48 protein-coding genes and 3 tRNA genes (1 of these 51 running past the window's edge) are annotated in these 57,671 nt (G+C 53.0%); 32 read left to right on the forward strand and 19 right to left on the reverse strand.

Annotated elements, in window-relative coordinates:
- Both aas and lplT read left to right on the forward strand, forming a co-directional pair.
- Window positions 1-1,194: the 3' portion of a bifunctional acyl-ACP--phospholipid O-acyltransferase/long-chain-fatty-acid--ACP ligase gene (gene aas / locus GFC06_RS08905; protein ID WP_153690052.1), read on the forward strand. 966 nt of this gene lie to the left of the window's left edge; the window shows 1,194 of its 2,160 coding nt (coding positions 967-2,160); the start codon falls outside the window, past its left edge; the stop codon is at window positions 1,192-1,194.
- Window positions 1,187-2,392: a lysophospholipid transporter LplT gene (lplT, locus tag GFC06_RS08910; RefSeq protein ID WP_016154279.1), complete on the forward strand. Its 1,206-nt coding sequence runs from the start codon at window positions 1,187-1,189 to the stop codon at window positions 2,390-2,392. The genes aas and lplT overlap by 8 nt, the downstream gene beginning before the upstream one ends.
- A gap of 100 nt (window positions 2,393-2,492) precedes the next feature.
- Here lplT and GFC06_RS08915 read toward each other — a convergent pair whose 3' ends face one another.
- The 4 genes from GFC06_RS08915 to mutH form a co-directional block, all read right to left on the reverse strand.
- Window positions 2,493-3,533 (reverse strand): NADP(H)-dependent aldo-keto reductase, encoded by a 1,041-nt coding sequence (locus tag GFC06_RS08915; protein WP_016154278.1) that lies wholly within the window; start codon window positions 3,531-3,533, stop codon window positions 2,493-2,495.
- Between the two features lie 106 nt (window positions 3,534-3,639).
- Entirely contained in the window at window positions 3,640-3,858 is a 219-nt protein-coding gene (gene ygdR / locus GFC06_RS08920) for a lipoprotein YgdR (RefSeq protein WP_000758660.1), read from the reverse strand.
- A 144-nt stretch (window positions 3,859-4,002) separates the two neighbouring features.
- Window positions 4,003-4,716: a TerC family protein gene (locus tag GFC06_RS08925; RefSeq protein WP_016154277.1), complete on the reverse strand. Its 714-nt coding sequence runs from the start codon at window positions 4,714-4,716 to the stop codon at window positions 4,003-4,005.
- A 75-nt stretch (window positions 4,717-4,791) separates the two neighbouring features.
- Entirely contained in the window at window positions 4,792-5,487 is a 696-nt protein-coding gene (gene mutH / locus GFC06_RS08930; protein WP_047499360.1) for a DNA mismatch repair endonuclease MutH, read from the reverse strand.
- 684 nt (window positions 5,488-6,171) lie between these two features.
- Here mutH and rppH point away from each other — a divergent pair.
- The 12 genes from rppH to recD all read left to right on the forward strand — a co-directional run bounded on the left by rppH (window position 6,172) and on the right by recD (window position 24,527).
- Entirely contained in the window at window positions 6,172-6,702 is a 531-nt protein-coding gene (gene rppH / locus GFC06_RS08935) for an RNA pyrophosphohydrolase (protein ID WP_003825602.1), read from the forward strand.
- Window positions 6,703-6,714: 12 nt separating this feature from the next.
- Window positions 6,715-8,961, forward strand: a complete 2,247-nt coding sequence (ptsP, locus tag GFC06_RS08940) for a phosphoenolpyruvate--protein phosphotransferase (protein WP_016154275.1) — start codon at window positions 6,715-6,717, stop codon at window positions 8,959-8,961.
- A 164-nt stretch (window positions 8,962-9,125) separates the two neighbouring features.
- On the forward strand, window positions 9,126-10,001 hold the full coding sequence (gene lgt, locus GFC06_RS08945; RefSeq protein WP_003825606.1) for a prolipoprotein diacylglyceryl transferase: 876 nt from the start codon (window positions 9,126-9,128) through the stop codon (window positions 9,999-10,001).
- 6 nt (window positions 10,002-10,007) lie between these two features.
- Window positions 10,008-10,802, forward strand: a complete 795-nt coding sequence (gene thyA, locus GFC06_RS08950) for a thymidylate synthase (RefSeq protein ID WP_003033990.1) — start codon at window positions 10,008-10,010, stop codon at window positions 10,800-10,802.
- Between the two features lie 184 nt (window positions 10,803-10,986).
- Entirely contained in the window at window positions 10,987-11,457 is a 471-nt protein-coding gene (locus tag GFC06_RS08955) for a prepilin peptidase-dependent protein (protein ID WP_016157377.1), read from the forward strand.
- The gene (locus GFC06_RS08960; RefSeq protein WP_047359084.1) at window positions 11,448-12,011 is read left to right on the forward strand and encodes a prepilin peptidase-dependent protein; all 564 of its coding nucleotides are present in this window, start codon (window positions 11,448-11,450) and stop codon (window positions 12,009-12,011) included. Before GFC06_RS08955 ends, GFC06_RS08960 begins: the two co-directional genes overlap by 10 nt.
- Window positions 12,008-12,415, forward strand: a complete 408-nt coding sequence (locus GFC06_RS08965; RefSeq protein WP_047499364.1) for a DUF2509 family protein — start codon at window positions 12,008-12,010, stop codon at window positions 12,413-12,415. The genes GFC06_RS08960 and GFC06_RS08965 overlap by 4 nt, the downstream gene beginning before the upstream one ends.
- Window positions 12,400-12,723 (forward strand): prepilin-type N-terminal cleavage/methylation domain-containing protein, encoded by a 324-nt coding sequence (locus GFC06_RS08970; RefSeq protein WP_141875602.1) that lies wholly within the window; start codon window positions 12,400-12,402, stop codon window positions 12,721-12,723. The genes GFC06_RS08965 and GFC06_RS08970 overlap by 16 nt, the downstream gene beginning before the upstream one ends.
- 12 nt (window positions 12,724-12,735) lie before the next feature.
- Window positions 12,736-16,104, forward strand: a complete 3,369-nt coding sequence (gene recC, locus GFC06_RS08975) for an exodeoxyribonuclease V subunit gamma (protein WP_141875601.1) — start codon at window positions 12,736-12,738, stop codon at window positions 16,102-16,104.
- Window positions 16,105-16,283: 179 nt separating this feature from the next.
- The gene (gene ptrA / locus GFC06_RS08980) at window positions 16,284-19,172 is read left to right on the forward strand and encodes a pitrilysin (protein WP_016157372.1); all 2,889 of its coding nucleotides are present in this window, start codon (window positions 16,284-16,286) and stop codon (window positions 19,170-19,172) included.
- Window positions 19,165-22,710: an exodeoxyribonuclease V subunit beta gene (recB, locus tag GFC06_RS08985; RefSeq protein ID WP_141875600.1), complete on the forward strand. Its 3,546-nt coding sequence runs from the start codon at window positions 19,165-19,167 to the stop codon at window positions 22,708-22,710. The genes ptrA and recB overlap by 8 nt, the downstream gene beginning before the upstream one ends.
- A complete protein-coding gene (recD, locus tag GFC06_RS08990; RefSeq protein WP_141875599.1) occupies window positions 22,707-24,527 on the forward strand; it encodes an exodeoxyribonuclease V subunit alpha in 1,821 nt (606 codons plus the stop codon). The genes recB and recD overlap by 4 nt, the downstream gene beginning before the upstream one ends.
- 46 nt (window positions 24,528-24,573) lie before the next feature.
- Here the strand turns inward: recD and argA are convergent, their stop codons facing one another.
- Window positions 24,574-25,905 carry an amino-acid N-acetyltransferase gene (argA, locus tag GFC06_RS08995; RefSeq protein ID WP_008785703.1) on the reverse strand — a complete coding sequence of 444 codons (1,332 nt, stop codon included), beginning with the start codon at window positions 25,903-25,905 and terminating at the stop codon, window positions 24,574-24,576.
- A gap of 235 nt (window positions 25,906-26,140) precedes the next feature.
- Between argA and amiC the strand changes: the two genes are divergently transcribed.
- Window positions 26,141-27,394 (forward strand): N-acetylmuramoyl-L-alanine amidase AmiC, encoded by a 1,254-nt coding sequence (gene amiC / locus GFC06_RS09000; RefSeq protein WP_016154266.1) that lies wholly within the window; start codon window positions 26,141-26,143, stop codon window positions 27,392-27,394.
- 74 nt (window positions 27,395-27,468) lie between these two features.
- Here amiC and GFC06_RS09005 read toward each other — a convergent pair.
- From GFC06_RS09005 to GFC06_RS09015, 3 genes are all read right to left on the reverse strand, one after another.
- Window positions 27,469-27,545: transfer RNA gene (locus GFC06_RS09005), tRNA-Met, on the reverse strand.
- Between the two features lie 34 nt (window positions 27,546-27,579).
- Window positions 27,580-27,656 (reverse strand) — tRNA-Met (locus GFC06_RS09010).
- 34 nt (window positions 27,657-27,690) lie between these two features.
- Window positions 27,691-27,767 (reverse strand) — tRNA-Met (locus GFC06_RS09015).
- Between the two features lie 205 nt (window positions 27,768-27,972).
- On the opposite strand from GFC06_RS09015, the gene mltA reads away from it, so the two are divergent.
- Both mltA and tcdA read left to right on the forward strand, forming a co-directional pair.
- Complete coding sequence (mltA, locus tag GFC06_RS09020; protein ID WP_019077597.1) at window positions 27,973-29,070, forward strand: murein transglycosylase A; 1,098 nt, start codon at window positions 27,973-27,975, stop codon at window positions 29,068-29,070.
- A gap of 39 nt (window positions 29,071-29,109) precedes the next feature.
- A complete protein-coding gene (tcdA, locus tag GFC06_RS09025) occupies window positions 29,110-29,916 on the forward strand; it encodes a tRNA cyclic N6-threonylcarbamoyladenosine(37) synthase TcdA (RefSeq protein WP_153690053.1) in 807 nt (268 codons plus the stop codon).
- Between the two features lie 47 nt (window positions 29,917-29,963).
- Here tcdA and csdE read toward each other — a convergent pair whose 3' ends face one another.
- The gene (csdE, locus tag GFC06_RS09030) at window positions 29,964-30,407 is read right to left on the reverse strand and encodes a cysteine desulfurase sulfur acceptor subunit CsdE (RefSeq protein WP_047357912.1); all 444 of its coding nucleotides are present in this window, start codon (window positions 30,405-30,407) and stop codon (window positions 29,964-29,966) included.
- Window positions 30,407-31,612 (reverse strand): cysteine desulfurase CsdA, encoded by a 1,206-nt coding sequence (csdA, locus tag GFC06_RS09035; protein WP_153690054.1) that lies wholly within the window; start codon window positions 31,610-31,612, stop codon window positions 30,407-30,409. Before csdA ends, csdE begins: the two co-directional genes overlap by 1 nt.
- A 192-nt stretch (window positions 31,613-31,804) precedes the next feature.
- On the opposite strand from csdA, the gene GFC06_RS09040 reads away from it, so the two are divergent.
- The 4 genes from GFC06_RS09040 (at window position 31,805) to rlmM (ending at window position 34,820) form a co-directional block, all read left to right on the forward strand.
- Window positions 31,805-32,032 carry a YgdI/YgdR family lipoprotein gene (locus tag GFC06_RS09040; protein ID WP_016154261.1) on the forward strand — a complete coding sequence of 76 codons (228 nt, stop codon included), beginning with the start codon at window positions 31,805-31,807 and terminating at the stop codon, window positions 32,030-32,032.
- A 363-nt stretch (window positions 32,033-32,395) separates the two neighbouring features.
- Window positions 32,396-33,313: a glycine cleavage system transcriptional regulator GcvA gene (gcvA, locus tag GFC06_RS09045; RefSeq protein ID WP_016154260.1), complete on the forward strand. Its 918-nt coding sequence runs from the start codon at window positions 32,396-32,398 to the stop codon at window positions 33,311-33,313.
- Window positions 33,314-33,331: 18 nt separating this feature from the next.
- A complete protein-coding gene (locus tag GFC06_RS09050) occupies window positions 33,332-33,727 on the forward strand; it encodes a DUF423 domain-containing protein (protein ID WP_003034037.1) in 396 nt (131 codons plus the stop codon).
- Window positions 33,720-34,820 carry a 23S rRNA (cytidine(2498)-2'-O)-methyltransferase RlmM gene (gene rlmM / locus GFC06_RS09055; protein WP_003034040.1) on the forward strand — a complete coding sequence of 367 codons (1,101 nt, stop codon included), beginning with the start codon at window positions 33,720-33,722 and terminating at the stop codon, window positions 34,818-34,820. The genes GFC06_RS09050 and rlmM overlap by 8 nt, the downstream gene beginning before the upstream one ends.
- A gap of 35 nt (window positions 34,821-34,855) precedes the next feature.
- Here rlmM and fucR read toward each other — a convergent pair whose 3' ends face one another.
- The 4 genes from fucR to fucI form a co-directional block, all read right to left on the reverse strand.
- On the reverse strand, window positions 34,856-35,584 hold the full coding sequence (fucR, locus tag GFC06_RS09060; protein ID WP_153690055.1) for an L-fucose operon activator: 729 nt from the start codon (window positions 35,582-35,584) through the stop codon (window positions 34,856-34,858).
- A 57-nt stretch (window positions 35,585-35,641) separates the two neighbouring features.
- Window positions 35,642-36,064, reverse strand: a complete 423-nt coding sequence (fucU, locus tag GFC06_RS09065) for an L-fucose mutarotase (protein ID WP_080859165.1) — start codon at window positions 36,062-36,064, stop codon at window positions 35,642-35,644.
- Between the two features lies 1 nt (window position 36,065).
- The gene (fucK, locus tag GFC06_RS09070) at window positions 36,066-37,484 is read right to left on the reverse strand and encodes an L-fuculokinase (protein WP_153690056.1); all 1,419 of its coding nucleotides are present in this window, start codon (window positions 37,482-37,484) and stop codon (window positions 36,066-36,068) included.
- A gap of 99 nt (window positions 37,485-37,583) precedes the next feature.
- Window positions 37,584-39,359 (reverse strand): L-fucose isomerase, encoded by a 1,776-nt coding sequence (gene fucI / locus GFC06_RS09075; RefSeq protein ID WP_047357907.1) that lies wholly within the window; start codon window positions 39,357-39,359, stop codon window positions 37,584-37,586.
- A 463-nt stretch (window positions 39,360-39,822) separates the two neighbouring features.
- On the opposite strand from fucI, the gene GFC06_RS09080 reads away from it, so the two are divergent.
- The 7 genes from GFC06_RS09080 to fucO all read left to right on the forward strand — a co-directional run bounded on the left by GFC06_RS09080 (window position 39,823) and on the right by fucO (window position 47,997).
- Window positions 39,823-41,322 carry a sugar ABC transporter ATP-binding protein gene (locus GFC06_RS09080; protein WP_047499376.1) on the forward strand — a complete coding sequence of 500 codons (1,500 nt, stop codon included), beginning with the start codon at window positions 39,823-39,825 and terminating at the stop codon, window positions 41,320-41,322.
- 3 nt (window positions 41,323-41,325) lie between these two features.
- Window positions 41,326-42,309: an ABC transporter permease gene (locus GFC06_RS09085; protein ID WP_003034055.1), complete on the forward strand. Its 984-nt coding sequence runs from the start codon at window positions 41,326-41,328 to the stop codon at window positions 42,307-42,309.
- A 73-nt stretch (window positions 42,310-42,382) separates the two neighbouring features.
- On the forward strand, window positions 42,383-43,333 hold the full coding sequence (locus tag GFC06_RS09090) for an ABC transporter substrate-binding protein (protein WP_016157361.1): 951 nt from the start codon (window positions 42,383-42,385) through the stop codon (window positions 43,331-43,333).
- 53 nt (window positions 43,334-43,386) lie between these two features.
- On the forward strand, window positions 43,387-44,967 hold the full coding sequence (locus GFC06_RS09095; protein WP_153690057.1) for an FGGY-family carbohydrate kinase: 1,581 nt from the start codon (window positions 43,387-43,389) through the stop codon (window positions 44,965-44,967).
- 66 nt (window positions 44,968-45,033) lie between these two features.
- Entirely contained in the window at window positions 45,034-46,032 is a 999-nt protein-coding gene (locus GFC06_RS09100) for a LacI family DNA-binding transcriptional regulator (RefSeq protein ID WP_016154251.1), read from the forward strand.
- 141 nt (window positions 46,033-46,173) lie between these two features.
- Window positions 46,174-46,821 carry an L-fuculose-phosphate aldolase gene (gene fucA / locus GFC06_RS09105; protein WP_003034062.1) on the forward strand — a complete coding sequence of 216 codons (648 nt, stop codon included), beginning with the start codon at window positions 46,174-46,176 and terminating at the stop codon, window positions 46,819-46,821.
- Between the two features lie 27 nt (window positions 46,822-46,848).
- Window positions 46,849-47,997, forward strand: coding sequence for a lactaldehyde reductase (gene fucO / locus GFC06_RS09110; protein ID WP_047499380.1), 1,149 nt, complete (start codon window positions 46,849-46,851; stop codon window positions 47,995-47,997).
- A 91-nt stretch (window positions 47,998-48,088) separates the two neighbouring features.
- On the opposite strand, the gene xni is transcribed toward fucO, so the two are convergent.
- From xni to queF, 5 genes are all read right to left on the reverse strand, one after another.
- Window positions 48,089-48,844: a flap endonuclease Xni gene (gene xni / locus GFC06_RS09115; protein ID WP_016154249.1), complete on the reverse strand. Its 756-nt coding sequence runs from the start codon at window positions 48,842-48,844 to the stop codon at window positions 48,089-48,091.
- Window positions 48,845-48,981: 137 nt separating this feature from the next.
- Window positions 48,982-50,349: an L-serine ammonia-lyase gene (locus tag GFC06_RS09120; protein ID WP_016154248.1), complete on the reverse strand. Its 1,368-nt coding sequence runs from the start codon at window positions 50,347-50,349 to the stop codon at window positions 48,982-48,984.
- Window positions 50,350-50,402: 53 nt separating this feature from the next.
- On the reverse strand, window positions 50,403-51,692 hold the full coding sequence (locus GFC06_RS09125; RefSeq protein WP_016154247.1) for an HAAAP family serine/threonine permease: 1,290 nt from the start codon (window positions 51,690-51,692) through the stop codon (window positions 50,403-50,405).
- 562 nt (window positions 51,693-52,254) lie between these two features.
- On the reverse strand, window positions 52,255-53,619 hold the full coding sequence (gene ppnN, locus GFC06_RS09130) for a nucleotide 5'-monophosphate nucleosidase PpnN (RefSeq protein WP_003840366.1): 1,365 nt from the start codon (window positions 53,617-53,619) through the stop codon (window positions 52,255-52,257).
- A gap of 113 nt (window positions 53,620-53,732) precedes the next feature.
- On the reverse strand, window positions 53,733-54,581 hold the full coding sequence (gene queF, locus GFC06_RS09135) for an NADPH-dependent 7-cyano-7-deazaguanine reductase QueF (protein WP_153690058.1): 849 nt from the start codon (window positions 54,579-54,581) through the stop codon (window positions 53,733-53,735).
- Between the two features lie 68 nt (window positions 54,582-54,649).
- Between queF and syd the strand changes: the two genes are divergently transcribed.
- The 4 genes from syd to GFC06_RS09155 all read left to right on the forward strand — a co-directional run bounded on the left by syd (window position 54,650) and on the right by GFC06_RS09155 (window position 57,407).
- On the forward strand, window positions 54,650-55,195 hold the full coding sequence (gene syd / locus GFC06_RS09140; protein ID WP_016157357.1) for a SecY-interacting protein: 546 nt from the start codon (window positions 54,650-54,652) through the stop codon (window positions 55,193-55,195).
- A gap of 631 nt (window positions 55,196-55,826) precedes the next feature.
- Complete coding sequence (locus GFC06_RS09145) at window positions 55,827-56,156, forward strand: YqcC family protein (protein ID WP_016154244.1); 330 nt, start codon at window positions 55,827-55,829, stop codon at window positions 56,154-56,156.
- Window positions 56,156-56,938 carry a tRNA pseudouridine(65) synthase TruC gene (gene truC / locus GFC06_RS09150; protein ID WP_047499384.1) on the forward strand — a complete coding sequence of 261 codons (783 nt, stop codon included), beginning with the start codon at window positions 56,156-56,158 and terminating at the stop codon, window positions 56,936-56,938. Before GFC06_RS09145 ends, truC begins: the two co-directional genes overlap by 1 nt.
- 19 nt (window positions 56,939-56,957) lie before the next feature.
- Entirely contained in the window at window positions 56,958-57,407 is a 450-nt protein-coding gene (locus GFC06_RS09155) for a flavodoxin (RefSeq protein WP_047499385.1), read from the forward strand.
- Window positions 57,408-57,671: the final 264 nt, after the last annotated feature.

A 57,671-nucleotide genomic window follows, 5' to 3' on the forward strand; every position in this document is an offset into this window, starting at 1 on the left:
GAACAGCTCACCCAGGTACGCTGGGTTTATCTGGAAGATTTAAAAGCCGATGTGACGTTGAGCGATAAGCTGTGGATTTTCTCACATCTGCTGGCACCGCATCTGGCGCAGGTGAAACAGCAGCCGGAAGAGGCTGCGGTGATCCTCTTTACGTCTGGTTCGGAAGGCCATCCGAAAGGCGTGGTCCACAGCCACAAGAGTATTCTGGCGAACGTTGAGCAGATTAAAACAATTGCCGATTTCACCGCCGATGACCGCTTTATGTCGGCACTGCCGCTGTTCCACTCCTTTGGCCTGACGGTGGGATTATTCACGCCGCTACTGACCGGTGCGGAAGTGTTTCTTTATCCCAGCCCACTTCATTACCGCATTGTGCCGGAGCTGGTATACGACCGGAACTGCACCGTGTTGTTTGGTACTTCAACGTTCCTCGGTAACTATGCGCGTTTCGCGCATCCGTACGATTTCCACCGCCTGCGCTATGTGGTGGCAGGCGCGGAAAAACTGCAAGACAGCACAAAGCAGCTATGGCAGGAGAAATTTGGTCTGCGCGTCCTTGAAGGCTATGGCGTGACGGAATGTGCGCCGGTTGTGTCGATCAATGTACCGATGGCGGCAAAATCAGGAACGGTAGGGCGCATCTTGCCTGGCATGGATGCCCGACTGCTGGCTGTTCCGGGTATTGAGGACGGTGGGCGTTTACAACTGAAAGGCCCGAATATTATGAGCGGCTATTTGCGCGTCGAAAAACCTGGCGTGCTGGAAGTGCCGACGGCAGAAAATGCGCAGGGTGAGATTGAGCGCGGCTGGTATGACACCGGAGACATCGTCCGCTTTGATGAAAACGGCTTTGTACAGATCCAGGGGCGCGCCAAGCGTTTTGCTAAAATTGCCGGAGAGATGGTCTCGCTGGAAATGGTTGAGCAACTGGCATTGGCGGTATCTGCAGACAAAATGCACGCCACGGCTATCAAGAGCGATGCCAGCAAAGGTGAGGCGCTGGTGCTGTTCACTACCGACAGCGAACTCACGCGTGAAAAACTACAGCAGTATGCGCGAGCGCATGGCGTGCCTGAACTTGCCGTACCGCGTGATATTCGCCAGCTGAAGCAACTCCCATTACTCGGCAGCGGTAAGCCGGATTTTGTTACGCTGAAAAGCTGGGTCGATGAGCCGGAAAAACAACATGATTGAGTCAGCGCACACTAACACTTCAATCTGGTCCAAAGGGATGATGTCCGTCATCGCCGCGCAGTTTCTGTCGGCGTTTGGCGATAACGCACTGCTGTTCGCTACGCTGGCGCTGCTGAAGGAACAATTTTATCCGGACTGGAGCCAGCCAATCCTGCAAATGGTGTTTGTGGGCGCTTACATCCTGTTTGCACCATTTGTTGGACAGGTGGCGGATAGCTTTGCCAAAGGCAGAGTGATGATGTTCGCGAACGCCCTGAAACTGCTGGGCGCGGCGAGTATTTGCTTCGGCATTAATCCGTTTCTCGGGTATACGCTGGTGGGGATTGGCGCGGCCGCGTACTCACCGGCCAAGTATGGCATTCTCGGTGAATTGACCACCGGTGACAAACTGGTGAAAGCCAACGGCCTGATGGAAGCCTCCACTATCGCCGCGATTTTGCTCGGTTCTGTCGCCGGCGGCGTTCTGGCCGACTGGCATGTGATTGCCGCGCTTTCTGCCTGTGCGCTGGCCTATGCTGGCGCCGTGGTGGCTAACCTGTACATCCCGAAACTGGCCGCGGCTCGTCCTGGCCAATCCTGGCATCTGGGGAAAATGACGCGCAGTTTCTTCTGCGCCGCTTCTTCGCTGTGGCGCAACGGTGAAACCCGTTTTTCGTTGGTCGGAACCAGCCTTTTTTGGGGCGCGGGCGTCACGCTGCGTTTTCTGCTGGTGCTGTGGGTTCCGGTGGCGCTCGGCATCACCGATAACGCTACGCCGACCTACCTCAATGCCATGGTAGCGATTGGGATTGTCGTAGGCGCGGGGGCGGCAGCGAAGCTGGTGACGCTGGAAACCGTGTCGCGCTGTATGCCTGCGGGGATCCTGATTGGCGTCGTGGTGCTGATTTTCTCACTTCAGCATGCGCTGCTTCCGGCTTACGCGTTGCTGATGCTTATCGGCGTGTCAGGTGGCTTCTTTGTGGTACCGCTGAATGCGTTGCTGCAGGAGCGGGGCAAGAAAAGCGTCGGTGCGGGTAATGCGATCGCGGTGCAAAACCTGGGAGAAAACAGCGCGATGCTGCTGATGCTTGGGATTTACTCACTGGCAGTGCTGGTGGGGATCCCGGCGGTAGCGATTGGTATTGGATTCGGTGCGCTGTTTGCGCTGGCGATTGCGGCGCTGTGGATTTGGCAGCGCCGCCAGCCTGGTACGAGATGAATGAACAATGAATGTGCCGGATGGCAGCGTCGCCTTATCTGGCCTACAGAGAGCAGCAATTTGTAGGTCTGATAAGCGTAGCGCCATCAGGCACTAACCGTCACGGTGCAGGATAGGTATACACCTGATGCACCGCTTCAATCTCTGCCAGTACTTCTTCGCTCAACTCCAGATGCAGGCTTTCAACGTTGGTTTTTAGCTGCTCCATCGTCGTGGCTCCCAGCAGGGTGCTGGCGACAAACGGCTGACGACGCACGAATGCCAGCGCCATTTGCGCAGGATCCAGATTATGGCGTTTCGCGATATCCACATAGGCCGCAACGGCTTTTTGTGTTTGCTCGCCGCTGTAACGCGTGAAACGGCTAAACAGCGTATTGCGTGCACCGGCAGGCTTCGCGCCGTTCAGGTATTTACCGGTTAATGTACCGAAGCCAAGGCAAGAGTAGGCCAGCAGTTCAACGCCTTCATACTGGCTCACTTCCGCCAGTCCAACCTCAAAGCTGCGATTCAGCAGGCTGTAGGGGTTCTGGATGGTGGCGATGCGCGGCAGATCGTGTTTGTCCGCCAGGTGCAGGTAGCGCATCACGCCAAACGCGGTTTCATTGGACACGCCGATGTAGCGAATTTTCCCCGCGCGCTGAAACTCTGCCAGCGCATCCAGCGTATCCAGCAGCGAAACGACCGGCGCAGAGTCCGTCCAGCTGTAGCCTAACTTACCAAAGCAGTTAGTCGGGCGCTGCGGCCAGTGAACCTGATACAGATCCAGGTAATCGGTTTGCAGTCTTTTCAGGCTGTCGTGCAGCGCTTCACGGATATTTTTACGGTCCAGCGCCTGATTCGGTCGAATACCGCTGTCGTTGTTACGTGAAGGCCCACTGACCTTAGAAGCAACGATTAGCTTTTCACGGCTGCCGTGTTTGGCGAGCCAGTTACCTACGTAGGTTTCGGTGAGACCCTGGGTTTCAGGACGCGGCGGTACCGGATACATCTCGGCAACGTCGATCAAATTTATGCCTTGTTCTACGGCATAATCGAGCTGTGCATGTGCGTCGGCTTCGCTGTTTTGTTCACCAAACGTCATTGTGCCCAGCCCCAGTGTACTGACTTCAAGCGAGCTGTGGGGTATACGGTGATATTGCATAGCCGTTTCCTTTTTATAATCACGACATAAGGATTATAAAAATGGCTGAGGGAAGAGAAAAAGGGAAGTAAAATTGTTAAGGCCAGCGCGCTGCTGACCTCAACCATCAGCGTTCAATGATTTGAGACACATCATCGCGATTAATCTGCATCGCATTGCCTTGCTGGTCGTGATAGCTCACCAGACCGGTATCATCGTCAATTTCTGGTTTTCCATCGGTCAGGATCATTCGACCATCTTTTGTCGCCATAACATAATCACTGCTGCATCCGGAAACGGCAAAAGCCAGTCCTACGGCGGAAATCAAAACTGCCCATTTTTTCATCTGCTTATCCTCACATGGCCTGCATCTGACAATAGTTTAGTAATAACGCGAAGTTGTGCATGGCGAAAGCAGTAAAATCTTAAACTGTGAGAAGAGGTAGGTGTGGCGCGCATTCGCTCCCCGTGCGGGGAGCGATGGATTTCATCAGAGCGGATTTTTTTTATTACGCCACAGGTTCAGGGTCTCTACCGCAATAGAGAAGAACATGGCGAAATAGATATATCCTTTCGGAACGTGGACGTCGAAACTTTCCAGAATTAGCGTGAAACCGACCAGAATCAGGAACGAGAGTGCCAGCATTTTTACCGAAGGATGGCGATCGACAAAATCGCCAATCGGGCGTGCAGCAAACATCATCACACCCACGGCAATCACCACTGCAGCCATCATGATAAACAGATGATCGGACAAGCCTACCGCAGTAATCACGGAATCCAGGCTGAAGATAATGTCTAACAACATGATCTGCACAATCGCGCCCAGAAAAGAGGAAACGCGGGTTTTCAGCCCCTCTTCCTCACCTTCAATGGATTCGTGGATCTCCTTACTGGCTTTCCAGATCAGGAACAATCCCCCGAGTAGAAGGATCAGGTCGCGCGCTGATATTGCCTCGCCAAACACTTCGAATAGCGGGTTTGTCAGACGCGTTACCCAGGCGATAGAGGCCAGCAGTGCCAGACGCATGATCATCGCCGCCGCAAGCCCAATACGTCGGGCATGATTGCGTTGCGCTGTCGGGAGTTTGGCTACAACCAGAGAGAGGAAAATAATATTGTCGATCCCAAGAACGATCTCCAGCAGCGTCAGCGTACCGAGCGCAAGCCAGGCGTTAGGATCGGTTATCCATGCAAATAACATCGAACAAAGTCCTGCCAAAAAAAAGAAGCGGTAATTATAGGCCCGTAACGCGGCGGGTGAAAGACCGGACGGTGCCTATTGCGCCTGGAACAAGAAATGTCGCTCAAGCAATGCGCGCGTGAAGTTCTTTTTCAAGTAAAAACCGCGTGGTAGGGTCAGGATGGGTTCGCCATGGGCGCCAATGGCCTCGGTAAGCGCTCGGGCGTTGGCGGCTTTAGGACGCAGCTGTAGCACTTCCCCATGGCGGGCAGTGATGCGTTCGACGTGGCCTAACACTATCATGTCCATCAACTCTTCCCAGTCCAGACGCAATTGCCGGTCTTCTTCTTCATTCGGGCTCCACAGCAGGGGAGAGCCGACGCGGCGCTCTGCCAGCGGGATGCTGCGTTCGCCTTCTACCGGGATCCACAGAACGCGTTTAAGTTTGTGCCGCACATGGCTGGTTTCCCAGGTAACGCCGGTATTGCCGGTTAACGGTGCCACGCACACAAAGGTGGTTTCCAGCGGTCTGCCAAGGCTATCCACTGGGATTGTTTTCAGCTCCACGCCCAGCGCCGCAAAATCCTGCTCCGGTTTGCTGCCCGCACTGGCGCCGAGCCAGATTTCCAGTAGCACGCCAATCCAGCCTTTATCGCGCTTGAGATCCTTGGGGGCGACGAGTCCCGCCATTGCCGCCAACTCTCCTAGCGCGTAGCCCGAAAGCAGCCGTGCCTGACTCAACAACTGGGCTTCAGATTCAGGGGGAGAAAGCAGCGGATGGAGTTCTGACATCGGGTTAACCCTTAGGTGAAAAAATGAGCAAAGATTTTATACCGTGTGGACAGAGTTTATCTTTTTCCACATGCTTTATTCAATTCTATGATTTATATTGGTTTTTAGATTCACATACGCAGAGTTGCGCAACAGCGAAGCGGGTTTTCCAATTCTGGTCACTGACAATGAACAGGATCTTACACCATGTTATCCACAGAAAGATGGGATAACTGTGAAAAACCCCCACTACTGTTTCAATTTACAGCCTTGACGTGCGACGAAAATCGAATTTTCACACAAATTGTGCCTAACTTATTGGCATAATCTGTGGATAAAACCAACGCTGGTCGATCTTTCATCAGCCTGAAGATCGTGTGCGTGATATACGTCACATTTCTATGGGTTTATTTGCGCTGAACGGTTTTAACTTTATGAATATAGAAGACTATTTTTGATATGTGACGAATGTCTTATTCGGACTGTTCTGGGTTTTCCCATAGTAATTCCGTACTTCTTCACAACTATATCCACAGAAAAGGTGAATAAAATCGCCTTGCTTGCCCTTCTTCTGTTTATAACTCCGCCCTTAGCTGTGAGTTATTCAATTGTTATTAGAGTATCGCGCCCTTAACAGAGTGGTTTACCGCCTCTCTGGAGTGTGAAACAATCGTTTGTATATAAGGTTTATATTGAGGTAGTCCGGTGATTGATGACGATGGCTACCGCCCGAATGTAGGGATAGTAATTTGTAACCGCCAGGGGCAGGTCATGTGGGCCCGGCGATTTGGTCAGCACTCCTGGCAATTCCCGCAAGGTGGGATAAATGCAGGAGAGACAGCAGAGCAGGCGATGTACCGGGAACTCTTTGAAGAAGTGGGTCTCAGTCGTAAAGATGTACGGATCCTTGCTTCTACTCGTAACTGGTTGCGTTACAAGTTACCGAAACGTTTGGTGCGTTGGGACACGAAGCCGGTTTGTATCGGCCAGAAACAAAAATGGTTTCTTCTGCAATTGGTCAGCAGCGATGCTGAAATCAATATGCAAACCAGCAGTACACCTGAGTTCGACGGCTGGCGCTGGGTGAGTTACTGGTATCCGGTTCGACAGGTGGTGTCATTTAAACGCGATGTCTATCGCAGGGTGATGAAAGAATTCGCAAGTGTTGTCATGGCGCTTCAGGAGAGCACTCCTAAGCCGCAAAGCGCACCTGCGTACAGACGTAAAAGAGGTTAAGCTACGCAAATTATGCTCACCCGCCTGCGCGAAATAGTCGAAAAGGTGGCCAGTGCTCCGCGTCTGAATGAAGCGCTGAATATTCTGGTTACCGACATCTGTCTTGCGATGGATACAGAGGTCTGTTCGGTTTATTTGGCCGATCACGATCGACGTTGTTATTACCTCATGGCGACCCGGGGACTGAAGAAACCGCGTGGTCGTACTGTCGCACTCGCGTTTGATGAAGGTATCGTTGGCCTGGTTGGCAGGCTGGCGGAACCTATCAACCTCGCCGATGCGCAAAAACATCCCAGCTTTAAATACATCCCTTCGGTAAAAGAAGAGCGCTTTCGTGCGTTCTTAGGCGTACCGATTATTCAGCGCCGTCAGCTGTTAGGTGTGCTGGTGGTCCAGCAGCGCGAATTGCGCCAGTACGATGAAAGTGAAGAGTCTTTCCTCGTCACGCTCGCCACGCAAATGGCGGCTATTCTTTCGCAGTCGCAGCTAAACGCGCTGTTCGGCCAATACCGGCAAACGCGCATCCGCGCATTGCCCGCCGCGCCTGGCGTGGCAATAGCCGAAGGCTGGCAGGATGCGACGCTGCCGCTGATGGAGCAGGTCTATCAGGCTTCAACGTTGGATCCGGCGCTTGAGCGCGAGCGGCTCACCGGTGCGCTGGAAGAGGCGGCGAATGAATTCCGCCGCTACAGCAAACGCTTTACCGCCGGGGCGCAGAAAGAAACGGCGGCGATTTTTGATCTCTATTCACACTTGCTTTCCGATACTCGTCTGCGCCGTGAGCTGTTTGCGGAAGTGGATAACGGTTCGGTGGCCGAGTGGGCCGTTAAAACGATCATTGAAAAGTTTGCCGAACAGTTTGCCGCGCTGAGTGATAACTACCTCAAAGAGCGGGCCGGAGATTTACGCGCGCTGGGCCAGCGTCTGCTGTTCCATCTTGACGACTCGATCCAGGGGCCGAATACCTGGCCGGAACGCTTTGTGCTGGTGGCGGATGAGCTTTCCGCCACCACGCTGGCGGAACTTCCTCAGGACCGCTTAGTCGGTGTGGTTGTCCGGGACGGCGCGGCCAACTCTCATGCGGCTATTATGGTTCGTGCGCTGGGTATCCCTACCGTCATGGGGGCCGATATCCAGCCATCGGTGTTACACCGCCGTACGCTGGTAGTGGACGGTTATCGCGGTGAACTGCTGGTCGATCCAGAACCGGTATTGATCCAGGAATACCAGCGTCTTATCAGTGAAGAAATAGAACTGAGCCGCCTGGCGGAAGATGACGTCAACCAGCCAGCACAGTTGAAAAGCGGCGAGCGCGTGAAGGTGATGCTCAATGCGGGCCTCAGCCCGGAGCATGAAGAGAAGCTGGGGAGCCGGATCGACGGCATTGGCCTGTATCGCACCGAAATCCCGTTCATGCTGCAAAGCGGTTTTCCTTCGGAAGAAGAACAGGTTGCGCAGTATCAGGGCATGCTGCAAATGTTTAACGACAAGCCGGTGACCCTACGTACGCTGGATGTCGGCGCCGATAAACAACTGCCCTACATGCCGATCAGTGAAGAGAACCCGTGCCTTGGCTGGCGTGGCATTCGCATAACGCTCGATCAGCCGGAGATCTTTTTGATCCAGGTTCGGGCCATGCTGCGTGCCAACGCGGCAACCGGCAACCTGAGCATTTTGCTGCCGATGGTCACCAGCATTGATGAAGTGGACGAAGCGCGACGTTTGATTGAACGCGCCGGACGCGAAGTGGAAGAGATGATCGGCTACGCGATCCCAAAACCGCGCATTGGCATCATGCTGGAAGTTCCGTCGATGGTGTTTATGCTGCCGCATCTGATAAACCGGATAGACTTTATCTCGGTCGGAACCAACGATCTCACCCAGTACATTTTGGCTGTCGATCGTAACAATACGCGGGTAGCCAGCATTTATGACAGCCTGCATCCGGGTATGTTACGTGTGCTGGCGATGATTGCGCAGGAAGCCGAAAGAAGCGGTATCGATTTGCGATTGTGCGGTGAAATGGCGGGCGACCCGATGTGCGTGGCCATTCTGATCGGCCTGGGTTTTCGCCATTTGTCGATGAACGGTCGTTCCGTGGCTCGCGTTAAATATCTGCTGCGCCATATCGATTTTGATGAGGCGCAAACGCTGGCGCAACGCAGTCTGGAAGCGCAGATGGCGACAGAAGTACGCCATCAGGTGGCGGCTTTTATGGAACGCCGTGGCATGGGGGGACTGATTCGCGGGGGATTGTGAATCGAGGGCTGGTAACAGTAGGTATACATATCTTTTAACTGTAATCGGCATCCGCTGCGATCCCCATGTGCTATCATTCGCACCTTTGGAGCGCCTGCATTATGCAGGCGCGCTTATCAATTGCTGTCTGACTTCAGCGAAATAACAAGAACTTATGGTGACAGATGACCAGTAGCTATCTGCATTTTCCGGATTTCGATCCGGTCATTTTCTCAATCGGACCCGTCGCGCTTCACTGGTACGGCTTAATGTATTTGGTGGGGTTTATTTTTGCGATGTGGCTGGCGACGCGCCGTGCTAATCGTCCGGGCAGTGGCTGGACCAAAAATGAAGTAGAAAATCTACTGTATGCGGGCTTCCTCGGGGTTTTCCTCGGAGGACGTATTGGTTACGTACTGTTCTATAACTTCCCGTTATTCCTCGATAATCCGCTGTATCTGTTCCGCGTTTGGGACGGCGGGATGTCCTTCCACGGTGGGCTGATTGGTGTGATCCTGGTGATGATTATCTTCGCCAAACGCACCAAGCGTTCGTTCTTCCAGGTTTCTGATTTCATTGCCCCGCTGATTCCGTTTGGTCTGGGCGCAGGGCGTCTGGGCAACTTTATCAACGGTGAGCTGTGGGGACGCGTTGATCCGAACTTCAAGTACGCCATGCTGTTCCCGGGCTCCCGTACCGAAGACATTTTACTGCTGCAAACTAACCCGCAATGGCAGTCTATTTTTGATACCTACGGCTCGCTGCCGCGCCATGCCTCACAGCTTTATGAGATGGCGCTGGAAGGCGTTGTGCTGTTTATCATTCTTAATCTGTACATTCGTAAACCGCGCCCGATGGGCTCGGTATCCGGTCTGTTCCTGATTGGTTATGGCGCGTTTCGTATTATCGTTGAATTCTTCCGCCAGCCGGATGCGCAGTTTACCGGCACCTGGGTACAGTACATCAGCATGGGACAGATCCTCTCAATCCCGATGATTGTCGCAGGCATTATTATGATGGTTTGGGCGTACCGCCGCAGCCCACAGCAACACGTTTCCTGAGGAACCATGAAACAGTATTTAGAACTGATGCAAAAAGTGCTGGATGAAGGCACACAGAAAAACGACCGTACCGGAACCGGAACGCTTTCCATTTTTGGTCATCAGATGCGTTTTAATCTGCAGGAAGGGTTCCCGCTGGTTACGACTAAACGCTGTCATTTACGCTCGATCATTCATGAACTGCTGTGGTTTTTGCAGGGCGACACCAACGTTGCCTACCTGCATGAAAACAACGTCTCAATCTGGGACGAATGGGCGGATGAAAACGGTAATCTGGGCCCGGTTTATGGCAAACAGTGGCGTGCGTGGCCTACGCCAGACGGTCGTCATATTGACCAGATCACCACGGTGTTAAACCAGCTCAAAAATGACCCGGACTCTCGCCGAATTATCGTTTCTGCATGGAACGTCGGTGAGCTGGATAAAATGGCGCTGGCGCCGTGCCACGCGTTCTTCCAGTTTTACGTGGCGGATGGCAAGCTCTCCTGCCAGCTGTATCAGCGTTCGTGCGATGTGTTCCTCGGTTTGCCGTTTAACATTGCCAGCTACGCCTTGCTGGTACACATGATGGCGCAGCAGTGCGATCTGGAAGTGGGTGATTTTGTCTGGACCGGTGGCGACACGCACCTGTACAGCAATCATATGGATCAAACGCATCTGCAGCTTAGCCGCGAACCGCGCGCGCTGCCGAAGCTGGTCATCAAACGTAAGCCTGAATCTATCTTTGACTATCGCTTCGAAGATTTCGAAATTGAAGGCTACGATCCGCATCCTGGTATTAAAGCGCCAGTGGCTATCTAACCGGCTTCATGCTGTCACAACCGACGCCCGTGTGCGTCGGTTTTTTTTTGTCTCAAATCGCGTTCTTCGGCGTGGGTTCCTGAAATATTGCAACGACCTGCAACGCGACAAATATTCCTCGTAGCTCGCCGTAGAAACCGAATTTCCCGCTCGTTATTCATTTTCCTCACGCCATACTGGCGACATGAAAAAACAACACGGCTACACGCTTCTCGAAACCCTGATTGCGATGCTGATCGTCGCGGCGCTTGGCGCCTCGGGGCTGTATGGTTGGCAGCGCTGGCAGCAGCAACAGCGGCTATGGCAAACCGCCATTCAGGTGCGAGATTACCTGCTGCAACTGCGTGAAGATGCTAACTGGCGTAACCGCGATCACGTCATCAGCGTGATTCGGGATGGCACATCCTGGTGTTTTGTCAGCTCTGCTGCTGTGCAAACCACGTGTCTACCCGTTTCGCCCTTGGTTTTTACACCGCCCTGGGACGATGTCGAAATGGCAGAGATAACGCCTTCACTGGCCTTTTTTGGTCTGCGCAATACGGCATGGGCTGGACATATTCGCCTGAAAAATACGACAGGGGAATGGCGCGTGGTGGTGTCTGGCTGGGGGCGAATCAGGCTTTGCGAGAAAGATGAGGCCAGGTTATGTCAGTAAATGAACGGGGCTTTTCACTCCTGGAGGTGCTGATTGCTATGGCGATTAGCAGCGTTTTATTGCTTAGCTCAGCGCGATTTTTACCCGCGCTGCAGCGAGAGATCCTGCGCAACACGCGCCAGTTAGCGCTTGAAGATGAAATATGGCAGCGGGTATACACCGTGGCGAAGCATCTTCAGCGGGCAGGGTATTGCCGCGGAAACTGTGTCGGAGAAGGGCTGGAGATATCGGCTAAGGGCGACTGTGTCATTGCGCGCTGGGATGCCAATAGCAACGGCATTTGGGAGAGCAGTCCCGCGAAAGAGGCCGATACGATTGGATTTCGTTTACAGGACAAGGTACTGGAGACCCTGCGGGGAGTAACGGACTGCAATGGAAAAGGGTGGGAGAAAATGTCCGATCCAGCCACGATACAGATTGAGGCATTTCAGGTTGAACGTCTGAATATCAGCGGATATTCCCCGCTCCTTACGCTGCGTTTGCGCGGAGTGAACAATGTCGAACCACAAAAGGTTATTGAAGCAGTCTACAGCGTGACAGGATTCAACCTGTGAACCGTGAGCGGGGCGTTTCATCTTTAGCGATGGTCCTGTTACTGCTGGTGCTCGGTAGCCTTCTGCTGCAAGGCGTTAGCAGGCAGGAGTCCCGTTTTGCTTCGCGAGTGGTCACGCAAAGTCAGGCTCTGCAGCGCCAGGCGGTGGTGCAATCTGCGATGGAATGGGGGCGTATGCAGCCCTGGCGCTTACAACTCGCCGCACAGTGTCGGCGTTATACCACGCAGGATGCCGCGGTTTGCCTGCGACTGCTTACTAATAATTTCGTGCTGCTTATAGTCCATTATGAAGGGGTATCGTTATGGCGGCAGGGGGCGATTATTGATGACAATATCGAATATTCGGCGCATGGCTGGAGCGATTTTTGTCCGCTAAAGGAGCAGGCACTATGTCAGATCCCCTGAACAGACAGCGTGGCTTTAGCCTGCCGGAAGTGATGCTGGCAATGGTGTTGATGATCATGATTGTGACCGCGCTGTCAGGATACCAGCGGGCGCTGATGAACAGCTTTATCATCAGAAACCAGTATCAGCAACTCTGGCGTCACGCCTGGCAGCAAACCCAGCTGTATCAGTTTTCATCGCCTTTGAACTGGCAGGTTAGCCGAATGCAGACAATGAGCGCGGGATGTGTCAGCATCAACGTTAAAATTTCTTCACCCTTGGGCAGGCAGGGTCAGATGACGCGTCTGCATTGCCCGAATCGTCAGTAGTCAGGAGTCGCTATGTTAAGGGTCTACCACTCCAATCGTCTGGATGTGCTGGAAGCGTTAATGGAATTTATCGTTGAGCGCGAGCGGCTGGACGACCCCTTTGAACCTGAGATGATCCTGGTTCAAAGTACCGGTATGGCGCAGTGGCTACAAATGACCCTTGCACAGAAGTTTAGTATTGCCGCCAACATCGATTTTCCGCTGCCCGCGAGTTTTATCTGGGATATGTTTGTGCGCGTGCTGCCGGATATCCCGAAAGAGAGCGCGTTCAGCAAACAGAGCATGAGCTGGAAGTTGATGACGCTGTTGCCGCAATTGTTGGATGGCGATGACTTCGCATTGCTGCGCCACTATCTGACGGACGACACCGATAAACGTAAGCTGTTTCAGCTTTCCTCGCGCGCGGCTGACCTCTTCGACCAGTATTTAGTCTATCGCCCTGAGTGGTTGACCCAGTGGGAAGCCGGGCGACTGGTTGAGGGACTCGGCGAATCTCAGGCCTGGCAGGCGCCGTTGTGGAAAGCGCTGGTGGAACACACCGAGGAATTGGGCCAGCCGCGCTGGCATCGCGCCAATTTATACCAACGATTTATTCAGACTCTGGAAAGTGCGTCCGAGTGCCCGCAGGGACTGCCTTCTCGCGTCTTTATTTGCGGCATTTCAGCGCTGCCGCCGGTTTATTTGCAGGCATTGCAGGCGCTGGGCAAGCACATTGATATTCATCTGCTGTTTACCAACCCTTGCCGCTACTACTGGGGAGATATAAAAGATCCCGCCTGGCTGGCGAAGCTGATGGCGCGTCAGCGTCGGCACAGCTTTGAAGAACGCCATCTGCCGCTGTTTCGCGATAGTCAGAAAGCCGAAGGATTGTTTAACAGCGATGGTGAACAGGATGTGGGCAACCCGATGCTGGCCTCGTGGGGCAAACTGGGGCGCGATTACATTTATTTGCTTTCAGAACTGGAAAATAGTCAGGAACTGGATGCGTTTGTCGATATTACGCCTGACAATCTTTTGCATAATATTCAATCGGATATTCTGGAACTTGAAAGCCATGCCGTGGCGGGTGTTACGCTGGAAGAGTATTCGCGTAGCGATAATAAACGACGGCTTGAGCTGAACGACACCAGCGTGACTTTCCATGTTTGTCATAGCCCACAGCGCGAGGTAGAAATTCTTCATGACCGCCTGCTGGCAATGCTGGAAGCGGATCCCACGCTGACGCCGCGCGATATTATTGTGATGGTGGCGGATATCGACAGCTACAGCCCATTTATTCAGTCGGTCTTTGGCAGCGCACCAACTGAGCGTTACTTACCTTATGCGATTTCCGACCGTCGGGCGCGCCAGTCTCATCCCGTCTTACAGGCCTTTATTAGCCTGCTGTCGCTGCCGGATAGCCGTTTTGTCTCAGAGGATGTGCTGGCATTACTGGATGTGCCCGTGCTGGCGGCGCGTTTCAATATCGATGAAGAAGGGCTGCGCTATCTTCGGTTATGGGTCAATGAATCCGGGATTCGCTGGGGAATTGACGACGATAACGTGCGTGAACTGGAACTTCCGCCTACAGGTCAGCATACCTGGCAATTTGGTTTAACGCGCATGCTGCTCGGCTACGCGATGGAAAGCGCGCAGGGCGAGTGGCAATCGGTATTGCCATACGATGAGTCCAACGGTTTGATTGCCGAGTTGGTAGGGCATCTGGCCTCGTTGCTGATGCAGCTCAATCTCTGGCGTAGAGGGTTAGCGCAGGAGCGCCCGCTGGAAGAGTGGCTGCCCGTTTGTCGGGACATGCTTAATGATTTCTTCCTGCCGGATGCAGATACCGAAGCGGCGATGACGCTGATTGAACAGCAGTGGCAGGCCATTATCACTGAAGGTCTGGGGGCTGAGTATGGCGATGCCATACCGCTTTCTCTATTGCGTGATGAGCTGGCCCAGCGTCTTGACCAGGAGCGCATTAGCCAGCGCTTCCTGGCGGGGCCAGTTAACATTTGTACGCTGATGCCGATGCGCTCTATTCCTTTCAAGGTGGTGTGCCTGCTGGGTATGAACGATGGCGTTTATCCGCGTCAGCTTGCGCCGTTGGGCTTTGATTTGATGAGTCAAAAACCGATGAGGGGCGATCGCAGCCGTCGCGATGATGACCGCTACCTGTTTCTTGAAGCATTGATTTCAGCACAGCAAACGCTCTACATCAGCTACATTGGCCGCTCCATTCAGGACAACAGCGAGCGCTTCCCGTCGGTACTGGTGCAGGAACTGATGGACTACATCGGGCAAAGCCACTATCTGCCGGGCGATGAATCGTTGACCTGCGATCAAAGCGAGGCCCGGGTAAAAGCACACATTACTCGTTTGCATACCCGTATGCCCTTTGATGCACAAAACTATCTGCCGGGCGAACAGCAAAGCTATGCCCGGGAATGGCTGCCTGCGGCGAGCCTGTCAGGAAAAGCGCACACGGATTTTGTCCAGACGCTTCCCTTTGAGATGCCTGAAACGCTGACGCTGGAAACGCTGCAGCGATTTTGGGCTCATCCGGTAAGGGCTTTTTTCCAGATGCGGCTGAGGGTCAACTTCCGCTCTGAAGAAAGTGAGATCCCGGAAACGGAACCGTTCACTCTTGAAGGATTAACCCGCTATCAGCTTAATCAGCAATTGCTTAACACGCTGGTTGAAGAGAAGGATGCTGAACAACTGTTTCGCCGTTTTCGTGCGGCGGGCACGCTTCCCTATGGGCCATTTGGCGAAATTCTGTGGGATACGCAGCGTCAGGAAATGCAGTCGCTGGCTGAACGCATTATCGCCTGTCGTCAGCCCTGTCAGAGTATGGAAATCGATCTTAACTGTAACGGCATGCAAATCACCGGTTGGCTGCCACAGGTGCAAGAGGACGGTTTGTTGCGCTGGCGCCCATCTTTAATAAGCATTGCGCAGGGGGTGCAACTTTGGCTGGAACATCTTGTCTATTGTGCCAGTGGCGGTACGGGAGAGAGCCGGTTGTTCCTGCGTAAAGACGGGGAATGGCGTTTTCCGCCACTGGATGCAGAGCAGGCGCTGCTGTACCTGTCGCAGCTCATTGACGGTTATCGGGAAGGCATGTCGTCACCATTACTGGTATTGCCCGAAAGCGGCGGTGCCTGGATAAAAACCTGTTATGACGCCGCAAATGATGCCATGTTAGATGACGATGCAACGTTACAAAAAGCGCGCAGTAAGTTTCTGCAGGCCTATGAAGGCAACATGATGGTACGGGGTGAAGGTGATGATATCTGGTATCAGCGTCTTTGGCGTCAACTGGATGCGGCTACGCTGGAGACCATTGTTTTACAGTCTCAGCGTTACCTGTTACCGATTTTTCGCTTTAATCAGTCATGATGATTGTATAAAAATTGCGCAGTTCGATGGCTTCCACTATGATGCGCATTCTGTCACGGACTGATTCTTACAAAGAGAGGATGCTGGCTCGTTCAGCACATAGTCTTGCCCTGTTCAGACCACGTATTTATGCGTGCTTTGCTGTGAACAGGTGAATACGTTAATGATGAGGTTTGTGAATGCCCCGCAGCACCTGGTTCAGCGCATTACTGTTGTTCGTCGCCCTTTGGGTTCCCGTAAGTCAGGCAGATACCGGTTGGCAGCCTTTAGCTGAAACCATCCGTAAAAGCGATAAAGACACCCGCCAGTATCAGGCCGTGCGCCTTGATAACGGCATGGTCGTGTTGCTGGTATCCGATCCTCAGGCCGTGAAATCCCTTTCTGCACTGGTGGTTCCCGTGGGCTCGCTGGAAGATCCGGACGAGCATCAGGGGCTGGCGCATTATCTCGAACACATGTGTCTGATGGGCTCGAAAAAATACCCACAGCCGGACAGTCTGGCTGAATTCCTGAAAATGCACGGCGGCAGCCACAATGCCAGCACCGCGCCTTACCGTACGGCCTTCTATCTTGAAGTCGAAAACGACGCGTTGGTGGGGGCGGTGGATCGCCTGGCGGACGCTATTGCCGATCCGTTGCTGGATAAAAAATATGCCGATCGTGAGCGTAACGCGGTTAACTCCGAGCTGACGCTGGCGCGTACCCGAGACGGGATGCGTATGGCGCAGGTGAGTGCTGAGACCATCAACCCGGCGCACCCTGGCTCGCGTTTCTCCGGCGGAAATCTCGAGACATTAAGCGATAAACCGGGAAACCCGGTGGTGCAGGCATTACAAAAATTTCATGAAAAGTACTACTCCGCGAACCTGATGAAGGCGGTGATTTATAGCAATAAACCGCTGCCAGAGCTGGCGCGGATAGCTGCTGACACCTTTGGACGCGTACCGAACAGAAATATCGCAAAGCCTGAAATTACCGTACCGGTAGTCACCGACGCGCAAAAGGGCGTCATCATCCACTATGTTCCGGCAATGCCGCGTAAAGTACTGCGCGTCGAGTTTCGTATCGATAACAACAGCGCGCAGTTCCGCAGTAAAACCGATGAGCTGGTGACCTATCTGATTGGTAATCGTAGCCCTGGAACGTTGTCTGACTGGCTGCAAAAGCAGGGACTGGTTGAAGGTATTCGTGCGGATTCCGATCCGGTGGTCAATGGGAACAGCGGCGTGTTAGCCATTTCCGCGACGTTAACCGACAAAGGGCTGGCGAACCGCGATGAAGTTGTTGCGGCAATTTTCAGTTATCTCAATCTGTTACGCGATAAAGGCGTCGATAAACGCTATTTTGACGAACTGGCGCACGTACTGGATCTCGATTTCCGTTATCCCTCCATCACCCGTGATATGGACTACGTGGAATGGCTGGCTGATACCATGATCCGCGTTCCTGTCGAACATACGCTGGATGCGGTGAATATTGCCGACCAGTACGATGTGAAAGCCGTTGAGCAACGCCTGGCAATGATGACGCCACAGAATGCGCGTATCTGGTATATCAGTGCGAAAGAACCGCATAATAAAACCGCTTATTTTGTCGATGCGCCTTACCAGGTGGATAAAATCAGCGACAAAACCTTTGCCGACTGGCAGCAAAAAGCGCAGGGCATTGCGCTGTCGTTACCGGAGTTGAACCCCTACATTCCGGATGATTTCACGCTGATTAAAACGGATAAAAAATACGCGCACCCGGAACTGATCGTTGATGAGCCGGATCTACGCGTGGTGTATGCGCCGAGCCAGTATTTTGCCAGTGAGCCGAAGGCTGACGTCAGCGTGATCCTGCGTAACCCGAAGGCCATGGACAGCGCTCGCAACCAGGTATTATTCGCACTTAACGATTACCTGGCGGGGATTGCGCTCGATCAGTTAAGCAACCAGGCGTCGGTAGGTGGAATTGGTTTCTCTACCAACGCTAACAATGGGTTGATGCTTAACGCCAACGGCTATACCCAACGTCTGCCGCAGCTTTTTCAGGCGCTGCTGAGCGGCTATTTCAGCTACACCTCAACGGATGAACAGCTGGAACAGGCGAAATCCTGGTATGCCCAGATGATGGATTCTGCAGAGAAGGGTAAAGCCTACGATCAGGCAATTATGCCAGTGCAAATGCTTTCTCAGGTGCCGTACTTCTCACGCGATGAGCGCCGTAAGCTACTGCCTTCCATCACCCTGAAAGAGGTGATGGCGTACCGCGACGCCTTAAAAACCGGTGCGCGGCCTGAATTCCTGGTAATTGGTAATATGAGCGCCGCTCAGGCGACGACCATGGCGCGGGATATCCAACAACAGCTTGGCGCTAACGGGTCACAGTGGTGTCGCAATAAAGATGTGGTTGTGGACAAGAAGCAGTCCGTCATCTTTGAAAAAGCAGGCAGTAGCACGGACTCCGCGCTGGCGGCGGTATTTGTGCCAACAGGATACGATGAATACGCTAGTTCAGCCTACAGCGCCATGTTAGGGCAGATTGTTCAGCCGTGGTTCTACAATCAACTGCGTACTGAAGAGCAGTTAGGCTACGCTGTATTTGCTTTCCCAATGAGTATTGGCCGTCAGTGGGGAATGGGGTTCCTGCTGCAAAGCAATGATAAGCAGCCGTCTTACCTTTGGGAGCGTTATAAAGCGTTCTTCCCGACGGCGGAAGCGAAGCTGCGGGCGATGAAACCTGAAGAGTTTGCGCAAATTCAGCAGGCGATTATTGCGCAAATGCTGCAGGCGCCGCAAACGCTGGGGGAAGAAGCCTCACAGTTAAGCAAAGATTTTGATCGCGGCAATATGCGCTTCGATTCACGTGATAAAATAGTGGCTCAGATTAAACTGCTGACGCCGCAAAAACTTGCCGACTTCTTCCATCAGGCGGTGGTTGAGCCGCAAGGCATGGCGATACTGTCACAGGTTTCCGGCAGTCAGAACGGGAAAGCAGAATATGTGCACCCGGAAGGCTGGAAAGTGTGGCAGACCGTCAGCGCGTTGCAGCAAACCTTACCCCTGATGAGTGATAAGAATGAATGATGCCGCTGAGTCCCTTGATCCACTGCGCTTGCCCCTGACGGGCGAGCGCCTGATTGAAGCCTCTGCGGGCACCGGTAAAACCTTTACCATCGCCGCCCTGTATTTACGTTTACTGCTTGGACTGGGCGGCTCTGCCGCCTTTCCTCGTCCTCTGACCGTTGAAGAACTGCTCGTGGTCACCTTCACCGAGGCAGCCACCGAAGAGTTGCGCGGTCGAATTCGTAGCAACATTCATGAACTGCGAATTGCCTGCCTGCGTGAAAAGACCGACAACCCGCTAAATGCCCGTTTGTTAGATGAAATCGCCGATAAAAAACAGGCCGCTCACTGGCTGCTATTGGCTGAAAGACAGATGGATGAAGCGGCGGTGTTTACCATCCACGGCTTTTGTCAGCGTATGCTCAGTCTCAACGCCTTTGAATCAGGCATGCTGTTCGAACAGCAACTGATAGAAGATGAATCGCTGCTGCGCTATCAGGCCTGTGCGGACTTCTGGCGTCGGCACTGCTATCCGCTACCCCGCGACATTGCGCAGGTGATTTTTGAAACGTGGAAAGGACCGCAGGCTCTGCTGAGAGACATCGATCGCTATCTGCAGGGGGAAGCGCCGGTCATCAAGGCTCCGCCGTCTGATGACGAAACGCTGGCTTCCCGGCACGAACAAATTCTCACGCGCATTAACCAGATCAAGCAGCAATGGCGTGATTCCGTTGATGAGCTGGATGGCCTGCTGGAAGCCTCCGGGATCGACCGGCGTAAATTTAACCGTGGTAACCAGGGTAAGTGGATCGAAAAGATCAGCGCATGGGCGCAAGAACAAACCCAAAGTTATCAGCTTCCTGACGCGCTGGAGAAATTCTCACAGCGTTTTCTGGAAGAGCGCACTAAAGCGGGCGGAATAACCCCTCAGCACCCGCTGTTTGTCGCTATTGATGAATTGCTTAGCGAACCGTTAACTCTCCGCGATCTGGTGATCACCCGGGCGCTGGCGGAGATCCGTTCGGCGGTTGCCGAGGAGAAACGACGCCGCGGTGAGCTAGGCTTTGACGATATGCTCAGCCGTCTGGATGCGGCGTTGCGCAGTGAAAGCGGCGATGCCCTGGCGACGGCTATCCGTACCCGTTTTCCGGTCGCGATGATCGATGAATTTCAGGATACCGATCCGCAGCAGTACCGTATTTTTCGCCGGATCTGGCAGCATCAGCCGGATACCGCACTGCTGCTGATTGGCGACCCAAAACAGGCGATTTACGCGTTCCGCGGCGCGGATATCTTCACCTATATGAAGGCGCGCAGCGAGGTCAGCGCACACTATACGCTCGATACCAACTGGCGTTCGGCCCCCGGCATGGTCAATAGCGTAAATACGCTTTTCAGCCAGATGGATGACGCATTTATGTTCCGCGAAATCCCCTTTAGCCCGGTAAAATTTGCAGAAAAAAACCAGTCGTTTCGGTTTGTTTTACATGGTGAGACACAGCCAGCCATGAGCATGTGGCTGATGGAAGGGGAAAGCTGCGGCGTAGGCGATTATCAGAACTACATGGCCCAGGTGTGCGCCACGCAAATTCGCGACTGGCTTAAGGCCGGGCAGTCTGGCGCTGCGCAACTGGTCAGTGGTAAAACATCCAGTCCGGTACGCGCGTCGGATATCAGCGTACTGGTTCGTAGCCGCCAGGAGGCGGCACTGGTCCGTGATGCGCTGACGCAGCTGGCAATTCCCTCCGTCTACCTTTCCAACCGTGACAGCGTATTTGAAACGCTGGAAGCGCGGGAGTTGCTGTGGGTGCTGCAGGCGGTGATGACGCCGGAACGTGAGAACACGCTGCGTAGCGCGCTGGCGACCTCAATGATGGGGCTGAATGCGCAGGATCTTGAAGCCTTAAATAACGACGAAAATGCCTGGGATGCGGTGGTCGAAGAGTTTGATGGCTATCGTCAGATCTGGCATAAACGCGGCGTGATGCCGATGCTGCGCGCGCTGATGACAACCCGCCAGATTGCGGAAAACCTGCTGGCGACGGCGGGGGGCGAACGCCGCCTGACCGATATTTTACATATCAGCGAACTGTTGCAGGAAGCGGGCTCGCAGCTGGAAAGCGAGCATGCGCTGGTGCGCTGGCTGTCCCAGCATATTCTTGAACCCGACAGCAACGCGTCCAGCCAGCAGCTCAGGCTGGAAAGCGACAAGCATCTGGTCAAAATCGTCACTATCCATAAATCTAAAGGGCTGGAGTATCCGCTGGTCTGGTTGCCGTTTATCACGAATTTCCGCGTCGAGGATCAGGCTTTCTACCACGATCGCAGCTCTTTTGAAGCCGTGCTGGATCTCAGCGATGCCGAGGAGAGCGTTGAGCTGGCTGAAGCGGAGCGTCTGGCGGAAGACCTGCGTTTGCTCTATGTCGCGCTAACCCGTTCGGTATGGCACTGCAGCCTTGGCGTGGCGCCGTTGGTGCGACGTCGGGGCGATAAAAAAGGGGATACCGATGTGCATCACAGCGCCCTTGGTCGCCTGTTGCAAAAAGGTGAGCTGATGGATGCCGCGGGTCTGCGTAGTGCGATTGAAGCACTGTGTAGCGACGATATTGCCTGCCAGACGCCTGCGCAGCCTGACGGTGAACCCTGGCAGGTTGCACAGACTGTTAGCTGCGAACTGAGTGCGAAAATACTGCAGCGTACGCCCGGCGATAGCTGGCGCGTGACCAGTTATTCCGGTCTGCAGCAGCGTGGGCATGGAATCGCGCAGGATCTGATCCCGCGACTGGATATTGATGCCGCAGGCGTTGGTGAGGTTATTGAAGAGTCAGGGCTTACTCCGCATCAGTTCCCGCGCGGCGCTTCGCCAGGTACATTCTTGCATAGCCTGTTTGAAGATCTCGACTTTACTCAACCGGTAGATCCGAGTTGGGTCGAGGAAAAACTGGCGTTGGGCGGTTATGACGCGCACTGGACGCCGGTTTTGACCGAATGGCTGGATGCCATTTTGCAGGCGCCTCTCAACGAGACGGGCGTGAGTTTGAGCCATCTTTCCGCGGGTGAAAAACAGGTGGAGATGGAGTTTTACCTGCCGATTTCGCAGCCGCTGATGGCCAGCCAACTTGATGCGTTAATTCGCCAATACGATCCTCTCTCAGCGGGGTGCCCTGCGTTGGAATTTATGCAGGTACGCGGCATGCTGAAAGGATTTATTGACCTGGTTTTCCGCCACCAGGGGCGTTATTACCTTCTCGATTACAAATCGAACTGGCTTGGGGAAGACAGCTCAGCGTATACGCAGCAGGCGATGGCCTCTGCCATGCAGGCGCATCGCTACGACCTGCAGTATCAACTTTATAGCCTGGCGCTGCATCGCTACTTGCGCCATCGCATTGCTGATTATGATTATGAACGCCATTTTGGCGGCGTTATTTATCTCTTCTTGCGTGGCATTGACAGTGAAAATCCGCAACAGGGAATTTACGCGACCCGACCTGACGGGGAGTTAATCGCCTTGATGGACGAGATGTTTGTCGGTGCGCCACTGGAGGAGATGTCATGATAATCCAGAAACGATTACTGGAAGCTGTGGAGCAAAAACAGCTCCGGCCTCTGGATGCCCAGTTTGCGCTGGCGGTTGCCGGAAATGACAACCCTGCCGTTGCGCTGGCGGCGGCGTTGCTTAGTCGTGAAGCAGGAGAAGGGCACGTCTGCTTACCACTTTCACGGTTATCCCTGAGCGAGGATGCCCATCCCCTTTTAAGCGCCTGGCTCGCTGAAGTGGGAGAGCCAGAAGACTGGACGGAATGTCTGCTGGCCTCCGGGGCGGTAAGCCGTGGTGAGCAACCCACGCCGCTGGTGCTGCACGGCGATCGCTTGTATCTGAACCGGATGTGGCATAACGAACGGGCGGTGGCTCGCTTTTTCAGTGAAGTTAACCACGCCATTGAGGTGGATGAACAACGGCTGACCCACACGCTGGCGGCGTTGTTTCCACCAGCGGAAGGTGTTAACTGGCAAAAAGTGGCCGCTGCGGTGGCGTTGACCCGTCGTATATCGGTGATCTCCGGCGGGCCGGGGACCGGAAAAACGACAACAGTTGCGAGGCTTTTGGCGGCGTTGATTCAGATGGCGGAGGGAGAACGCTGCCGTATTCGCCTGGCGGCTCCTACTGGAAAGGCGGCAGCGCGCCTGACTGCCTCGCTGGGCGCAGCGCTACGAGAACTTCCGTTAACCGAAGAGCAAAAGAAACGCATTCCCGATGACGCCAGTACGTTGCATCGATTATTAGGCGCTCAGCCAGGCAGTCAGCGCCTGCGCCATCATGCGGGAAACCCGCTGCATCTGGATGTGCTGGTGGTGGATGAAGCCTCGATGATTGATTTGCCGATGATGTCGCGCCTTATCGATGCGCTGCCGCCGCACGGGCGGGTGATTTTTCTTGGCGATCGTGACCAGCTCGCTTCCGTCGAAGCGGGGGCGGTGCTGGGGGATATCTGTGCTTTCGTCGGTGACGGGTTTACCCCGGAACGCGCCCGCCAGCTCAGTCGTCTGACCGGAAGCGCTATTCCGGCAGGTCCGGGAACTCAGGCCGCCGCTTTGCGCGACAGTTTGTGTCTGCTGCAAAAGAGTTACCGTTTCGGTAGCGATTCCGGAATCGGTCAGTTGGCTGCTGCGATTAATCGTGGTGACAAAGCCGCGCTCAAAACGGTCTTCCAGCAGGGGTTTAGCGACATTGAAAAACGCACGCTACATAGCAGCGAAGATTACGCCGCGATGTTGGATGAGGCGCTGGCGGGTTATGGGCACTATCTGGATTTACTGCGAGAGGGCGCTGAGCCGGATGCCGTCATTCAGGCCTTCAATGAGTATCAGTTGTTGTGTGCCCTGCGTGAAGGTCCGTTTGGCGTGGGTGGTTTGAATGAACGCCTTGAGCAGGTGATGGCGCAAAAACGTAAAATTCATCGTTCAACGCATAGCCGCTGGTATGAGGGAAGACCGGTGATGATCGCGCGCAATGACAGTTCGCTGGGATTATTTAACGGTGATATCGGCATTGCCCTCGATCGTGGACAGGGCCTGAGGGTGTGGTTTGCGCTGCCGGACGGTTCTATCAAATCAGTCCAGCCCAGTCGCTTACCTGAACATGAAACCACCTGGGCGATGACCGTGCACAAATCGCAGGGATCTGAGTTTGACCATGCGGCGTTGATTTTACCCAGCCAGCATTCACCCGTGGTTACCCGCGAGCTGGTCTATACCGCCGTCACCCGCGCGCGCCGGCGTCTGTCACTGTATGCCGATGAGCGGATATTAAGTAACGCCATTGCCACCCGCACCGAACGTCGCAGCGGATTGTCGGCGTTGTTTAATCAATAAAATTCGTTGCCGGATAAGGCATTTATACCGCATCCGGCAACGACCACTACCCCAAATCCGCCATCAGCACCTTTGACCGCCGCTGATAGTTGTACATCTCTTTCTTGCTTTCCGGCAGCAGGTCGATATCCACTGGCGTGAAACCACGTTCCTGGAACCAGTGAATGCTGCGCGTGGTCAGCACGAACAGTTTGCTCAGTCCCATTTGCCGGGCCTGCGCGGCGATCCGCTCCAGCAATACTTCCCCGCGCGATGAGCTACGGTAGTCCGGATGCACCGCCACGCACGCCATTTCGCCAATTCTCTCCTCCGGGAAAGGGTACAGAGCGGCGCAGGCGATGGTCAGGTTATCGCGCTGAATAATCGTGAATTTGTCGATCTCCATTTCCAGTTGTTCGCGGGAGCGACGTACCAGAATGCCTTGTTGCTCCAGCGGACGGATCAGCTCCAGAATCCCGCCGATATCGTTAATGGTAGCGCGGCGGATCTGCTCGGCGCTTTCCATTACGATCTGCGTACCGATCCCGTCACGGGAGAACAGTTCCTGCAGCAATGCGCCATCTTCCTGATAGCTGATCAGATGGCAGCGCCGTACCCCACTGCGACAGGCTTTCACTGCCCCACGCAGGAAGCGCACTGTGCCGGAGCTGTAATCGCCTTTCTCTTCCTGCAACTCAACGCGCGCCTGGGCTTCGTTAGGAAACAGCTCGGAAATAATATCGCCATCATCGTTGGTGACGCCCTGAGAGGAGCAAAAGCCGATCATTTTCTCTGCCTTCAGTTTGATAGCCAACTGTGTGGCGACCTCTTCTGAAGTCAGGTTAAAGCTCTCACCGGTGACGGAAACGGCGACCGGACCCATCAGCACAATCGCGCCACTGTCTAACTGACGGTGAATGGCATCTTCATCAATACGACGAATACGTCCGCTATGGCAGTAATCCACGCCGTCATCAACGCCCAGCGGCTGGGAGATAATAAAATTACCGCTGACCACATTGATGTGCGCCCCCTGCAATGGCGTATTATTCAGGCTCATTGACAGGCGGGCGGTAATATCAAGCTGAAGTAACCCCGCCGCCTGCTTGACCAGCTCCAGGGTTTTAGCGTCGGTAACGCGCGTATTCTTGTGGTACACCGGTTCATGATGATGCGCCGCAAGATTGGCATCAATCTGCGGCCGTGCGCCATAGACCACGACAAGGCGGATGCCGAGACTATGAAGAAGGCCAATGTCATTGACGATACTGGAAAAGTTTTCATGCTCGATGGCTTCGCCGCCCAGCATAATGACAAACGTCTTTCCCCGATGGGTATTGATATAGGGAACAGAATGGCGGAATCCCTGTACCAGTTCGGTTCTACGCTCCTTCACCACGGCACACCCTCATTGCATGATTATTCGTAATTTGTGTATTTTTATTCTGTTTTGGCGCTGTGCGCAAGCGTAATTTTTACCCATGCCGAAGATTTTTCTCAGTAATGCCGTGAATATAAAAAGAATGTTTACCCTTTTATAGATGACAGATTATGCGTCATTCGCTAAAGTTTCCGGTCAATTCAGACGTTTTACGTATTACCTCAATAAAGATTTCTTTTTGCTCGGGAGAAGCATGTCGGGATCCAATTCAGCAATCAGTCGCCGCCGTTTACTGAAAGGTGCGGGTGCTATGTGGCTTTTGAGCGTCAGCCAGGTTGGTCTGGCTGCCATGAGTCAGGTCGTTGCCGTACGTGTCTGGCCAGCGTCCAGCTACACCCGCGTCACGGTAGAATCAAACCGTCTGCTGAAATACAAACAGTTTGCCCTGAGTAATCCTGAGCGTGTGGTTGTGGATATTGAAGGCGTTAATTTGAACTCGGTGCTCAAGGGCATGGGTGCGCAGATCCGTCCTGACGATCCGTATATTAAATCGGCGCGCGTCGGGCAGTTTGACCCACAGACCGTGCGGATGGTGTTCGAGCTGAAACAGAATGTGAAGCCGCAACTTTTTGCGCTGGCTCCGGTGGCGGGCTTTAAAGAACGTCTGGTGATGGATCTCTATCCTGCGAATGCCCAGGATGTTCAGGATCCGCTGCTGGCGTTGCTGGAAGAATACAACAAGGGCGATCTGGACAAACAGGTGCCGCCTGCGCAAAGTGGCCCGCAGCCGGGTAAAGCGGGGCGCGATCGTCCCATTGTCATTATGCTCGACCCAGGGCATGGCGGAGAGGACTCCGGTGCGGTGGGGAAATACAAGACGCGTGAAAAAGATGTGGTGCTGCAGATTGCCCGACGTCTGCGAGCCCTCATAGAGAAAGAGGGCAACATGAAGGTCTTTATGACGCGAAATGAAGATATCTTCATTCCGCTTAAAGTCCGCGTGGCGAAAGCGCAGAAGCAGCGTGCAGACCTGTTTGTCTCTATTCACGCCGATGCATTTACCAGTCGACAGCCCAGAGGTTCGTCGGTATTTGCGCTCTCGACTAAAGGGGCGACCAGCACCGCCGCGAAATATCTGGCGCAAACTCAGAACGCCTCGGATTTGATTGGCGGCGTCAGCAAGAGCGGCGATCGCTACGTCGACCATACCATGTTCGACATGGTGCAATCGCTGACCATCGCCGACAGCCTGAAGTTTGGTAAAGCGGTATTGAATAAGCTCGGTAAAGTTAACAATCTGCATAAGAACCAGGTTGAACAAGCCGGGTTTGCGGTACTTAAAGCGCCGGATATTCCGTCTATTCTGGTGGAAACCGCATTTATCAGTAACGTTGAGGAAGAGCGCAAGCTCAAAACTGCGACCTTCCAGCAGGAAGTTGCCGAGTCGATTCTGGCGGGGATCAAAGCCTACTTTGCCGATGGTGCGACGCTGGCGAGAAGGGGATAACAAAAAAGCGCTGAAAAGCGCTTTTTTTATGGACCGCAGATACAAAAAAACACCCTTTAGGGTGTTTATAATGTTGGTTGCGGGGGCCGGATTTGAACCGACGACCTTCGGGTTATGAGCCCGACGAGCTACCAGGCTGCTCCACCCCGCGTCACCGTACTGCTTTATATTTTATCAAATTTGATTGGTTGCGGGGGCCGGATTTGAACCGACGACCTTCGGGTTATGAGCCCGACGAGCTACCAGGCTGCTCCACCCCGCGTCACCGTACTGCTTTTATTTCATCAAATTTTAATTGGTTGCGGGGGCCAGATTTGAACTGACGACCTTCGGGTTATGAGCCCGACGAGCTACCAAGCTGCTCCACCCCGCGTCCGTGGATGCGCACTATACTCTGCTCGCATTTTCATGCAACCCTTTTTTCACCTTGATCACGTTTTTAAGGTGAAAATGAACAAAAACAACGCATTCTGGATTGTTTTTTGCTCAAAATTTGCGTTCGGGTATGTATACGCATTTCATTAGGTTCGGGGGTTTGTTATCTTCGTCTCGCATTCAGGCAACATAAGACGAGAACAATGAAAGGACGTTGGGCAAAATATCTTCTTGCGGGAGCAGTCGTCGCGATGCTCGCCGCGTGTTCCTCAAAACCCACCGATCGTGGGCAGCAGTATAAAGACGGGAAATTTACCCAGCCTTTCTCACTGGTGAACCAGCCTGATGCGGTTGGCGCACCAATCAATGCCGGTGATTTCGCCGAGCAGGTTAATCAAATTCGCAGCGCTTCGCCACGTTTGTACGGCAACCAGAGCAACGTTTACAACGCTATCCAGCAGTGGTTACGTGCGGGCGGTGATACGCGCAGTATGCGCCAGTTTGGTATTGATGCCTGGCAAATGGAAGGGGCGGACAACTACGGTAACGTCCAGTTTACCGGTTACTACACGCCGGTTATTCAGGCGCGCCATACGCGCCAGGGCGAGTTTCAGTATCCTATCTATCGCATGCCGCCAAAACGTGGGCGCTTACCAAGCCGTGCCGAGATTTACGCGGGCGCGCTGAGCGACAACTACATTCTGGCGTACAGCAACTCCCTGATGGATAACTTCATTATGGATGTGCAGGGCAGTGGTTACATCGATTTTGGCGATGGCAGTCCGCTTAACTTCTTTAGCTATTCCGGGAAAAACGGCCACGCCTATCGCAGCATCGGTAAGGTGCTTATCGACCGTGGCGAAGTGAAAAAAGAAGATATGTCGATGCAGGCTATTCGCCATTGGGGTGAAACGCACAGCGAAGCCGAAGTGCGTGAGCTGTTGGAGCAGAACCCATCGTTTGTCTTCTTTAAACCGCAATCTTTTGCACCGGTCAAAGGGGCCAGCGCGGTACCGTTGATTGGCCGCGCATCTGTGGCTTCTGACCGCAGTATCATTCCGGCGGGCACAACATTGCTGGCGGAAGTCCCGTTACTGGACAATAACGGCAAGTTTACCGGCCAGTACGAACTGCGCCTGATGGTGGCGTTAGATGTGGGTGGCGCTATTAAAGGGCAACACTTCGATATCTATCAGGGCATTGGTGCTGACGCCGGACACCGTGCGGGGTGGTATAATCACTACGGTCGCGTCTGGGTACTGAAAACAGCGCCGGGTACGGGTAACGTGTTCAGCGGTTAATAGCCGGATGGCGCTCGATATTAATGAATTTGAGGTGTTATGTCTGTGGTTATCAGTGATGCCTGGCGCCAGCGTTTTGGCGGTACGGCGCGTCTGTATGGCGAAAATGCGCTGCAGTTGTTTGCCCAATCGCACGTTTGTGTGGTCGGGATTGGCGGGGTAGGGTCGTGGGCGGCGGAAGCGCTGGCGCGTACCGGTATTGGTGCCATCACGCTCATCGATATGGATGATGTGTGCGTCACCAATACTAACCGCCAGATCCATGCTCTGCGCGATAACGTCGGCCAGGCAAAAGCTGAAGTGATGGCTGAACGTATCCGTCAGATTAACTCGGAGTGCCGGGTGAACGTGGTCGATGATTTTGTCACGCCGGATAATGTTGCTGAGTATATGAGTGCGGGTTATTCGTATGTCATTGATGCGATTGACAGCGTGCGCCCAAAAGCGGCACTGATCGCCTGGTGTCGGCGTAACAAAATTCCGCTGGTGACCACCGGTGGTGCGGGAGGGCAGATCGACCCGACGCAGATACAGGTCGTTGATTTGGCAAAAACTATCCAGGATCCGCTGGCAGCCAAGCTACGCGAGCGACTGAAAAGCGATTTTGGCGTGGTGAAAAACAGCAAAGGCAAGTTGGGCGTGGACTGTGTGTTCTCGACCGAAGCGCTGGTTTACCCGCAGGCAGATGGCTCGGTATGTGCGATGAAAGCGACGGCGGAAGGGCCGAAGCGAATGGATTGCGCATCCGGTTTTGGCGCGGCCACTATGGTGACCGCCACCTTTGGCTTTGTTGCCGTCTCACACGCGCTGAAGAAGATGATGGCGAAAGCGGCGCGCCAGAGTTGAGTGTGATGTGCCGGATAAGACGCGTTCGCGTCGCCATCCGGCAACCATCAAACCTGTCGGGCAGCCTCAAGAATCGCCTCGTTCAGAGCATGCAGCCCCTGGGTACGCGAGGCGCTGAGCTGCGCGCGTAAACCTAGCTCGTCAAATAATGCCATAGGCGAATGCGCCAGTAACTCGGCTGCAGTTTTACCTTCGACCGCCGTGAGTAATACCGCCAGCAGCCCGCGAACAATGCGACCTTCGCTGTCGCCGAAGAAATGCAAAGTACCATTCTCATGAAGGGTATGCCCCAGCCAAACGCGGTTTTCGCAGCCCGCGATCTCTTTGGCCTGCGCCTTTAGCGAATCCGGAAGCGCTGGCAACTGCTTACCCAGCAGAATCAGCTGGCGATATTTATCTTCCCACTGGGTGAGCGAGGTAAAGGTATTGCGTAACGTCTCTTCCGTTACGGTTGTGCCAAACGGGTGTCCGGCGAACAGAGGGCTTGTCATTAATCCACCAATATTTCCAGCGCGCGGTCAACGGCTGCGACCAACGCATCTACATCACTTTGCGTATTATAAGGTGCAAATGAGGCGCGTAGCGTCCCGGATACGCCCAGTTCTGCCAGCAGCGGTTGCGCACAGTGTTGTCCTGCACGCAGTGCAATGCCATATTCGGCCAGCAACGTCACCATGTCGCTGTGATGAACACCTGCGAAATCAAAGGCTAACAGACTGGAGTCCTGGCAGCGGAAGGAGCGAAAGCCGGGGCGTTTCGCCAGTGCATCTTCTGCCAGCGTCGCCAGACCCCGGCTCCAGTTTTCGGCCTGCACCACGTCAACGTCCGCCAGCCATTCGAGCGCCGCGCTTAGCCCGATAACGCCAGCAACGTTAGGCGTACCGGCCTCCAGCTTCCATGGAGCAGCCTGGGTGGTGAAACCGTCAAAACTGACTTCGCTAATCATTTTACCCCCACCGAGCCAGGGAGACATGGCATCCAGCAGTTCCGGTTTACCGTACAGCACGCCAATGCCGGTGGGGCCATACAGCTTGTGGCCCGAGAACGCATAGAAATCAATGTCTAATTGCTGTACGTCGGCGGGGAAATGGACAATCCCCTGGGCACCATCCACCATCACCACCATTCCAGCCGCATGGGCGAGCGTAATGGCGCGGGCCAGATCCGGGCAACCGCCGGTAACGTTCGACATCTGCCCAAGCGCCAGAATGCGGCTGCGTGGAGTGATGAGTTGCGTGAGGCATTCAACGTCTGGCAATAAATGGGCGTTAAGCGGCAGCCTGACGACCTTCGCCCCCGTTTGCTCCGCCACCATCAGCCAGGGCACGAGGTTGGCATGATGCTCTGCTGCGCTAACGATAATCTCATCACCCGGTTGTAAGCGCGGTCGCGCATAGCTTTGGGCAACCATGTTGATCGCTTCCGTCGTACCGCGGGTCCAGACGATTGTTTTGTCATCCGGCGCATTAATCAGGCTTGCGACTTTTTCCCGCGCGGCTTCATAGCGTGCGGTCAGGCGCTGTGCTTCGGCAAACTGGCTGCGATGGACGTTCCCGGCGCTCAGGCTATAAAACTGATGGGTGGCCTCAATCACTGCCTGCGGCTTCAGTGCGGTAGCAGCGCTGTCGAGATAGACGCCAGCATCGTTGAGTGCGGGAAATTGCGCGCGAAACTGCGCGGGGTTAAAAGCGTTCATGGTATTCCTCAGTTCAGTAAACCGATCGTGGCGCAAAAAGGGCGCTGATACAAGGGGGGGGCTAACCATCGGAATACTCTGGATATCCTGGCAAAGTCCACGCAGTGTCTTATGCTATATACCGTTAGGCGAGCAATTTAGCCTGTTACGGAGTGTGTTTTTAATAGCATAAATCGCTTTAAGGAGAAAAAGATGAAAAAGACTGCCGCAATTATCTCTGCTTGTATGCTGACTTTTGCCCTGAGCGCCTGTTCTGGTTCGAATTACGTGATGCACACCAATGATGGTCGATCAATCGTATCTGATGGTAAGCCACAGACCGACAATGAAACGGGGATGATTTCGTATAAAGACGCTAACGGCAACAAACAGCAGATTAACCGTACCGATGTGAAAGAGATGGTAGAACTGGATAACTAACCGGTCGTCCATCGACAAAGAGTCGGACAAAAAAAAGCACCGCAATTTGGCGGTGCTACATTAATCACTATGGACAGACAGGGTAAATGTACAGGAAGTGAAAAAGGGTAGCTTTGCTACCATGGTCTGAATCGCAGACCAATTGCAAACACAACAACACAACATCACAACCGTAAGCCAAAAGCCCACCAGAACACGCATTCCGATAAAACTTTTCGTTCCGGCTTCAGGAAGTGCCGCCACTATAGGTATTTGCTGGTAGAACCTCAACGGACAATTTATAATGGCTCAGATAAAAAAAACTAATAGGTTACAACCTGTTGGTTAATTGTTAAATTCATTTAACATCAAAGCCTAAAAGTCATGTCAAAACGATTACCACCCCTAAATGCGTTGCGTGTTTTTGATGCTGCAGCGCGTCATTTGAGCTTTACTCGCGCAGCAGAAGAGCTTTTTGTGACGCAGGCCGCAGTAAGTCATCAAATCAAGTCACTTGAGGATTTCCTGGGGCTGAAGCTGTTTCGTCGACGCAATCGATCTTTGCTGTTAACGGAAGAAGGCCAAAGCTACTTTCTCGACATCAAAGAGATTTTTTCGCAATTAACCGACGCGACGCGTAAACTTCAGGCACGCAGTGCAAAAGGTGCGCTCACCGTGAGTTTATTGCCCAGTTTTGCAATCCAATGGATGGTTCCCAGACTCTCTAGCTTTAACTCAGCTTATCCGGGAATCGATGTCAGGATCCAGGCGGTGGACCGTCAGGAAGACAAACTGGCTGACGACGTTGATGTGGCGATTTTCTACGGACGTGGCAACTGGCCGGGTCTGCGTGTTGAAAAATTGTACGCAGAATATCTATTGCCGGTCTGCTCGCCGCTATTACTCACCGGTGATAAACCGCTAAAGACGCCCGAAGATCTGGCGAAACACACATTATTGCACGATGCGTCGCGCCGTGACTGGCAAGCCTATACGCGCCAGCTTGGCCTGAATCATATCAACGTACAGCAGGGACCCATCTTCAGCCATAGCGCCATGGTGCTCCAGGCTGCTATCCATGGACAGGGAATTGCGTTGGCTAATAACGTCATGGCGCAATCCGAAATAGAAGCCGGACGTCTGGTCTGTCCGTTTAATGATGTTCTGGTCAGCAAAAACGCATTTTATCTGGTTTGTCATGACAGTCAGGCAGAACTGGGTAAAATAGCCGCCTTCCGTCAGTGGATTCTGGCGAAAGCGGCCACGGAACAAGAAAAATTCCGCTTTCGTTATGAACAATAATTTACGTAGGGTATTCACATGACCAGCCGTTTTATGCTGATTTTTGCCGCCGTAAGTGGCTTTATCTTTGTGGCGTTGGGCGCCTTTGGGGCACATGTTCTGAGTAAAACCCTCGGTGTCGTTGAGATGGGGTGGATCCAGACTGGCCTCGAGTATCAGGCGTTCCATACGCTGGCTATATTTGGCCTGGCCGTCGCCATGCAGCGGCGTATTAGCATTTGGTTTTACTGGAGTAGCGTGTTTTTGGCATTAGGAACGGTGCTGTTTAGCGGCAGCCTGTATTGCCTCGCGCTCTCGCATTTACGCCTGTGGGCGTTTGTTACCCCTGTCGGCGGTTTCAGCTTCCTTGTGGGCTGGGCGCTGATGTTAGTGGGCGCTATTCGATTGAAACGTAAGGGCGTTAGTCATGAATAAGGTTGTATTGTTGTGTCGCCCAGGTTTTGAAAAAGAGTGCGCCGCAGAAATTACGGATAAAGCAGGACGCCGGGAAATCTTCGGTTTTGCCCGCGTGAAAGACAATGCGGGTTACGTCATCTTCGAATGCTATCAGCAGGACGATGCCGAAAAGTTAGTGAAAGAGTTGCCGTTTAGCTCGCTGATTTTTGCCCGTCAAATGTTTGTGGTGGGCGAACTGCTGCAATATTTACCGCCGGAAGACCGCATTACGCCGATTGTCGGCATGTTGCAGGGCGTGGTAGAGAAAGGCGGCGATCTGCGCGTTGAAGTTGCTGATACCAATGAAAGCAAAGAGTTGGTTAAATTTTGCCGTAAATTTACCGTACCACTGCGCGCGGCGCTGCGGGAAGCGGGCGTGCTGGCAAAATATGAAACGCCAAAACGTCCGGTGGTTCATGTGTTCTTTATCGCACCTGGCTGCTGCTATACCGGCTATTCCTGGCCTGACAATAACTCCCCGTTCTACATGGGCATTCCGCGTCTGAAGTTCCCGGCCGATGCGCCGAGCCGTTCAACACTGAAGCTGGAAGAAGCGCTGCACGTGTTTATTCCTGCCGATGAGTGGGATGAACGTCTGGCTAACGGAATGTATGCGGTGGATTTAGGGGCATGCCCGGGCGGTTGGACCTATCAACTGGTTAAACGCAACATGTGGGTTTACTCCGTGGATAATGGTCCGATGGCGCAAAGTCTGATGGATACCGGACAAGTTACCTGGCTGCGCGAAGACGGATTTAAGTACCGGCCAAATCGCAATAACATTTCGTGGATGGTTTGCGACATGGTGGAAAAGCCCGCGAAGGTTGCCGCCCTGATGGCGCAGTGGCTGGTCAACGGCTGGTGTCGTGAGACTATTTTCAACCTCAAGCTGCCGATGAAAAAACGCTACGAAGAGGTGTCGCAAAACCTGGCTTATATTCAGGCACAGCTTGACGAGCATGGCGTAAATGCCCAGATTCAGGCGCGTCAGCTGTATCATGACCGTGAAGAAGTCACCGTGCACGTCCGTCGCCTGTGGGCTGCTGTTGGTGGTCGTCGCGACGAGCGATAAGGTAAAATTGCAGGCCGGATGAAGGCGTAAATGCCTCATCCGGCCTGTATTGTTTCAATTAGCGGCGTATCTGAAATAATATGCGTCACATCATCCAGATGCCCAATCCGGGCCTCCCCCGAACGATTAAATTTACTTTTATCGATCAGCAATAATGACTGCGCTGCGCGCTTAAGCAGAATGGACTTGAAGTCGGCATTGGTCGCGTTAGAGTCCCAGAGTGCGCCGTCGCTGTCGATCCCTACGCAGGAAAAAATAAACAGATCGATCTCGAGTGGTTTGAGCTGCGAGATGAGCGAGGGGTTAACATAGCAACCGTATTTACGCTCAAGGCGACCGCCGGAGCTGATGAGCTGAAGGTGTTCGCGTTTAGCCAATTCCTGGCAAATGGGCTGGCTGTTGGTAAAGACGTGAATGTTGATGTCCGGTAACTGTCGCGCCAGGTACCAGCACGTTGAGCTGGCGTCCAGGGCTATCACCATACCTTCTTCGATCCATGCCAGCGCTTCGCGGGCAATATTCGCTTTGTGGGCATAGTGGCTTTTGAGTCGCATATGAAACGGGTCGCCGCTGTCCTGATTTTCCCGATGAATCACTTTGGCCCGCCCGTGATTGCGCAGCACTTTTCCCTGGGCTTGTAGCTCGCTGAGATCGCGGCGGATGGTCTCTTTGCTGACCTTAAGTTGCAAAGCAAGGGTTTCGGTTGTCAGATTTTTGTGGTTGGTAAGCAGATCTACGATCGCCTGCTGGCGCGTCGCTTTCATGTTCTGATCCTCATCTTATGATGAATGCCCGTAGCTGACGGGCATTCAGACCAGAGATTACGGGGTTACTCCTTTTTTTAATAGAATATTCCCGTACTTTGCCCGCTCTCCAGTGATAACGATCGCAAACGCCTGTTGCGCGCGTTCATAGAAGGCATAGCGGTCAATACGCGTGATGTCCGGGCAGGGGGTTTGCAGTGAAAGCGCCTGACGATAGCGGGCCTCGACGTCAGGATCGAGGGCATCGCCTTCAACAGCCGCCATCATCACCAGCGGTGGGGCATAGCTGTCCAGTTCAAAGAGCGGAATAATCGCCTGTAGCAGGTCGCTGACCAGCAGACCGTCGGTGCGGATAACCTGCGGTCCCATGCTGTGGGCCGGGAAGTGGGCATCGGAAAATATAATCTCATCGCCGTGCCCCATTTCAGCCAGTACCTTCAGCAGGTCGGGCGAAATTAAGGGAGATATTGTTTTGAGCATATTACTCAACTCCTGTTAGTTCGGATTCGGTTTGCGGATAAAAGTAACGGTACTGGTAGCGTACCTGCCCGCGTGCCTGTTCCGGTGAGGCAAATTCCCCAATGCCCGACCACGCAAACATTGCGGCACCTGCCACGGTGGTTTCGGCGTCATCCAGCACTTTGACAGGTATCCCGAGAACATTCGCTTTGATCTGATTCCACAACGCGTTACGGCTTCCCCCACCAACCAATAGCAGTTCTGTGGCCTGGAAATGACCGATTTTTTCCAGCGTATGGAGGTTTCGCTGCAGCTGTTCTGTCAGTCCTTCCAGCGCGGCGCGATAAAAGTGCCCACGGGTGGTATTGAGCGTAACCCCTTGCCAGCCCGCATTCTGACAGGCCAGCAGGTCGCAGTGCATCTTCACTCCTTCGGCGCCTGCCGGGATGGCCCTGGCTTCGTCAATCAACGTCTGCCAGGGGGTGTCGGCAGTCCACAACAGCTTACGCACCCACTCAAGTACACCGGAAGCCAGCCACTGCATGCCGGGGTTATTCAGTCCAGCCTGGCTATCCAGCTCACAAGTGGAACCCGCATATTGGCTGAGCTGGGAGGTATCCACCTGCGCACTGCGCACCATCAGAATTTCCCATGTGCCGGAAGAGAGCACCGGTTCATCTGGCTGGGCTCCAGCGCCAAATAGCGCAAACTGCGTGTCGTGTCCGGCAGAGATGACCGGAATTCCCGCCGTAAGCCCGAGCAGGCTGGCAGCCTCTGGTTGCAAAGCCCCAATCTGTTCGCCTGCTTCAACCAGGCGCGGGAACAGACGGCGCGGTATGCCCGTAGCCTGCAAAATGTCATGACTAAAATCGCGCTGCCGGATGTCCAGCAGCTGACTGGTGCCCGCCATGGTGATATCTGTAGTGAACTCGCCGGTTAAACGGTGGTTGATAAGCGACGAGATAAACAACCAGGCGTGCGCCTGCTCCAGAAATTGCGGATGGTTTTCTTTCAGCCACACCAGTTTATACAGCGTGTTGAAGCTAAATGCGCCGACGCCGGAAATTTCCTGCAATTGCTGCGGTGATATGTAGCGGTGAATATTCTCCATCACCGCTGCGGTGCGTGGGCATTTCCAGCTAATCACCGGATACAGCTGCTTGCCGTTCTTATCAACCAGCGCGCCGTCTACGCCAAAAGTGGTGACGGCGATCCCGCGGACATGGCAGGCGGCTAGTTGCGTGCAGAGGCGCTGACAGCAATCGGCGAAGCGTTGCAGAATGGACTCCAGCGACCATTGATGCCAGGTACTGTTTTCTGTTGCGATGTCACTGGCGTTCGGGGTTGCTGCGCGGGCGACAATCTTTCCCTGTCGGTCAACGGCGATAGCCCGCACGTTGGTCGCGCCACAGTCGAGAACCAGGATAACGTCTTGTTTCATAATCGCTCCCCAAACGTAGCCGGATGGCGCAGCGCTTACCCGGCCTACAAAATTCACCGCGCAGGCCCGGTAAGCTTGCGCCACCGGGCCAGAGTCGCATTAACGCTTATACAGCGGGCCGTAGTTCTGGCAGGCGCGATAATCCTGGCCTTCCATATCCATACCATGGGCTGCCCAGGCTGAAGGGCGGTAAATTTTTTCGTCTTCCACGTTGTGCATACAAACCGGGATACGCAGCATGGCGGCGAGCGTAATAAAGTCCGCGCCCACGTGACCAATCGTCAGTACGCCGTGGTTTGCGCCCCAGTTAGCCATGACGGAATAGACATCGCTGAACGGGCCTTTACCGGTTAAGCGCGGGGCAAACCAGGTGGTTGGCCAGGTGGAGTTGGTGCGCGCATCAAGCTGGTCGTGCATCTCTTTCGGCAATTCCACGCTCCAGCCTTCCGCGATTTGCAGCACCGGGCCCAGGCCTTTGATGATGTTGATGCGGGTCATGGTGAACGGCACGCCGCCCTCGGTCAGGAAGCGAGAAGAATAGCCGCCGCCGCGGAAGTATTCGTGAATAGCCGGACACCATTCGGTAGCCGCCAGGCAATCATCCGCCTCTTTCTGTGAGATTTCCCAGTGCGGCTTCATGGTCGGTTTCCCTTCGCCGTCGCGCTGTTTGCAGGAGCCATCCAGTGCTGCCGAGCCGGAGTTAATCAGGTGAATAATACCGTGCTCAGCAAGGCCGGTTAGCGGTTTACCCGTGACGCGTTCAACCGCCTCTGGCGACCAGTAGGTTCGCACATCGGCAAAGACCTGCGCTGTGCCGGTGAGTTGATGACCAAACAGCATCGCCACGCCGTTCAGGCTGTCGTTTTCGGTGGCGACAACGAACGGTTCGCGAATGCCGTTCCAGTCAAAGGAGCTGTTGAGCAGTGCTTCGGCGGTATCGCCATTCGGGTATTGATCGGTCCAGTGACGCTGGCCCTGGAAGCCTGCGGCAATCGCGTTGTACCCCAGCGACTCTTCAACCCGACCTTTGTCTGCCAGTTTCTGGTTACCCTGCATCATGTCGCGAATGCACATGGCCATCAGCAGGCTCTCTTTCAGCACCGCACGGCTCTGCTCTGCATTACGCTTATATTGCTGTGCGTTCTGATCTTCACCGTAGCGGAAGTTTTTATCCGCCCACGCCAGCGCCATTTCCAGCTCAGCTTCGTCATAGATTTTTTGGTCGATGCGACGACGCAGTTCGGTCATATCAACGGGTTGAACCTTCATTCCCAGCCAGGATTCAAAGAAGTTATGATCGACAATCGAGCCAGCAATGCCCATTGAAACGCCGCCTACGGACAGGTAGCTTTTGCCTTTCATACTGGCAACCGCCAGGCCCGCGCGGGCAAAGCGCAGCAATTTTTCTTCAACATCGGCAGGGATCGTGGTGTCGCCGGCATCCTGTACGTCATGGCCGTAAATAGAGAAGGCGGGAAGTCCTTTTTGATTATGCGCAGCCAATGCTGCGGCCAGATAAACTGCGCCGGGACGTTCTGTTCCGTTAAAGCCCCAGATAGCTTTTGGGCGCATCGGATCCATGTCGATGGTTTCGCTACCGTAGCACCAGCATGGGGTAACAGTAATCGTCACGCCTACGTTCAGGCTGCTGAATTTTTCTTCACAGGCGGCAGATTCAGCCATCCCGGCAATGCAAGTGTCGGCAATCACACATTCAATTTGTGCGCCACAGGCGTGACGAAGTTTCTCTGTGATCAGCGCAGCAGTGGCTTTGGCCATATTCATGGTTTGCTCTTCGAGCGATTCACGAACACCCATACGGCGCCCATCAATCACCGGACGAATTCCAATTTTCGGTAAGCTATTTTTGTTCATTCGAGGTTCCTCATCTCACTTTATGCCGTGCTGCAAAAGCGGATGTTGAACACCACCGTCGCAGTTGGCTGAATAACCCATTTTTGCTAACTCGAGTTAGCTTAGGTATTAGAGAGTTTTTTGCACAACTTTTTTGTTGTGGAACTGTGAGAGGCTTCACGAGAAGTGGTTAAAATTCGATCTGCGTCAAATAAACCAGGACGGGTATTTTCAATAAAACCTTTTTAAATTAATTGGTTGTAATAAATTGTCTGTTCAGCGTCACAGTTTTAAACCAAATGATTTGGCTATTTTGAGTAGCTAAAATAGCTTTAAAAGGCACTTCGCTAACTCGAGTTAGCATAATTGATAAAACGCATATGAACTTATAGGTAGTATTCGCATTAACGGTGACGATGGCTTCCTGGCAACGTTTTGCGCCTGATTCACTGATTGCAGTTTCTGTATATTGAGGAAAGCAGCAATGTCTGAAACATTTTTACAGATGAGTCATATTACGAAACGTTTTCCCGGCGTATTAGCGTTGAGTAATGTGGATTTTGCTTTACGCAAAGGAGAGGTTCATGCGCTGCTGGGTGAGAATGGCGCAGGAAAGTCTACGTTGATGAAGATTTTATCCGGTGTTTATCAGCCTGATGAAGGGGATATTATTTTTGAGGGACAACCTGTTACTTTTGCGAATCCGTTGAGTGCACAAAGCGCAGGTATCACCATCATTCACCAGGAGTTTAACCTTTTCCCTGAACTCACGGTGGAAGAAAATATATTTATTGGCAGGGAGTTTTGCAAAAATAATCGCTGGCGTCTGGATGAAAAACAACAGCGACAGGCAGCTATCGATATTTTGCAAAAATTAAACCTGAATATCTCTCCAGAAACGCTGGTGGCCGATCTGACCGTCGCGCAACAACAAATGGTTGAGATTGCTAAAGCGATATCGGTGAATGCCAAGATTCTTATTATGGATGAACCGACGGCAGCACTGACTGAAACGGAAATTGACAGCTTATTTCAGGTAACTCGTTTGCTGAAAGAACAGGGAACGGGCATTGTTTATATCTCGCACAGGTTAGAGGAACTGGCGCTGATCGCCGATCGCGCGACGGTGATGCGGGATGGTCAGTTTATTGCCACTGTGGATTATGATGCGGTTAAAATTAGCGATCTGATTGCCATGATGGTTGGGCGCGATCTTGGCAATATCTATCCTCGCCGCGAACCTTTGGCTCAACGCAAGCCGGTGTTGGAAGTAAGCGGTCTGACACGCAATGGCGTATTGAACAATATTGATTTCACTCTGTATCAGGGCGAAATTTTGGGCTTCGCCGGTCTGATGGGGGCAGGACGTACTGAGCTGGCGCGGGCGATTTTTGGTGCGGATCCCATTGATGGCGGAACCCTCAAGCTGAACGGTAGCGTGACGGTAATTAAAGATATTCCTGATGCTATCAAACAGGGTATCAGCTATTTAACCGAGGACAGGAAAAAAGAGGGGCTGGCATTAGGACTGTCCGTTGAGCGCAATATTATGTTGGGCAATTATCCTGAGTATTCCGATCGTTATGGCAACGTGGACAGCAAACGTTGTCAGAAAACCAGCGAAGAACAGGTGAAAGCCCTACGCATTAAAACACCACATTTAGAACAGGCTGCTCTGAATTTAAGTGGTGGTAATCAGCAGAAAATTATTATTGCCAGATGGGTGTGTAAAGACACCGATATTCTCATCTTTGATGAACCCACTCGCGGTATTGATGTGGGTGCCAAACTTGAGATTTATGAATTAATGAATCGACTGGTGGCAAAAGGGAAGTCAATTATAATGATCTCCTCTGAATTACCGGAAGTGCTGGGTATGTGCGATCGCATTTTAGTGATGCGTAATGGACGTATTACCGGGGAGTTAGCTTCTGATGACGCCACACAAGAAAAAATCATGCAATATGCGACGTTAGAGGACTAATTTATGACTATCTCTGTAACCTCTTCAGACAGCAATAATAAGAAAATAAAAATTAACAAAGAACTTTTAATGCGCCTTGCGCCGCTTTTGAGTCTGATTATTTTAGTAATATTTTTTAGCTTTGGTTCGCCATTTTTCTTTAACACTGAAAACATCATGACAATCGCTCTGCAAACTTCAGTGATTGGCATTATGGCGATTGGCGTTACCTTCGTCATTATCACGTCAGGAATCGACCTTTCTCTTGGCTCAGTGGTGGCCTTTTCGGGTGTTGCGGTGGGCATCAGCGCCACGCTGGGATTGCCTCTGCCCGTATGTATTCTGGCCGGGGTGCTGGCCGGTGGATTATGCGGCTATATCAATGGTCTGCTGGTCACCAAAATGACTATCCCACCTTTTATCGCCACGCTGGGCCTGATGATGTCCGTCAGAGGCATCAATATGGTGATGACAGATGGTCGTGCGATTTATTTCGCTGATTACCCCACCTTTAAAATGCTGGCCCAGGGACGTTTGTTCGATGTGTTGCCTTATCCCGTTTTTTACCTGGTGGTGGTGGCGCTAATCGCCGCCTACATCCTGAAGAAAACGGTGATTGGTCGCTATGTTTACGCTGTGGGTAGCAATGAGGTGGCCGCACACCTTTCCGGTATTAAAGTTCAACGCGTCAAAATTTTCGTCTACGCCTTTTGCGGTCTGCTGACCGGGATCGCCGGCGTTATTCTGGCCTCACGTCTGAACTCTGGTCAGCCAACGGTTGGCGTGGGTTATGAACTGGAAGCCATCGCGGCGGTTGTTATTGGCGGTACGAGCCTGATGGGAGGAATTGGCACCATCGGCGGGACTATCATCGGCGCATTCATTATGAGCGTGTTGAAAAACGGTCTGAACCTGATGGGGGTTTCCCAGTTCTGGCAAATGGTGGCCATGGGCGTGGTGGTCATTGCTGCGGTTTATCTCGATACATTACGCAAAAAAATTCGTTGATTTACGCTCCCGGAAGTCACGGGGCATCATAACCCTGACGTTTAGGGTGACTCACTCAGAACGGAGTAAAACAATGAGAACCAGGAATTTTGTCTATGCGTTATCCCTGCTGGCCTGTATGACATCCAGCGTATTGGCTAAAGATATGAACCTTCCGGTGGTCAGTAAAGGTTTCCAGCATGAATTCTGGCAAACCGTAAAAATGGGGACGGAAGCGGCAGCAAAAGAGTCGGGTGATAAAACCAGCTATGTTGGCCCGGCGGATGAAACTCAGATTGCCGAGCAGATTCAGCTAGTTGAAAACGCGATGGCGCAAAAACCCAATGGGCTATTGCTGGCAGCGTTAGATGCCAATGCGCTGGCGCCATTAGTTGAGACCGCAAATTCACGCGGCATTAAAGTTGTGACGTTTGACTCCGGCGTGAATTCCGATATTCCAGTGAGCTTTGTCGCCACGAATAACCGTAAAGCCGGTGCTGAAGCGGCGGATGCACTGGCTGCGGAAGTGGGCAGCAAAGGTAAAGTGGGCATTATTGCGCACGTAGCGGGGACCTCCTCAGCGATTGAGCGTTCGGAAGGGTTTATTGCCCGCATGAAGGAGAAATACCCGGAAATCCAGGTGCTACCGGTCCAGTACAGCGATGGCGATCCGCAAAAAGCGATGGATAAAACCATCGATATGATCCAGGCCAACCCTGATATTGCAGGGATTTATGGCACCAATGAAGGCTCAACGCTGGGCGTAGCAAACGCCATTGATAGTCAAAACCTGAAAGGCAAAGTGAAAGTGATTGGTTTTGATAGCACCGAGGCAATCATTGCTTTCCTGAAGTCTGGGGTCATTCAGGGCTTTGTCGTGCAGGACGCTTATCAGATTGGCTACCAGGGTATCAAGACACTAAATGCAGCGGTATCGGGTCAGTCTGTACCGAAAGAAATTGATATTCCGGTTAAATTCGTTAATGCGAAGAACATTGACACCCCGGAAATTGACAAGCTGTTACACCCATTTGGTAAAAAATAACACCGTTGGGGCGAAGTGCTCGCCCCATCATTCGCCAGCGTCAGGGAGTTACTATGGGCAGTGGATATTTCCTCGGTGTGGATGTCGGTTCCGCCAGCGTCAGGGCTGGTGTCTTTGATGCCAGTGGCAAACGGCTGGCTTTTGCGACATATGCCATCTCGCAGTTTCGACCCGGTCCTGAGCGGGTAGAGCAGTCATCTGTAGAAATCTGGCAGCAGGTTTGCCATGCAGTGAAGGAGGCGGTGTCGTCATCCGGGGTTCGCATTGAGGAGATCCGCGCATTGGGATTTGATGCCACCTGTTCATTGGTGGCACTGGATGAACAGGGGCGGGGCCTGGCGGTTTCACCAGGCGAACCATCAGACCATAACATCATCATGTGGATGGATCATCGTGCGGCGCAGGAGACGCAACGTATAAACGCCACGCAGGATCCGGCTCTGCGCTACGTTGGCGGTGAAGTCAGCGTCGAAATGGAGCTTCCTAAAGTACTGTGGCTGAAAAACCATTTTCCAGCCACCTGGCAGAGTGCGTATCGCTTCTACGATCTGGCGGACTTTCTGGTCTCTAAAGCTACCGCCTGTGATGTTGCTGGTCTGTGCACGCTGACGTGTAAATGGAACTATCTGGCACATGAACAACGCTTTAGCCACTCCCTGCTTGACGCTGTTGAGCTAACGGATTTGTTGGGCAAAATCCCGTCGCGGATCCTGCCGCCAGGCGCTGCCGTTGGAACGCTTAGCACCGATGCGGCCCAGGCGCTGGGGCTGACGACTGCAGTGGTCGTCGCCAGCGGAATGATTGATGCCCATGCGGGCGGAGTAGCGCTTGCTGGTGTTGAGCCTGAGGGGACATTGGCGTTGATCAGCGGAACGTCAAATTGCCATATGCTGTGCAGCGAGCAGGAAATTCATACACCTGGTGTATGGGGGCCGTACTGGTCAGCCATGCTGCCAGGCTACTGGCTGACAGAAGGGGGGCAAAGTGCCGCTGGGGCGTTAGTCGACTGGACGCTTCAGGAGTCAGGAGCCAGCGCGGCACTATTTCACAAGGCTGAGGCGCGGGGTTGCCATCCCATCGTTTTAGTTAATGAATGGGTTGCCGCACTTGAGGCGCTGGAGCCAGAGCCTGGTCGTTATTTGCATGTGCTGGCCGATCACCACGGCAATCGTTCACCGCGCGCGCGACCCGATGCCCGGGGGAGTGTTTGCGGTTTGACTCTTGAGCGAGGCGAGATGCAGGTTGCTCGTCTGTACCTGGCGACATTACAGGCGATCGCCTGCGGTACGCGGCATATTATGGAAGTGATGCGCGAAAACGGTCACACCATTTCCCGACTGACGCTGTGCGGCGGCGCAACGCATAATCCACTGTGGTTGCGAGAATATGCCGATGCCACCGGATGCGATATTCATCTGATGCAGGAAGAGGATGCGGTGACGTTAGGTGCAGCCATCACCGGCGCGGTTGCCTGCGGCGCGTGGGAAAATATTCCATCTGCATGCCAGGCGATGGTTCGATCAGGCGAGGTGATTAAGGCTAACCCGGCACGGCGCAACTTCTATGACCGCAAATATCAGGCTTATCTGATGATGTGGGATCAGCAGCAGGCGATTAACCAACTTATGCAGTAAGACAAAAGTTTAAAATACTTTTATGATTGTAGATTGACGTTTTTGGATGTGAACTGGGGCATATAAATGGCTAAAACAGTAGAACAGATAGCCAGCGATCTGAATTTATCGGTTACGACCGTACGACTGGTGCTGAACGGGAAAGCAGAGCAATATCGAATCAGTGTCAAAACCCAAACGCGTATTAATGAATATGTCGAGCGCTATGGTTACGTCATTAACCATTCAGCACGTAGCCTGAAATTGAATAAAACGGATACGTTGGGATTGATTGTGCCCAATATTTCCAACGTGTTTTTTGCCACACTCGCAGAAAAACTTGAGCAACGCTGTCGTCGTTCCGGTTATCAGCTAACGATTAGCTGTACCTATGACGATGTTGATTACGAAAATAAACTGACCAAAGCGTTAATAGCTCGCAATGTCGATGGCCTTTTTATTGTTCCCTCAACATTAGAGAATCAGCAGCACCATTTACGTCAGGTCAGAAAACCGATGGTGTTACTTGACCGTGATTTTAAGTATACCGATAACGCTCTGGTAGAAAGCCATAACATTTTGGGCGGCGAAAAATTGACGCAAAGTTTGTTTGACGCTGGAAAGTCGCCGATCTGGTTTTTGGTGGGAGATACCGGATTACCCAGCATCGGCGACCGTTTACAAGGTTATCTTAATGCATTGAACAATAATGGTATTTTGCATAGCGATTGGGTGCGCGAAGGTCCGGACAACACGCCCGAGGGGGGTTATCGACTGATGGATGAGTTGATCGGCGAACAGGGCTGCCCACAGGCATTTATCGCCTCATCATTACCCGTACTGGAGGGGGCCATTAACGCTATTCGTAATCGTTTTGGCACAATTCCACCTGAAATTAATATTGGGACATTCGATGAACACCCAATGCTGGGATTCCTCGCCAATAATGTCTGGTCAATGCAGCAGGATGAAAATGTTTGGGCGGAAAAAGCGTTCGATATGATGATGAGTGCTATTGATGACCAGCCAATTAAAGAAACTGTAAAAGTTGAGATGAAACTTATTAAGCGCGTAAGACAACCTTAATACGCCGCTATAAATAAATCGGCCTACTGAACCTGAATATATACGTTCAGTGGCTGCCTGTATCTGAAACCTGACCCGTCTTACTCTGCGGCTGCATTTTTCGCAATAAAGACGAGGGGAAACTGTACCCGGAGAATCATTATGGAAAGAATGCGTTTGTCGCGAGAAATCATTGAAACCTGCCTTGAAATGACCAGCCTTGGATTGAATCAGGGGACGGCGGGAAATGTGAGTGCGCGTTATGAAAATGGGATGCTGATCACGCCCAGCGGTATTCCTTACGAAAGACTTACTGAAAATATGATCGTGTATGTAGATAACGACGGGAAATATGATAAAGGACAATTACCCTCCAGTGAATGGCGTTTTCACCTGGCGGCATACCAGACGCGTCCCGATGCCAATGCGGTTGTCCATAACCATGCCGTACATTGCACGGCCGTTTCTATTCTTAATCGCCCTATCCCGGCAATTCACTACATGATTGCGGCGGCAGGGGGGAACTCTATTCCGTGTGCGCCTTATGCGACGTTTGGTACACGAGAGCTGTCAGAGCATGTGAGCGTCGCCCTGAAAAACCGTAAGGCAACGCTTTTACAGCACCATGGGTTGATTGCTTGTGAAGCGAATTTGGAAAAAGCACTGTGGTTGGCGCATGAAGTGGAAGTTCTGGCCCGCCTTTATCTGAGCACGCTGGCGATTGTTGACCCCGTGCCGGTGCTGGATGACGAGGAGATCGCCATTGTGCTGGAGAAATTCAAATCTTACGGATTACGCATTGAAGAGTAATTTCGCATAGCGAAAAGGAGAAATACGATGGCGAACAGAATGATTCTGAACGAAACGGCATGGTTTGGCCGGGGAGCTGTTGGTGCATTAACCGATGAAGTCATCCGTCGTGGTTATCGCAAGGCGTTGATTGTGACTGATAAAAATCTGGTGCAGTGCGGCGTTGTCGATAAGGTGACTTCCCGAATGGATGCTGCTGGTCTGGCATGGGAAATCTATTCAGGCGTTATTCCTAACCCAACCATTGCGGTGGTGCAGGAAGGGTTGGGTGTCTTTAAGCAAAGCGGCGCAGACTATCTGATCGCCATCGGCGGAGGCTCCCCTCAGGATACCTGTAAAGCGATTGGCATTATCAATAATAACCCTGAGTTTGCGGATGTACGCAGCCTTGAAGGGTTATCGCCAACGCGCAGCCCGAGTGTGCCGGTTATGGCTATCCCCACCACCGCGGGAACGGCAGCGGAAGTGACCATTAACTACGTGATCACTGACGAAGAAAATCGGCGTAAGTTTGTTTGTGTCGACCCCCATGACATCCCACAGGTAGCGTTCATTGATGCTGACATGATGGACGGTATGCCAGCGGCGCTAAAAGCCGCCACCGGAGTGGATGCCCTGACCCATGCTATTGAGGGGTACATTACGCGGGCGGCGTGGGCGCTTACCGATGCGCTGCACATTAAAGCTATTGAAATGATAGCCGGGGCATTACGTGGTTCCGTTGCGGGCGATACCCAGGCCGGGGAAGCGATGGCGCTGGGCCAGTACGTGGCCGGGATGGGCTTTTCCAACGTTGGTCTGGGATTAGTGCATGGAATGGCACACCCGTTAGGCGCGTTTTATAACACGCCGCACGGCGTAGCAAATGCCATTTTGCTGCCGCACGTGATGCGCTATAACGCCGAATTCACCGGGGAAAAATTCCGCGATATCGCCCGGGTGATGGGAGTTAAGGTTGAAGGACTGACGCTGGCAGAGGCACGTAAAGCGGCAGTAGATGCCGTCTTCGCCCTTAACCGCGATGTAGGGATCCCGCTGCATTTACGCGATGTTGGCGTACGTAAAGAGGATATTCCTGCGCTGGCGCAGGCGGCATTGGACGATGTTTGTACCGGGGGAAATCCGCGTGAAGCGAACCTTGGAGATATCGTTGAGCTGTACCACACTGCCTGGTAATTTTTCAGCGTGACGGCGTGAAAGCCTTATCCGGCCTACCGGGGTGTTCGACGTGTAGGCCAGATAAGCACAGCGCCATTCGGCAACAGACCTATCGCACCAACCGTAATTGCTGCAGGTTTCCGTCGATATGTAAGTCCGTTTGCAGCCGTGCGATATCGCGACACAGAAACGCCATCTCCTGGTGCATCTCTAGTTTCTTGCGCCACTTGTCCGGTACTTCATCAAGATGCGCGTAAATGCCTTCCAGATGTTGAAACTGTACGAGCAGCTGCGTGGCGCTTTTGGGACCAATACCTGCAACCCCCGGAACTTTCGAACTGCTGATCCCGGCCAGTCCCCAGTAATCAGGCAACTGCTGCGGCAGCACGCCAAACTCTTTCTCAATAAACGGTGCATCCAGCCAGCGCTTCTGGAAGTAGTCACGAATACGCAGCGTCGGGGAGAGCAACTGACAATAGCCTTTATCGGTTGAGACGATGGTAGCCTGATGTCCCGCCTGGCTCACTTTAACCGCCAGGGTTGCGGCTAAATCATCGGCTTCATTCCCGCTGGAGACCCAACAGCAGACGCCGCGCTGTTCAAAAGCGGCGCGTAAGGCGGGCATTTCCTGGTGCAATTCATCAGGCATCGGGGGGCGACCTGCTTTGTAGTCAGGCAACCGTTGGTGACGCCAGCCGCTGTTGCGCGCTTCATCATCGAATACCGCCACGGCGTGCGTAGGCTGACTGTGCACAATCAGCTGATCGAGCGCGTGCTGGCACGTCTCTACGCAGGGTGAGCCCTGTACGGCGTGAATGCGGCGGATAAGGTTCAGTGCATCGACAATGAGCAGGTGGACGGCCACGGTGTTCTCCCTAACAAATAAGTTTGTAGGGTAACATTCACGGCGAGGGGAGGCGAGTGTTGCGAAATAGCGATATCTGTAGACCGGATGGCGGCGAGCGCCTCATCCGGTCTACAGATCCTGAAACGTGGTGGGACTTAATCGCAGGTGACAATCTTCATCGCCAGACCGCCGCGAGATGTTTCACGGTATTTGGCGTTCATGTCTTTACCGGTTTCGTACATGGTCTCGATGACTTTATCAAGGCACACGCGCGGTTCGCTGGTACGGCGCAGCGCCATACGTGCGGCGTTCACTGCTTTAACCGAAGCAATGGCGTTACGCTCAATGCACGGTACCTGCACCTGGCCGGCAACCGGATCGCAGGTCAGACCCAGGTTATGTTCCATACCGATTTCCGCCGCGATGCACACCTGCATTGGGCTACCGCCCAGCAGTTCAGCCAGACCGGCCGCAGCCATGGAGCAGGCAACGCCGACTTCACCCTGACAGCCCACTTCGGCGCCAGAGATAGAGGCGTTCATTTTGTACAGTGAACCAATGGCGCTCGCGACCAGCATGTAGCGTGCCAGCGAGTTAGCGTTCACTTCGCGGATAAACTTGTCGTAGTACGCCAGCACGGCAGGAACAATCCCGCATGCGCCATTAGTTGGCGCCGTAACCACGCGTCCACCGGCAGCGTTTTCTTCGTTCACGGCCAGCGCGAACATGTTGATCCAGTCAACAACCGCCATCGGATCAGTGGTGGTTTTGTCGCTGCTGACCAGCATACGACGCAGCGCCGCCGCGCGACGTGGAACGCGCAGTTTGCCCGGCAATACACCTTCGGTGGTGATGCCGCGCTCAATCCCGCTGCGCATGACGTCCCAGACGTTGGCGAAGTGTTGTTCCAGCTCTTCTTTGCTGTGCAGCGCCAGTTCGTTTTGCATCATCAGACCGGAAAGTGACAGGCCGGTTTCCTGGCAATGACGTTGCAAATCAGCCGCAGATTTATACGGATACGGCACGTTTACCGGAGAGTTGTTCGGTAAACCAAAATGTTCTTCATCAACGATGAATCCACCGCCAATGGAATAGTAAGTCTGGCTGTAAATGGCTTTTTCGCCCGCCAGTGCGGTAATACGCATCCCGTTTTCGTGCAGGGACAGATTGTCCGCATGGAAATTCATGCACTTGTCGACCGGGAACTCGACCTCATGTTGACCGTCCGCCAGCAGCAAACGTCCATGAGTATTCACATCCTGGATAAAGGCCGGGATGGCATCAATGTCTACGGTATCCGGCAGATTACCCGCCAGGCCCATAATAATCGCGATGTCGGTATGGTGACCTTTCCCCGTCAGAGACAAAGAGCCATAGACATCAACCACTACGCGGGTTACGTCAGTGAGAATTCCGCGTGCAATCAGGTCATCCGTGAATTGTTTGCCTGCTTTCATCGGGCCAACAGTGTGGGAGCTGGAAGGGCCAATGCCGATTTTGAAAATATCGAATACGCTAATCATGAGGCGTCCATTGTGTATCGAGGTGCGCCGCCCCGAGGAGCGGCGCAGGGGAATTAACTGAACAGAGAGTAGAAAATAGCGGAGATAGCGATCAGGCCCATAATCACAACGAAGACGTTGCTGATATGGCCGCTGTATTTACGCATTGCCGGTACTTTCTGAATTGCATACATCGGCATCAGGAACAGAATCATCGCGATGATAGGGCCACCCAGGGTTTCAATCATACCGAGGATACTTGGGTTCAGCGTCGCCACAATCCAGGTGGTTACCAGCATGAACAGCGCAGTGATTTTGTTCAGTTTGTTGATTTCGATGGTTTTGCCTTTGCCGCGCAGAGACTTAATCACCATACCGTTGAAACCTTCACGTGCGCCCAGGTAGTGGCCGAGGAAGGATTTGGTGATAGCGATAATCGCGATGATCGGTGCCATCCAGGCAATGATCGGCGCGTTAAAGTGGTTTGCCAGGTAAGACAGGATAGAGATGTTCTGCTCTTTCGCTGCGGCCAGATCCGCTGGGGTCAGGCTAAATACGCAGCTGAAGACGAAGAACATAACGGTCAGCACCATCATGATGTGAGCGAATGCCAGAATCTTAGAGCATTTCTTCTCAGCTTCATCACCGTATTCTTCACGCTTCGCCACGGCGAAGGAGGAGATGATTGGTGAGTGGTTGAAGGAGAACACCATTACCGGAATTGCCAGCCACAGGGTCAACAGCAGTCCGTTGCCGGTGGTTGCTGCAGAGTCAAAGGACAGGGTTTCAAGAACTGCACCGCTCCACTGAGGGATCAGGTACAGCGCCAGCAGCATCAGGGCGGCAACAAACGGGAATACCAGGATGCTCATCGCCTTCACGATCATCTGCTCACCGAAACGCACGATGGTCATCATGCCGACAATCAGGATCAGAGACAGGATTGCGCGCGGCGGCGGCGTAATTGCCAGCTGGTGGGTCAGGAAGCTTTCGACGGTGTTGGTGATTGCTACGCTGTAGACCAACAGAATTGGGTAGATAGCGAAGAAGTAGAGCAGGGTAATCAGTTTTCCTGCGCCTACACCAAAGTGTTCTTCTACAACTTCAGTAATGTCTTCACCCGGATTTTTACCGGACAGCACGAAGCGAGTCAGGCCGCGGTGTGCAAAGAAGGTCATTGGGAAAGCAAGGATCGCCATGATGATCAGCGGAATCATACCGCCTACGCCTGCGTTAATCGGCAGGAACAATACACCCGCGCCAATCGCCGTGCCGTAAAGGCCCAGCATCCACATGGTATCTGTCTTGCGCCATGCGCTGCGGGTCTGGCCCGTAACGATAGTGCTGGTTTGAGTGTTTTCCATCTATTTCTCCTGGAGGAAGCTTAAAAAGTCGGGTTTGGGGTCAATCCAATGAGAAAATACCCGACTGTAAATCGAAATTCGTTGAGCGATTTTTTATATAATTTTTCGCCGTAATAATTTGCGGGCGGAAAGATACATTTTAGTAATGAATGTATCAGTGATCGCGATCCCAAATGCAATAATCCACCTTTTATGTGGATAAATTTGGACCATTAATCTGTTAAAAAATAGTCAAAGCGAATTTACGGGCGCGAAGGCTAACATTAACGACATATATCATGAAAGCGAAGGCGCGAAGATACGAGCGTTACGCTGTAAAAACTGTTGTTTTTAGAGGATTTTGGCGACTAATAATAATTTCCTAAGATAAATCACGGTTGGGTTTTAAAGGTAATCGTTTGCGCAGCGCGTTATTTTTAATGAAACATCATCGGTATTTATATGATCGTCTGAGCTATGTGACTGGTATCACTAAAAAAAGCCGGGAGGCTGATGCGCCAAACCCGGCTTTGATATGGACAAAACTGTCACCGCGATAGCGTCTGCTGGCGGCTGTTGGAGGTTAGGCGCAAATCTCGTAGCAAGGGATATACGCGGAGCCTGGTAACTTCATACGATGCTGTGCAACAAAGCCCTGCAGGAGATCGTCCATGCGGCGCATCATTTCGCGGTCACCGTGGATTTTGTACGGGCCAAACTCTTCAATGGCGCGGATCCCGACTTCCTTCACGTTACCGGCTACAATCCCCGAGAACGCACGGCGCAGGTCTGCCGCCAGTACTTCCACGGGTTGATCCGGGTACAGCTTCAGGTTAGCCATGTTTTCATGGGACGGCTCGAACGGCATCTGCAAATCAGGCGCGATACGAATCGACCAGTTAAAGCTGTAGGCATCACCGGTGTCACGGCGGTTCTCTTTCACCAGCGGCATCGCTTTTTTCATCAGACGAGCCACTTCTGCCGCATCGTCTATGATAATGCGATAGTGGCGACGCGCATCTTCCCCCAGCGTGTGCACGATAAATTCGTCCAGCACGCGGAAGTAATCGGCGCTCTCTTTTGGTCCAGTCAGGATCAGCGGTAAAACCTGATCTTTGTTGGCCGGGTTCATCAGGATCCCCAGCAGATACAGCAGTTCTTCTGCTGTCCCTACGCCGCCTGGGAAGATGATTATACCGTGGGCGATACGCACGAACGCTTCCAGACGTTTTTCAATGTCCGGCATGATGATCAGTTCGTTAACCAGCGGGTTAGGCGGCTCAGCGGCAATGATTGACGGTTCGGTCATACCGATAAAGCGGCTGTCTTTGTATCGTTGCTGGGCGTGACCGACCGCAGCGCCTTTCATTGGCGCTTCCATCGCCCCCGGACCACAGCCGGTACAGATGTTCAGTTCGCGCAGGCCCAACTGGGTACCAACGCGACGGGCGTACAGGTACTCATTTTCGTTGATTGAGTGACCCCCCCAGCAGACGACCATGTTCGGCGCTTCACCCACGTGTAGCGCCCGGGCATTGCGCAGGATCGAGAATACCAGGTTGGTAATATGCACCGAGCTTTCGAGATCCAGATGCTGAAAGCGACCGGCGTTATGGATCTGGCCATTGACGAACAGAATGTCGCGCAGCACAGCAAACAGGTTGGCCTGCAGTGCGCGAATAATGCGTCCATCAACAAACGCATCTTCAGGCGGGTTGATCAGTTCCAGCTTTACGCCCCGTTCGCGGCGCAGCACGTTAATGTCGAAACTTTCAAAGCGTGACAGCAGCTCTTTGCTGTTGTCGGTCAAACTGCCGGAGTTCAGAACGGCAAGCGAACAGTTACGAAACAGTTGATACAGGTCGCTGCTGGCCGTGCGTTTAAGCATATCGACTTCCAGCTGCGACAACATGTCCATTGAGCCAAGCGGGCTAATATGTGTAATCAAGTAAACTCCTTATGGGACGCAACACGTCATTCCCTGTTGATTACAATAGCCCTGGCTTATGACCTTTCACAACCTTGCGCGCGGAATCCGGCACGCAAAATTGAGAAAAAAGATTACTGACGTACCAGACGCCCCGTTGCTGGGGTGAAATCGGTGTTGGTGCGCCATGGGTTAATGTCCAGGCCGCCACGTCGCGTGTAGCGTGCGTAAACGCTCAGTTTCTCCGGCTGGCAGAAGCGCAGAATGTCATTGAAAATGCGCTCCACGCACTGCTCGTGAAACTCATTATGGTGACGGAAGGAGACCAGATAACGCAGCAGCTTCTCGCGATCGATTCTCCGTCCGCGATACTGAATCTGTATGGAGCCCCAGTCCGGCTGGTGGGTGATCAAGCAGTTAGACTTCAGCAGATGGCTGACCAGCGTCTCTTCCACCGCTTTTTCACCGCCAACGGCATTTTCCAGATACTCTGTGCTGAACTGGTAGTTATCGATGACAATATCCTGATTGTCGATACAGGTGCCGTTAAAGTGGGCTATCGGTTGTCCTTCCAGTTCGTCAAGACGGTACAGCGCTACGCTGACATCACCCTGAGCACAAGCGCGCAGATCGTTTTCCAGCGTCTGGCGTACCGCATCCCAGGAATCAAAACGCGTCTGGTTAAAACTGTTCAGGTAAAGCTTAAAGCTTTTCGATTCGATCAGATTTACGCTGGTGTAATCCAGTTCTACATGACCGACCGCTACCTGCGGTAAACCGTTGGCATTCAGCCAAGACAGTTCATATAGCGTCCAGATATCGGCACCGTGAAAAGGCAGATTATCGGCCTGTAAATCCAGCGGGTCGCGGTTCAGGCTGCGTGGAACGCCCTGCAGCAGGCTGGCATCGTAATTGTCACGGTAATCTGTTGATTTACCGAGAGTCAGGCCGTCAAGCGCCTGATGATTTTCATAAGAGGACATGTTTCACCGTCATAAACCAGATACACTATGAGACAAGTGTATCCTGGCTTTTGTGAAGAGAGAAATCAGTGGACGAATTGACAGCGCAGGCGTTGACAGCCTTTACGACACGTTATTGCGACGCATGGTACGAAAAAAACAACAGTTGGCCCCTCAGCGAAGAGCTGTATGGCGTACCTTCTCCGTGCATCATTTCTTCCACAGACGATGCGGTATTCTGGCAACCTCAGCCTTTTGTCGGCGAAAAAAACCTCAATGCGGTTGAACGCGCCTTTGATATCGTGATACAACCAGCCGTTCACGCTTTTTACACCACCCAGTTTGCCGGGGACATGCACGCGCAGTTTGCGGATGAAAAACTAACGCTGCTGCAAACCTGGAGCGAAGACGACTTCAGGCGCGTTCAGGAAAACCTGATTGGTCACCTGGTTACGCAAAAGCGCCTCAAGCTGTCGCCTACGCTTTTTATTGCCACCCAGGACAACGAGCTTGACGTCATTTCGGTGTGCAATCTCTCCGGTGAAGTGTGCAAAGAAACGCTGGGAACCCGTAAACGAACGGTGCTGGCGGACTCACTTGCGGAATTTCTCACTCAGCTTAAGCCAGTTCTGTAATCCAGATTGCCCTGAATCTTGTGAGAGATCTCTTACAAACCCTGTAGGACATTGCCAGGTGATAAGTAAAGACTTAATGAACGGATAAAATAATTATTCCTTATTATTCATGAATTTAATGTTTTATTGTCAACTTTCATACGAAAATAATCTTAAGGGAGTGTCTGTAAGCATCTTGTAAGACAAGGCGAAACAGGCGATTCTATATCTGTCGACAAGGAGTCGCACAACGAAGAGAACATCAGGATGATGGCTCTTCGGCAGGACACACCAGGACGGTGTTACAAGGACAGGCTTCAGGATGAAGCAAAGCGGAAAGCGCTGGATGCGTTAAGGGACACCTCCAGGATGGAGAATGAGAGCCGGTCAGGATGTTCGGCGGGTCAGGATGGCCAGGACACTTCAGGATGAAGTTTTCACATCGGGGTGATGTGAGCAGGATGCACAAGTTCAGGATGAACAAGGTCGCAAGACCACAGGAAAAGTTGTCACGGATGAGCAGGGAGCACTAAAAGTAGCTGGAACGCTGCGAAACGAACCGGGAGCACTGTTTTTACAGTGCTCCCTTTTTTTATTTCCCTTCACTAGTGCTATTCTTCGCGCCAGATTTTTCATCATTGAGGTTAATTTCATGACGACTCATGACCGTGTGCGCCAGCAGTTACACGCGCTTGAAGCGCTACTGCGTGAACATAATCACTGGCGGTTGGATGAGCCTGCAGAGCATCTGTTTACCAGCACGCAGCCTTTTTGTATGGATACCATGGAGCCGGTTGAGTGGCTGCAATGGGTATTGATTCCCCGCATGCATACGCTGATTGATAACGCTCAACCGCTTCCGCAGGCTTTTGCCGTCGCACCGTATTACGAAATGGCGTTGGCAGCCGATCACCCGCAACGCGAAATTCTGCTGACGGCATTGCAGGAGTTGGATGCACTGTTTACAAGTGATAACGCCTGATGCTGGAGATTCTGTATCAGGACGAATGGCTGGTCGCAGTTAACAAACCTTCGGGCTGGTTGGTTCACCGCAGTTGGCTCGACCGGGATGAGAAAGTGGTGGTGATGCAAACGGTACGCGACCAGATTGGCCAGCACGTTTTTACCGCCCACCGACTCGACAGACCGACTTCCGGAGTACTGCTGATGGGGCTGTCCAGCGAAGCCGGGCGGCTGCTGTCCCAGCAATTTGAACATCATCAAATTCAGAAACGCTATCATGCGATTGTGCGTGGCTGGCTGATGGATGATGCCGTGCTGGATTACCCGCTGGTCGAAGAACTGGATAAGATCGCCGATAAATTTGCCCGTGATGATAAAGGCCCGCAGCCTGCCGTCACCCATTATCGCGGTTTGGCGACGGTTGAGATGCCGGTAGCGACCGGGCGTTATCCGACGACCCGTTACGGATTGGTGGAACTGGATCCTAAAACCGGTCGAAAACACCAGCTCAGACGCCATCTGGCGCACTTACGTCATCCAATTATCGGCGACAGTAAGCACGGTGATTTGCGGCAAAACCGCAGCGCCGCTGAGCACTTTGGCTGTCAGCGTTTGATGCTTCATGCCAGCCAGCTTGCGCTGACTCATCCTTTTACCGGCGAACCGCTGGTTATTCGCGCCGGGCTGGATGATGTCTGGATGCAGGCGCTATCACAGTTTGGCTGGCGTGGACTTCTCCCTGAGAATGAAAGGGTTGAGTTCAACGGGCTGTCAGGTCAGGATGAGCAGATAGATTCTTAAGTCCCAGGAGATTACGGTTATGGCGGAAATTGGAATTTTTGTCGGCACGATGTACGGAAACGCGTTGCTGGTTGCCGAAGAGGCCGAAGCTATTTTGACGGCGCAGGGTCATAAAGCCACGGTGTTCGAAGATCCCGAGCTCAGCGACTGGCAGGCATATCAGGAAAAATATGTGCTGGTGGTGACCTCAACGACCGGACAGGGCGATCTGCCGGATAGCATCGTGCCGCTGTTTCAGGGGATCAAAGATAATCTCGGTTTCCAGCCAAATCTGCATTACGGGGTAATTGCGCTGGGTGACAGTAGCTATGTTAATTTCTGCAATGGCGGCAAGCAGTTCGATGCACTGTTGCAGGAACAAAGCGCCCACCGTGTTGGGGAAATGCTGCTGATTGACGCCAGCGAGCATCCTGAACCGGAAAGCGAATCCAATCCGTGGGTAGAAAACTGGGGAACCTTGCTTAAATAACCTTGCGCCCGGCAGCGCTTTGTTTGCACGGGCCTGTGACAAATGATGGACATGGAGAGAACAATCTGATTATCACTAAGGGAGATTTGCTTTAATTTATCTGTATTATAAATACAATCGCATAATTTTATTTGTAACCCGAATTTATAAAAATTAAATTCGGGTTTTTTATTATTTATGAGATCAAAAGCACAAACAAATAACCCGGTTATCATGCTTTAATAAAAACAGGCCCAAAATCTGGATTTTGTGAATGAATTAATG

Source organism: Citrobacter braakii (assembly GCF_009648935.1).
Taxonomy (GTDB): domain Bacteria; phylum Pseudomonadota; class Gammaproteobacteria; order Enterobacterales; family Enterobacteriaceae; genus Citrobacter; species Citrobacter braakii.

Excerpts from the sequence above, each read along its gene's own strand:
- lplT (WP_016154279.1), top strand. The coding sequence starts at position 1,187 with ATGATTGAGTCAGCGCACACTAACACTTCAATCTGGTCCAAAGGGATG.
- GFC06_RS08915 (WP_016154278.1), bottom strand. The coding sequence starts at position 3,533 with ATGCAATATCACCGTATACCCCACAGCTCGCTTGAAGTCAGTACACTG.
- ygdR (WP_000758660.1), bottom strand. The coding sequence starts at position 3,858 with ATGAAAAAATGGGCAGTTTTGATTTCCGCCGTAGGACTGGCTTTTGCC.
- GFC06_RS08925 (WP_016154277.1), bottom strand. The coding sequence starts at position 4,716 with ATGTTATTTGCATGGATAACCGATCCTAACGCCTGGCTTGCGCTCGGT.
- mutH (WP_047499360.1), bottom strand. The coding sequence starts at position 5,487 with ATGTCAGAACTCCATCCGCTGCTTTCTCCCCCTGAATCTGAAGCCCAG.
- ptsP (WP_016154275.1), top strand. The coding sequence starts at position 6,715 with ATGCTCACCCGCCTGCGCGAAATAGTCGAAAAGGTGGCCAGTGCTCCG.
- lgt (WP_003825606.1), top strand. The coding sequence starts at position 9,126 with ATGACCAGTAGCTATCTGCATTTTCCGGATTTCGATCCGGTCATTTTC.
- thyA (WP_003033990.1), top strand. The coding sequence starts at position 10,008 with ATGAAACAGTATTTAGAACTGATGCAAAAAGTGCTGGATGAAGGCACA.
- GFC06_RS08955 (WP_016157377.1), top strand. The coding sequence starts at position 10,987 with ATGAAAAAACAACACGGCTACACGCTTCTCGAAACCCTGATTGCGATG.
- GFC06_RS08960 (WP_047359084.1), top strand. The coding sequence starts at position 11,448 with ATGTCAGTAAATGAACGGGGCTTTTCACTCCTGGAGGTGCTGATTGCT.
- GFC06_RS08970 (WP_141875602.1), top strand. The coding sequence starts at position 12,400 with ATGTCAGATCCCCTGAACAGACAGCGTGGCTTTAGCCTGCCGGAAGTG.
- recC (WP_141875601.1), top strand. The coding sequence starts at position 12,736 with ATGTTAAGGGTCTACCACTCCAATCGTCTGGATGTGCTGGAAGCGTTA.
- ptrA (WP_016157372.1), top strand. The coding sequence starts at position 16,284 with ATGCCCCGCAGCACCTGGTTCAGCGCATTACTGTTGTTCGTCGCCCTT.
- recB (WP_141875600.1), top strand. The coding sequence starts at position 19,165 with ATGAATGATGCCGCTGAGTCCCTTGATCCACTGCGCTTGCCCCTGACG.
- recD (WP_141875599.1), top strand. The coding sequence starts at position 22,707 with ATGATAATCCAGAAACGATTACTGGAAGCTGTGGAGCAAAAACAGCTC.
- amiC (WP_016154266.1), top strand. The coding sequence starts at position 26,141 with ATGTCGGGATCCAATTCAGCAATCAGTCGCCGCCGTTTACTGAAAGGT.
- mltA (WP_019077597.1), top strand. The coding sequence starts at position 27,973 with ATGAAAGGACGTTGGGCAAAATATCTTCTTGCGGGAGCAGTCGTCGCG.
- tcdA (WP_153690053.1), top strand. The coding sequence starts at position 29,110 with ATGTCTGTGGTTATCAGTGATGCCTGGCGCCAGCGTTTTGGCGGTACG.
- csdE (WP_047357912.1), bottom strand. The coding sequence starts at position 30,407 with ATGACAAGCCCTCTGTTCGCCGGACACCCGTTTGGCACAACCGTAACG.
- csdA (WP_153690054.1), bottom strand. The coding sequence starts at position 31,612 with ATGAACGCTTTTAACCCCGCGCAGTTTCGCGCGCAATTTCCCGCACTC.
- GFC06_RS09040 (WP_016154261.1), top strand. The coding sequence starts at position 31,805 with ATGAAAAAGACTGCCGCAATTATCTCTGCTTGTATGCTGACTTTTGCC.
- gcvA (WP_016154260.1), top strand. The coding sequence starts at position 32,396 with ATGTCAAAACGATTACCACCCCTAAATGCGTTGCGTGTTTTTGATGCT.
- GFC06_RS09050 (WP_003034037.1), top strand. The coding sequence starts at position 33,332 with ATGACCAGCCGTTTTATGCTGATTTTTGCCGCCGTAAGTGGCTTTATC.
- rlmM (WP_003034040.1), top strand. The coding sequence starts at position 33,720 with ATGAATAAGGTTGTATTGTTGTGTCGCCCAGGTTTTGAAAAAGAGTGC.
- fucR (WP_153690055.1), bottom strand. The coding sequence starts at position 35,584 with ATGAAAGCGACGCGCCAGCAGGCGATCGTAGATCTGCTTACCAACCAC.
- fucU (WP_080859165.1), bottom strand. The coding sequence starts at position 36,064 with ATGCTCAAAACAATATCTCCCTTAATTTCGCCCGACCTGCTGAAGGTA.
- fucK (WP_153690056.1), bottom strand. The coding sequence starts at position 37,484 with ATGAAACAAGACGTTATCCTGGTTCTCGACTGTGGCGCGACCAACGTG.
- fucI (WP_047357907.1), bottom strand. The coding sequence starts at position 39,359 with ATGAACAAAAATAGCTTACCGAAAATTGGAATTCGTCCGGTGATTGAT.
- GFC06_RS09080 (WP_047499376.1), top strand. The coding sequence starts at position 39,823 with ATGTCTGAAACATTTTTACAGATGAGTCATATTACGAAACGTTTTCCC.
- GFC06_RS09085 (WP_003034055.1), top strand. The coding sequence starts at position 41,326 with ATGACTATCTCTGTAACCTCTTCAGACAGCAATAATAAGAAAATAAAA.
- GFC06_RS09090 (WP_016157361.1), top strand. The coding sequence starts at position 42,383 with ATGAGAACCAGGAATTTTGTCTATGCGTTATCCCTGCTGGCCTGTATG.
- GFC06_RS09095 (WP_153690057.1), top strand. The coding sequence starts at position 43,387 with ATGGGCAGTGGATATTTCCTCGGTGTGGATGTCGGTTCCGCCAGCGTC.
- GFC06_RS09100 (WP_016154251.1), top strand. The coding sequence starts at position 45,034 with ATGGCTAAAACAGTAGAACAGATAGCCAGCGATCTGAATTTATCGGTT.
- fucA (WP_003034062.1), top strand. The coding sequence starts at position 46,174 with ATGGAAAGAATGCGTTTGTCGCGAGAAATCATTGAAACCTGCCTTGAA.
- fucO (WP_047499380.1), top strand. The coding sequence starts at position 46,849 with ATGGCGAACAGAATGATTCTGAACGAAACGGCATGGTTTGGCCGGGGA.
- GFC06_RS09120 (WP_016154248.1), bottom strand. The coding sequence starts at position 50,349 with ATGATTAGCGTATTCGATATTTTCAAAATCGGCATTGGCCCTTCCAGC.
- GFC06_RS09125 (WP_016154247.1), bottom strand. The coding sequence starts at position 51,692 with ATGGAAAACACTCAAACCAGCACTATCGTTACGGGCCAGACCCGCAGC.
- queF (WP_153690058.1), bottom strand. The coding sequence starts at position 54,581 with ATGTCCTCTTATGAAAATCATCAGGCGCTTGACGGCCTGACTCTCGGT.
- GFC06_RS09145 (WP_016154244.1), top strand. The coding sequence starts at position 55,827 with ATGACGACTCATGACCGTGTGCGCCAGCAGTTACACGCGCTTGAAGCG.
- truC (WP_047499384.1), top strand. The coding sequence starts at position 56,156 with ATGCTGGAGATTCTGTATCAGGACGAATGGCTGGTCGCAGTTAACAAA.
- GFC06_RS09155 (WP_047499385.1), top strand. The coding sequence starts at position 56,958 with ATGGCGGAAATTGGAATTTTTGTCGGCACGATGTACGGAAACGCGTTG.